The organism is Chryseobacterium sp. FG46, from assembly GCF_057809135.1.
In genome coordinates this window covers 1-57671 of sequence record NZ_JBMDJJ010000003.1, presented here as the reverse complement: position 1 = coordinate 57671, position 57671 = coordinate 1, and the positions used below count along the sequence as shown (strand labels likewise).

The 57671-nt window shown below is 37.0% G+C and carries 53 protein-coding genes and 1 tRNA gene (1 of these 54 running past the window's edge); 35 read left to right on the top strand and 19 right to left on the bottom strand.

Features of this window, described 5'->3' with window-relative positions; translation table 11 throughout:
- Positions 1–574 carry the 3' end of an apolipoprotein N-acyltransferase gene (lnt, locus tag ACODR7_RS03125; protein ID WP_488837190.1) on the top strand. 1061 nt of this gene lie to the left of the window's left edge, so the window shows 574 of its 1635 coding nt (coding positions 1062–1635); its start codon lies off the left edge, out of view; its stop codon occupies positions 572–574.
- A gap of 182 nt (positions 575–756) precedes the next feature.
- Here lnt and ACODR7_RS03120 read toward each other — a convergent pair whose 3' ends face one another.
- A complete protein-coding gene (locus ACODR7_RS03120) occupies positions 757–2466 on the bottom strand; it encodes a T9SS type A sorting domain-containing protein (RefSeq protein WP_488837188.1) in 1710 nt (569 codons plus the stop codon).
- A 243-nt stretch (positions 2467–2709) separates the two neighbouring features.
- On the opposite strand from ACODR7_RS03120, the gene rpmB reads away from it, so the two are divergent.
- The 7 genes from rpmB (at position 2710) to ACODR7_RS03085 (ending at position 6279) form a co-directional block, all read left to right on the top strand.
- On the top strand, positions 2710–2952 hold the full coding sequence (rpmB, locus tag ACODR7_RS03115; protein WP_002976757.1) for a 50S ribosomal protein L28: 243 nt from the start codon (positions 2710–2712) through the stop codon (positions 2950–2952).
- Between the two features lie 6 nt (positions 2953–2958).
- Complete coding sequence (gene rpmG / locus ACODR7_RS03110) at positions 2959–3141, top strand: 50S ribosomal protein L33 (RefSeq protein WP_027373683.1); 183 nt, start codon at positions 2959–2961, stop codon at positions 3139–3141.
- 20 nt (positions 3142–3161) lie between these two features.
- The gene (locus tag ACODR7_RS03105) at positions 3162–3314 is read left to right on the top strand and encodes a DUF4295 domain-containing protein (RefSeq protein ID WP_002976755.1); all 153 of its coding nucleotides are present in this window, start codon (positions 3162–3164) and stop codon (positions 3312–3314) included.
- 82 nt (positions 3315–3396) lie between these two features.
- Positions 3397–4353 (top strand): MBL fold metallo-hydrolase, encoded by a 957-nt coding sequence (locus ACODR7_RS03100; protein WP_488837184.1) that lies wholly within the window; start codon positions 3397–3399, stop codon positions 4351–4353.
- Between the two features lie 157 nt (positions 4354–4510).
- Entirely contained in the window at positions 4511–4978 is a 468-nt protein-coding gene (locus tag ACODR7_RS03095) for a RidA family protein (RefSeq protein ID WP_488837182.1), read from the top strand.
- 15 nt (positions 4979–4993) lie between these two features.
- Complete coding sequence (gene ftsY / locus ACODR7_RS03090; protein ID WP_306595093.1) at positions 4994–5947, top strand: signal recognition particle-docking protein FtsY; 954 nt, start codon at positions 4994–4996, stop codon at positions 5945–5947.
- A gap of 71 nt (positions 5948–6018) precedes the next feature.
- Positions 6019–6279, top strand: coding sequence for a GlsB/YeaQ/YmgE family stress response membrane protein (locus ACODR7_RS03085; RefSeq protein WP_115958366.1), 261 nt, complete (start codon positions 6019–6021; stop codon positions 6277–6279).
- A 77-nt stretch (positions 6280–6356) separates the two neighbouring features.
- On the opposite strand, the gene sppA is transcribed toward ACODR7_RS03085, so the two are convergent.
- On the bottom strand, positions 6357–8114 hold the full coding sequence (gene sppA / locus ACODR7_RS03080) for a signal peptide peptidase SppA (RefSeq protein WP_488837180.1): 1758 nt from the start codon (positions 8112–8114) through the stop codon (positions 6357–6359).
- Between the two features lie 20 nt (positions 8115–8134).
- Here sppA and folK point away from each other — a divergent pair, with 20 nt between their 5' ends.
- The 6 genes from folK to fmt all read left to right on the top strand — a co-directional run bounded on the left by folK (position 8135) and on the right by fmt (position 15985).
- On the top strand, positions 8135–8551 hold the full coding sequence (folK, locus tag ACODR7_RS03075) for a 2-amino-4-hydroxy-6-hydroxymethyldihydropteridine diphosphokinase (RefSeq protein ID WP_488837178.1): 417 nt from the start codon (positions 8135–8137) through the stop codon (positions 8549–8551).
- A gap of 17 nt (positions 8552–8568) precedes the next feature.
- Complete coding sequence (locus ACODR7_RS03070) at positions 8569–9684, top strand: OmpA family protein (RefSeq protein WP_488837176.1); 1116 nt, start codon at positions 8569–8571, stop codon at positions 9682–9684.
- Between the two features lie 55 nt (positions 9685–9739).
- Positions 9740–11269, top strand: coding sequence for an OmpA family protein (locus ACODR7_RS03065; protein WP_488837175.1), 1530 nt, complete (start codon positions 9740–9742; stop codon positions 11267–11269).
- Positions 11270–11484: 215 nt separating this feature from the next.
- The gene (locus ACODR7_RS03060; protein ID WP_488837174.1) at positions 11485–12924 is read left to right on the top strand and encodes an OmpA family protein; all 1440 of its coding nucleotides are present in this window, start codon (positions 11485–11487) and stop codon (positions 12922–12924) included.
- A 78-nt stretch (positions 12925–13002) separates the two neighbouring features.
- Positions 13003–14913, top strand: a complete 1911-nt coding sequence (locus ACODR7_RS03055; protein WP_488837172.1) for a RecQ family ATP-dependent DNA helicase — start codon at positions 13003–13005, stop codon at positions 14911–14913.
- Between the two features lie 124 nt (positions 14914–15037).
- Positions 15038–15985 carry a methionyl-tRNA formyltransferase gene (gene fmt / locus ACODR7_RS03050; protein ID WP_488837171.1) on the top strand — a complete coding sequence of 316 codons (948 nt, stop codon included), beginning with the start codon at positions 15038–15040 and terminating at the stop codon, positions 15983–15985.
- A 77-nt stretch (positions 15986–16062) separates the two neighbouring features.
- On the opposite strand, the gene ACODR7_RS03045 is transcribed toward fmt, so the two are convergent.
- The 3 genes from ACODR7_RS03045 to ACODR7_RS03035 form a co-directional block, all read right to left on the bottom strand.
- The gene (locus ACODR7_RS03045; RefSeq protein WP_488837169.1) at positions 16063–16644 is read right to left on the bottom strand and encodes a Crp/Fnr family transcriptional regulator; all 582 of its coding nucleotides are present in this window, start codon (positions 16642–16644) and stop codon (positions 16063–16065) included.
- A gap of 101 nt (positions 16645–16745) precedes the next feature.
- A complete protein-coding gene (gene ribB / locus ACODR7_RS03040) occupies positions 16746–17867 on the bottom strand; it encodes a 3,4-dihydroxy-2-butanone-4-phosphate synthase (protein ID WP_089689809.1) in 1122 nt (373 codons plus the stop codon).
- A 68-nt stretch (positions 17868–17935) separates the two neighbouring features.
- Positions 17936–18940: an LLM class flavin-dependent oxidoreductase gene (locus ACODR7_RS03035; protein WP_488837168.1), complete on the bottom strand. Its 1005-nt coding sequence runs from the start codon at positions 18938–18940 to the stop codon at positions 17936–17938.
- Between the two features lie 262 nt (positions 18941–19202).
- Here ACODR7_RS03035 and ACODR7_RS03030 point away from each other — a divergent pair, with 262 nt between their 5' ends.
- Positions 19203–20051 (top strand): M12 family metallopeptidase, encoded by an 849-nt coding sequence (locus tag ACODR7_RS03030; RefSeq protein WP_488837167.1) that lies wholly within the window; start codon positions 19203–19205, stop codon positions 20049–20051.
- 30 nt (positions 20052–20081) lie between these two features.
- Here the strand turns inward: ACODR7_RS03030 and ACODR7_RS03025 are convergent, their stop codons facing one another.
- A complete protein-coding gene (locus tag ACODR7_RS03025) occupies positions 20082–22208 on the bottom strand; it encodes a helix-turn-helix domain-containing protein (protein ID WP_488837165.1) in 2127 nt (708 codons plus the stop codon).
- Between the two features lie 82 nt (positions 22209–22290).
- On the opposite strand from ACODR7_RS03025, the gene ACODR7_RS03020 reads away from it, so the two are divergent.
- Positions 22291–22743 (top strand): hypothetical protein, encoded by a 453-nt coding sequence (locus tag ACODR7_RS03020; protein ID WP_488837163.1) that lies wholly within the window; start codon positions 22291–22293, stop codon positions 22741–22743.
- A 166-nt stretch (positions 22744–22909) separates the two neighbouring features.
- Here the strand turns inward: ACODR7_RS03020 and ACODR7_RS03015 are convergent, their stop codons facing one another.
- A complete protein-coding gene (locus tag ACODR7_RS03015; protein WP_076595856.1) occupies positions 22910–23446 on the bottom strand; it encodes a gamma carbonic anhydrase family protein in 537 nt (178 codons plus the stop codon).
- Positions 23447–23608: 162 nt separating this feature from the next.
- On the opposite strand from ACODR7_RS03015, the gene ACODR7_RS03010 reads away from it, so the two are divergent.
- From ACODR7_RS03010 to hemH, 3 genes are read left to right on the top strand one after another with little or no spacing between them, the layout of a single operon-like run.
- Entirely contained in the window at positions 23609–24487 is an 879-nt protein-coding gene (locus ACODR7_RS03010) for a NifU family protein (RefSeq protein WP_076595855.1), read from the top strand.
- 11 nt (positions 24488–24498) lie between these two features.
- Positions 24499–25026, top strand: coding sequence for an NADPH-dependent FMN reductase (locus ACODR7_RS03005; RefSeq protein ID WP_488837162.1), 528 nt, complete (start codon positions 24499–24501; stop codon positions 25024–25026).
- 15 nt (positions 25027–25041) lie between these two features.
- Positions 25042–26070 (top strand): ferrochelatase, encoded by a 1029-nt coding sequence (hemH, locus tag ACODR7_RS03000; RefSeq protein WP_488837161.1) that lies wholly within the window; start codon positions 25042–25044, stop codon positions 26068–26070.
- 81 nt (positions 26071–26151) lie between these two features.
- Here hemH and ACODR7_RS02995 read toward each other — a convergent pair whose 3' ends face one another.
- On the bottom strand, positions 26152–28104 hold the full coding sequence (locus ACODR7_RS02995) for a M4 family metallopeptidase (protein WP_488837159.1): 1953 nt from the start codon (positions 28102–28104) through the stop codon (positions 26152–26154).
- A gap of 346 nt (positions 28105–28450) precedes the next feature.
- The gene (locus tag ACODR7_RS02990; protein WP_488837157.1) at positions 28451–29671 is read right to left on the bottom strand and encodes a type IX secretion system plug protein; all 1221 of its coding nucleotides are present in this window, start codon (positions 29669–29671) and stop codon (positions 28451–28453) included.
- Positions 29672–29742: 71 nt separating this feature from the next.
- On the opposite strand from ACODR7_RS02990, the gene ACODR7_RS02985 reads away from it, so the two are divergent.
- Positions 29743–30381: an MBL fold metallo-hydrolase gene (locus ACODR7_RS02985; protein WP_488837156.1), complete on the top strand. Its 639-nt coding sequence runs from the start codon at positions 29743–29745 to the stop codon at positions 30379–30381.
- A 328-nt stretch (positions 30382–30709) separates the two neighbouring features.
- On the opposite strand, the gene ACODR7_RS02980 is transcribed toward ACODR7_RS02985, so the two are convergent.
- From ACODR7_RS02980 to ACODR7_RS02970, 3 genes are read right to left on the bottom strand one after another with little or no spacing between them, the layout of a single operon-like run.
- Positions 30710–33139: a TonB-dependent receptor gene (locus tag ACODR7_RS02980; RefSeq protein ID WP_488837155.1), complete on the bottom strand. Its 2430-nt coding sequence runs from the start codon at positions 33137–33139 to the stop codon at positions 30710–30712.
- 23 nt (positions 33140–33162) lie between these two features.
- Positions 33163–34644, bottom strand: a complete 1482-nt coding sequence (locus ACODR7_RS02975; RefSeq protein ID WP_488837154.1) for a trehalase family glycosidase — start codon at positions 34642–34644, stop codon at positions 33163–33165.
- A gap of 2 nt (positions 34645–34646) precedes the next feature.
- Positions 34647–35876: an MFS transporter gene (locus ACODR7_RS02970; protein WP_488837153.1), complete on the bottom strand. Its 1230-nt coding sequence runs from the start codon at positions 35874–35876 to the stop codon at positions 34647–34649.
- A gap of 123 nt (positions 35877–35999) precedes the next feature.
- Here ACODR7_RS02970 and ACODR7_RS02965 point away from each other — a divergent pair, with 123 nt between their 5' ends.
- Positions 36000–36905: an AraC family transcriptional regulator gene (locus tag ACODR7_RS02965; protein WP_488837152.1), complete on the top strand. Its 906-nt coding sequence runs from the start codon at positions 36000–36002 to the stop codon at positions 36903–36905.
- A gap of 376 nt (positions 36906–37281) precedes the next feature.
- Here ACODR7_RS02965 and ACODR7_RS02960 read toward each other — a convergent pair whose 3' ends face one another.
- Positions 37282–37836: a thioredoxin family protein gene (locus ACODR7_RS02960; RefSeq protein WP_034694944.1), complete on the bottom strand. Its 555-nt coding sequence runs from the start codon at positions 37834–37836 to the stop codon at positions 37282–37284.
- Positions 37837–37904: 68 nt separating this feature from the next.
- Positions 37905–38057: a hypothetical protein gene (locus tag ACODR7_RS02955; RefSeq protein WP_488837150.1), complete on the bottom strand. Its 153-nt coding sequence runs from the start codon at positions 38055–38057 to the stop codon at positions 37905–37907.
- A gap of 90 nt (positions 38058–38147) precedes the next feature.
- Here ACODR7_RS02955 and ACODR7_RS02950 point away from each other — a divergent pair, with 90 nt between their 5' ends.
- The 4 genes from ACODR7_RS02950 (at position 38148) to ACODR7_RS02935 (ending at position 45075) form a co-directional block, all read left to right on the top strand.
- On the top strand, positions 38148–38744 hold the full coding sequence (locus ACODR7_RS02950) for a TetR/AcrR family transcriptional regulator (RefSeq protein ID WP_076595846.1): 597 nt from the start codon (positions 38148–38150) through the stop codon (positions 38742–38744).
- Positions 38745–39107: 363 nt separating this feature from the next.
- Complete coding sequence (locus ACODR7_RS02945) at positions 39108–40268, top strand: efflux RND transporter periplasmic adaptor subunit (protein ID WP_488837148.1); 1161 nt, start codon at positions 39108–39110, stop codon at positions 40266–40268.
- 40 nt (positions 40269–40308) lie between these two features.
- Positions 40309–43491: an efflux RND transporter permease subunit gene (locus ACODR7_RS02940; protein ID WP_488837147.1), complete on the top strand. Its 3183-nt coding sequence runs from the start codon at positions 40309–40311 to the stop codon at positions 43489–43491.
- 171 nt (positions 43492–43662) lie between these two features.
- On the top strand, positions 43663–45075 hold the full coding sequence (locus tag ACODR7_RS02935; RefSeq protein WP_488837146.1) for an efflux transporter outer membrane subunit: 1413 nt from the start codon (positions 43663–43665) through the stop codon (positions 45073–45075).
- A 198-nt stretch (positions 45076–45273) separates the two neighbouring features.
- On the opposite strand, the gene miaA is transcribed toward ACODR7_RS02935, so the two are convergent.
- Positions 45274–46194 carry a tRNA (adenosine(37)-N6)-dimethylallyltransferase MiaA gene (gene miaA, locus ACODR7_RS02930; protein ID WP_488837145.1) on the bottom strand — a complete coding sequence of 307 codons (921 nt, stop codon included), beginning with the start codon at positions 46192–46194 and terminating at the stop codon, positions 45274–45276.
- Between the two features lie 186 nt (positions 46195–46380).
- Between miaA and ACODR7_RS02925 the strand changes: the two genes are divergently transcribed.
- The 3 genes from ACODR7_RS02925 to nadA all read left to right on the top strand — a co-directional run bounded on the left by ACODR7_RS02925 (position 46381) and on the right by nadA (position 49010).
- On the top strand, positions 46381–47238 hold the full coding sequence (locus ACODR7_RS02925) for a YicC/YloC family endoribonuclease (protein ID WP_076595841.1): 858 nt from the start codon (positions 46381–46383) through the stop codon (positions 47236–47238).
- Positions 47239–47323: 85 nt separating this feature from the next.
- Positions 47324–47887, top strand: coding sequence for a guanylate kinase (gene gmk / locus ACODR7_RS02920; protein WP_488837143.1), 564 nt, complete (start codon positions 47324–47326; stop codon positions 47885–47887).
- Positions 47888–47990: 103 nt separating this feature from the next.
- Positions 47991–49010, top strand: coding sequence for a quinolinate synthase NadA (nadA, locus tag ACODR7_RS02915; protein WP_077419045.1), 1020 nt, complete (start codon positions 47991–47993; stop codon positions 49008–49010).
- Between the two features lie 57 nt (positions 49011–49067).
- Here nadA and ACODR7_RS02910 read toward each other — a convergent pair whose 3' ends face one another.
- The 4 genes from ACODR7_RS02910 to ACODR7_RS02895 form a co-directional block, all read right to left on the bottom strand.
- The gene (locus ACODR7_RS02910; protein WP_488837141.1) at positions 49068–49271 is read right to left on the bottom strand and encodes a bacteriocin-like protein; all 204 of its coding nucleotides are present in this window, start codon (positions 49269–49271) and stop codon (positions 49068–49070) included.
- A gap of 122 nt (positions 49272–49393) precedes the next feature.
- Positions 49394–49483, bottom strand: a complete 90-nt coding sequence (locus ACODR7_RS02905) for a bacteriocin-like protein (protein ID WP_488837139.1) — start codon at positions 49481–49483, stop codon at positions 49394–49396.
- 302 nt (positions 49484–49785) lie between these two features.
- Positions 49786–49980 (bottom strand): bacteriocin-like protein, encoded by a 195-nt coding sequence (locus ACODR7_RS02900; protein WP_488837137.1) that lies wholly within the window; start codon positions 49978–49980, stop codon positions 49786–49788.
- Positions 49981–50126: 146 nt separating this feature from the next.
- On the bottom strand, positions 50127–50258 hold the full coding sequence (locus ACODR7_RS02895; RefSeq protein WP_488837135.1) for a hypothetical protein: 132 nt from the start codon (positions 50256–50258) through the stop codon (positions 50127–50129).
- Between the two features lie 59 nt (positions 50259–50317).
- Between ACODR7_RS02895 and thrA the strand changes: the two genes are divergently transcribed.
- The 7 genes from thrA (at position 50318) to ACODR7_RS02860 (ending at position 57463) form a co-directional block, all read left to right on the top strand.
- Positions 50318–52765, top strand: coding sequence for a bifunctional aspartate kinase/homoserine dehydrogenase I (gene thrA, locus ACODR7_RS02890; protein WP_488837133.1), 2448 nt, complete (start codon positions 50318–50320; stop codon positions 52763–52765).
- A gap of 9 nt (positions 52766–52774) precedes the next feature.
- Positions 52775–53695 carry a homoserine kinase gene (locus tag ACODR7_RS02885; RefSeq protein ID WP_488837132.1) on the top strand — a complete coding sequence of 307 codons (921 nt, stop codon included), beginning with the start codon at positions 52775–52777 and terminating at the stop codon, positions 53693–53695.
- Positions 53696–53716: 21 nt separating this feature from the next.
- Entirely contained in the window at positions 53717–55021 is a 1305-nt protein-coding gene (gene thrC / locus ACODR7_RS02880; protein WP_488837130.1) for a threonine synthase, read from the top strand.
- Positions 55022–55025: 4 nt separating this feature from the next.
- Entirely contained in the window at positions 55026–55394 is a 369-nt protein-coding gene (gene folB, locus ACODR7_RS02875) for a dihydroneopterin aldolase (protein ID WP_076595834.1), read from the top strand.
- A 34-nt stretch (positions 55395–55428) separates the two neighbouring features.
- Positions 55429–56793, top strand: coding sequence for a DUF4403 family protein (locus ACODR7_RS02870; protein ID WP_488837128.1), 1365 nt, complete (start codon positions 55429–55431; stop codon positions 56791–56793).
- A 43-nt stretch (positions 56794–56836) separates the two neighbouring features.
- A complete protein-coding gene (locus ACODR7_RS02865) occupies positions 56837–57334 on the top strand; it encodes an RDD family protein (protein ID WP_488837126.1) in 498 nt (165 codons plus the stop codon).
- 58 nt (positions 57335–57392) lie between these two features.
- Positions 57393–57463 (top strand) — tRNA-Cys (locus ACODR7_RS02860).
- Positions 57464–57671: the final 208 nt, after the last annotated feature.

Below are 57671 nucleotides of genomic sequence, written 5' to 3'. Positions count from 1 at the left end.
TTATCACAAAGGAAAATTAGTCCCTGGTGTTGAAATATTTCCTTATATGAATGTTTTAAAACCATTGCTGGGAGATGCCATGCTTAACTTGGGAGGAACTGTAGCTTCTTTAGGAACAGATAAAGAAAGAGTTGCTTTCTCAAACCCTTATAACAGAGGAAAGCTAGCCCCTATCATTTGTTATGAAAGTATTTATGGTGAATTTGTAACAGACTATGTAAAAAAAGGAGCTAATTTCTTAGGTATCATGACCAATGACTCCTGGTGGGGCGTTACAGAAGGGCACAAACAGCTTTTATCTTATGCTAAACTGAGAGCTATTGAAACCAGAAGAGAAATTGCCCGTGCGGCCAACAGTGGAATTTCTGCACATATCAATGCTAAAGGTGAGATAACCGCTGACACTTTCTATGGTGACCAAACCGCTTTATTTGCGAAAGTAAATCTGTATGACACTATGACGTTTTACACCAGAGCAGGTGACCTTCTTTCAAGGTTTTCCATATTTGCACTGGGATTTTTATTGTTCTACTATCTGATTGAATGGTTCAAAAAGAAAAAAAAGAAAGCTTAGTTTTTAAGCACAAATTACAGGAATCTTTATACAAATAACACAATCAGTGTAATCTGCACAATCAGCGAGAAAATAGCACACTTGCAAACTCTGCAGATCACGCAGATTTTTGTTCCATAAAAAAGAGAAAAGCCAGCTGGACGTCTGGCTTTTCTCATTGATAGAAGATTGAATTGATTCAATTATTTAATCGTAAGTTTTCTGGTGGTTATTTCGTTTTTTATCTTCAGTTGTAATAAATATACCCCTTTAGGCAGATGAGAAACATCAATAGACTGATCTCCATTGACACTGATATTAAGCTTTCTTCCATCCATTGAATACATTTCGGCTTCTGAAACTTTTTCTCCTTTTATATACACTTTTTCTGATACAGGATTTGGATAAATAACAAGCTGCCTTTCAGATTTGACTTCAGCCGTTCCCAACACACTTGGTGGAGAAGCTTCAGAATATACTTTTGCAGCATCAATTGATTTCACACTCCAGTATACATTTTGAAGGGACGGATCAAGCTCAAGGAACCATGATGGTGTTGTCACTATGTATTTTGCAATATCATGAACTCCCTGTGTAGATCCTACGGTAATTTCATAACGCAATGCATTCACCGGAGTTTTATCATCAGAAGCACCACTCCATGTAAAATTGAAACGGTTTCCGTTTTTAGTCAGATTCAGATGCGTTGGTGCTGCAGGTTTTGCGTTTGTTGCTGTAGAATTATTTTTAAAAACTTTAGTCAGGGACGGCAGATCGGAAGCAGCCCAGTCGAATCCTCCCAATAAGATATCCGGATGATGATCATTATTACAATCAAAAAGCTGAACCAGCCCCGGACCTCCCAGTTTAGTAATCCCCGTTATAGTTCCTTCATTAAATGTATGATTGGAAACATCATAGATATAGGTTTTCACAACAGCGGTGTAATTCTCATTTCCTGAAATAATAAAATCGTAATAGCCGTCATTATTTAAATCTCCGACACTTAGTGCAACATCTGAAATATCGCCTACGGGGATTATCTGAGGAGTTAATGCTCCGGTACCATCATTCATTAAAACAGCAGAATAGGCATCATCATTACCATCTCTTCCAATCACCACTATATCCTGAAAACCATCAGCATTAAAGTCTGCAAAATCTATCTTCCCCACTGCTACAGGCGCAAGATCCTGTGTAGGAACAAGAACTCCAGCCTGGTTCATATATACTTTGGATACCGCATCACCATTGATATCTGATCCGATAATCACAAGATCAAGAAGATTGTCATTGTTAAGGTCTACTACTTTAAAACTTCCACTCTGGGTTCCGTCTACCCAATTTTCCGTAAGATCAAAACCTGCCCCCGTGTTTTTATAATAATCCAGGCTATTTCCAAAACCTCCTCCGTGAGCGTATTGAGTTCCATTAATAGCATAATCAAGTTTCCCGTCATGGTTAAAATCAAAAACTTCAAGAGATCCGTAAATTTTACCTGGTAATTCTGCTTCTTTTACAAATCCTGTCCCGGTATTCTTGAACCGGTATTGTTTATAATTAACAACATCCATATAACTGAGTCCTGCAGAAATAATATCCATCAGCCCGTCATTATTAAAATCAATGAATTTAATATCTCCAAGATGCGTTACATCTGCTCCCAATCCTACAAACGGCAATAAGGTTGTCCCATTATTCTGATATACTTCATTATAGGTGCTGTCCACATTTCCGTCCCCATCAGAATCTATCGCTCCGTTGAGCACGATATCCAGTGTACCGTTGTTGTCTATATCCGCAATATCAGCTGCAGAATAATAAAAGTTATTCATGCTTGTCTGCACCTCGGTAAAGTTCTGAGCCATGATGCCGACTGGCAACATAGACCATAAAATATAAATCTTTTTCATATCTATTTTTATTTAGATTAATTAAAAACAAAGATAGAATATTAAATTATTGATGTTAAAAAAAGGCTGTATGAAATATATCAGCACTGATTATCTGCTGTATCCCAAGGATTCTACTATTTTAAAAATTCAATATTATTAATCAGCCACTTATTTGCAAATATTTTCCAAAAGATTTGTCTATCTAAAAAATTCTTCGTTATTTTGCACTCTCAAATATTATACAAATAAGAACATCGAGATATGTCAAGAATTTGCCAAATAACAGGAAAGCGTGCAATGGTTGGTAACAACGTTTCTCACGCTAATAACAAAACGAAGCGTCGTTTTGAAATTAACTTATTAGAGAAGAAGTTTTACCTTCCGGAGCAAGATAAGCACGTTACACTGAAAGTATCAGCTCATGGATTGAGAGTGATTAACAAGATTGGAATCGAGGAAGCTATTGAAAGAGCTACTAGAAACGGATTGATTAAAAAGAATTAATAAATCATGGCAAAAAAAGGAAATAGAGTTCAAGTAATTCTTGAATGTACAGAGCACAAAGAAAGTGGTATGCCAGGAATGTCTAGATACATTTCTACAAAAAATAAAAAGAACACTACAGAAAGATTGGAATTGAAAAAATACAATCCTGTTCTTAAGAGATCTACCCTTCACAAAGAAATTAAGTAATTTATAAATAATAACTTACCATGGCAAAGAAAGTAGTAGCAACCCTACAAAGCGGTCAGTCTAAGAAGATGACTAAAGTGGTGAAAATGGTTAAGTCTTCTAAATCAGGAGCTTACGTTTTCGAAGAAAAAGTAATGAATGCTGATGAAGTAGATGGTTATTTAAAAAAATAATCAGTACTTTGTTTACAATATAAAAAACTACTCATTTTTTTGAGTAGTTTTTTTGTTATATTCGTTTCATAAAAAACACGTTATGAGACAATTCTTTATTTTATTTTCCACGATACTGTTTACGGGGTCTCCTTACCATTCTCAAATTACTCACAAGAAAATCAGTTCTCAGGAGAATGTAAAAATTATTATTTTAGGAAATGTACAGGATGCCGGCTCTCCTCAGATCGGATGCCGTAAAGAATGTTGTATGGACCTCTGGAAATATCCACAGGAAAACAGGAAAGTAACTTCTCTGGGAGTCATTGATGAAACACTGCAGAAAAACTACATCTTCGATGCCAGCCCGGATTTTACCAGACAGGTAGAATTACTGATGGAGCATTCATCAGATCAGAAAAAGAAAGTACCGGACGGGATTTTTATTACCCACGCCCATATCGGACATTATACAGGTCTTATGTTCTTAGGGAAAGAAGGAATAAACTCCAGTGCTATTCCTGTATATACCATGCCGCGGCTTAAAAAGTTCTTTGAAAACAATGGCCCATGGTCTCAGCTGATCCGTTTGAATAATATTGTTCCTTATGAAATGCAGAATGAAACACCAATAATGGTGAACTCCCATCTAGAGGTTACTCCTATACAGGTTCCCCATCGTGATGAATATTCGGAAACCGTTGGTTTCATCATTAAAGGCCCTCATAAAAAGGCATTATTCATTCCGGATATAGATAAATGGAATAAGTGGAAATACAATATTGCAGATCTGATAAAAACAGTAGATTATGCATTTCTGGACGGTACATTTTATGATTCGGAAGAAATAGGCTACAGAAATATTGAAGATATCCCGCACCCATTTGTAGTGGAGAGTATGGAACTGTTTAAAAGCCTGTCACCGGAATATAAAAAAAGAATTTTCTTTATCCACTTTAATCATACCAATAAAATTTTAAATCCGGAGAGCAGACAAAGTAAAGAGGTACTGGAAAAAGGATTTAATATTGCACGTATGGCAGATGAGTTTGAATTATAATGATAATCAGTTTTCTTTAGAAGACGGTAATAAAACCGTTGATAATGAACATCAGGAAATAAAAATAATAAAGACTTTGTTTACATATAAAAAAACAACTCCTGTTTTGGGTAGTTTTTTTGTTATCTTTGCTCACCAGATTATTAATCAGTAAAGTATGAAAAAGATACTTGTTCTGGCCTGCACGGCAACTTTTCTATTTTCATTCAGTCAGAAAACAATGAACCCCGTAGAATATAAAAGTTCGCCGAAAGTTTTCAATATAAAAGGATTATCCCAGTCGGTAAGCATTGACTGTGGAAATTCAAAAATGATTTTATTATCCGGACAGGTTCCTCTGGATTCTGAGGGTAATCTTATGGGAAATACTTTTGAAGAGCAGACCCAGCAGGTTTTCAAAAATATTGAAAACATCCTGAAAGAATATGAAGGTACAGGCAAAGATATTATCAAACTGGTAATCTATACCAAAGACATCAAAAAAACACCTGATTTCAGAAAAGTAAGGGATTTGTATATTAATCTTCAGAATCCTCCCGTAAGCAGCCTTGTGGAAGTGAGCAAGCTTTTCAGAGATGATGTGCTTATAGAAGTAGAAGCTACAGCAGTGATTAAAAATAAATAAGAATAAACTAAAACTATGAGTTGGTTTAAAAATATTTTCAAAAAGGAAGAAAAAGAAACCTTAGATAAAGGATTGGAAAAATCCAGCCAGGGATTCTTTGAAAAAATGACGAAAGCCGTAGTCGGTAAAAGCAAAGTAGATGATGAAGTTCTGGATGATCTTGAAGAAGTCCTGATTGCTTCCGATGTAGGTGCCTCTACCACTATCAAAATCATTGAAAGAATAGAAGAACGTGTTGCCAGAGATAAATATGTTGGGGTAAATGAACTGGATAAAATTCTTCGTGATGAAATCTCAGGATTATTGCTTGAGAATCCACATGCCGGTACAGGAAATATTGATACTTCCAAGAAGCCTTATGTCATCATGGTGGTAGGAGTAAACGGAGTGGGAAAAACAACAACCATCGGAAAACTGGCTCACCAGTTCAAATCGGAAGGTAAAAAAGTAGTTCTTGGAGCTGCGGATACCTTTAGAGCCGCTGCCGTTGACCAGCTTGTTATCTGGAGCGAAAGAGTGGGTGTTCCTATCATAAAACAGGAAATGGGATCAGATCCAGCCTCTGTAGCTTTTGATACGGTACAAAGTGCTGTAGCTCAAAATGCAGATGTTGTCATCATCGATACTGCAGGAAGACTTCACAACAAGATCAACCTGATGAACGAATTATCCAAGATCAAAAGAGTAATGCAGAAAGTTATTCCGGATGCACCTCATGAGATCCTATTGGTACTTGACGGTTCTACAGGGCAGAATGCTTTTGAACAGGCCAAGCAGTTTACAGCGGCAACGGAAGTAAATGCTTTAGCAGTAACCAAACTGGACGGAACCGCCAAAGGAGGTGTTGTTATCGGAATCTCCGATCAGTTCCAGATTCCGGTGAAGTATATTGGTGTAGGCGAAAAAATGCAGGATTTACAACTTTTTAATGGTACGGAATTTGTAGACTCATTCTTCAAGAAAAGATGATTTATATCATGTTTTCCCTTATATTAGCAAACAATCATTTTTAAATATTAACAATAAAAAAATTTGCAACTATGGGAATTATTACATGGATCTTATTCGGTCTTATTGCAGGTGCTATCGCTAAAATGATCATGCCTGGAAGTCAGGGAGGAGGATGGCTTATCACTATCATCCTTGGAATTCTGGGAGCATTTGTAGGAGGAGCTATAGGAGTTTACGTTTTACACTGGGGAGATGTCACTTCATTCTGGAATCCGAGAAGCTGGATTCTCTCAATCGGAGGCGCTTTAATCATTCTCTGGATTTATGGAATGGCAACAAAGAAAAGCTGATAATAACGCTGATAAAAAATAAAATCCCGGATCTGAAATTTCAGGTCCGGGATTTTTGTATACAATATAAAATTTAGTTAGTTGTTGATTCTAATCTGATAAGGCATTTCCATTTTTACCTCAGACTGTAGTTTTTTGTCTGTGATTTGCTGTAAAATCTCATAGTTGGATTTACCAATCTTGTTCTTGATAATTCTGGCAGAAACGTCCTCTTCATTCAGGTCTTTGAAGATTTGTTCAAAAGGAGTCATTCTCTTAGGGAAAGCCTCTACGTGATAAGATTTTAATCCTGCTTTCTGTGCGGCAAACTTCACAGCATCTGTTAGAGTACCCAATTCATCTACCAATCCTATTTCTTTTGCACGAACTCCGCTCCATACTCTACCGCCTCCTACATTATCAATCTGCTCAAAAGTTTTCTTTCTGTTCTGAGTTACAAAATGTACAAATCTTTTATAGGTACCTTCTACACTTCTTGTCATCATATTTACTCCATAAGGGGTTACACCGTTTAATCCGGAATAATACATCGAGTTGGCATTAGTAGAAACAATATCTGCACGGATTCCGTTTTTAGCGGCAATATCTTTATAGTAAGGCATCACTCCAAACACTCCGATAGAACCGGTAAGTGTATTAGGCTCTGAATAAATTTTATCCGCTGCCATGGCTACATAATATCCTCCTGATGCTGCATAGTCTCCAAAAGAAACGATCAGTGGTTTTTTCTTTTTCAGCTGCTGTAATTCAAATAAGATTTCATCTGAAGCATTAGCACTTCCTCCCGGAGAGTTGATTCTGAAAACAACAGCTTTCACTTTATCATCCTCCTGAAGCTTTTTGATATACTTCACATATTTCTCAGAATGAATATCATTGTATTCATCTCCACTATTAATAGATCCTGAAGCATACAATACTGCAATCTTTTCACCGGATTTATCCTCATTCTCATAAGAATTGATATAACTTGTTAAAGAAATCTTGTTCAGCTTTTCTTTATCTTTCACATTGAGCTTCGCCTTAAGAAGATCTTCGTATTCTGATTTCTGGAGCAGTTTATCCGCAAGTTTATATTTTAAGCTTTGCTCGGGAATCATTCCATATAAGCTGTCTGTAATCATTCTGAACTGAGCAGTATCAATTTTTCTTGAAGCAGCCATTTTACTGGAAGTGTTTTTCCACAGATCATTCAAGAGCGTACTTAACTGTTCTTTATTTTCAGGGGAAATATCATTTCTTAAAAAAGGTTCTACCGCAGACTTGAATTTACCGTGACGGATTACTTCAATTCCAACCCCGTATTTATCTGCAAAATCCTTGAAGAAAGCGACCTCTGTAGAAAGACCTTTTAAGTCTACCATTCCTGCCGGATGCAGATAATATTTATCCGCAACAGACCCCAAATAATAAGCAGACTGTGATACTCCGTTCCCATATGCATATACAAACTTTCCGCTTTTCTTGAAATCTTCAATAGCATTTCTAAGATCATCAATCTGAGTAAGTCCTGCAGATAAATCATCAGCTTCTATACTGATTCCTTTAATATTATCATCAGTTTTTGCTTTATTGATCGCCTCTAAAGCATCATATATAAGGATACTTTTATTTTGGGCGCCCATACCAAATAATCCCATCTCTTCTTCCGTAGGACTATCGATTATACTGGTCTTTAAATTAATCGTAAGAACTGAGTTCTTTTTCACCGCCACCGACTTATCATTCCCCATCGCGCTAAACACGAGCATCATGATGAAAAAAATGAAAAATAGAGCGCAAAGTATGATAATTGCAACTATATTTGCCAAAACATTTTTGAAGAAACTTCTCATAAATCAATCAATTTTCTAATATGTCGCAGCATAAGGTCGTTTTGTTACTGGGAAGTAACTTAGGAGAGCAAAAAAAAAATATAGAGCTTGCATTAAAAAAGATCAATGAAGCCGGAAATAACATTTCACAAACCAGCGAATATTTAATGTCTGCCCCTGTAGAATTTGTCAGTTCCAATATTTTTTGTAATATTGCAGCAATAATATTTACACATCTTTCACCAATTCAACTGCTTGATTGTATTAAGAATATAGAAGTTGAGATGGGAAGAATTAATGATTCAAAAGTATCCGGAGGTTATAAAGACAGGATTATAGACATTGATATCATTAAATATAATGAGTTAAATTTTAAATCAGAAAGATTAGAAATCCCTCATAAAAAACATCTTTTTGAAAGGGATTTTTCCAGAATATTATTAAAAGATTTTATTTAAAACATAAAACATATTGTATGAAATTAGGTTTATTATTATTGGCTACGTCATTGCCGATTGCAGCTTTCGCACAGAACAGCGGCACTACAGTAAACTCTTCCACAGAGTATCCTAATACATTCTCCTCAGGTTCCGCTAATGTAAAGCCTTTTGACAATAAATCCAGACTTTTCAGAGACTGGTCTATTTCTGTCGGAGGAGGTCCTGCATTTATGGTACACTCCGATTTAAAATCTATCCGCAAGGATAAGACCAATTGGGGTTACAATGCTTACGTAAGCGTGGACAAACAAATCACACATGCATTTGGGCTAAGCCTTATGTATATGAGAGGAGAAACGAAACAGACAGCCCAGCTTCCCGGTGCTGCAGGTGTAAAATCAGGAGTAGCTACTGCAACAACACAGTTTGACAACATCTCTTTATTAGGGGATATCAACTTCTCGAACTTATTCAGAAGAGTAGACAACCACTCTCCATACAGATGGGCTTTCCATGGATATATGGGTATTGGACTTCAGGGATTCAGAACTTCACTGCATGATAATGACGAATTCAGATGGAGCACTACTCCAAGAAGAACGCCTTTGTTCATCAAACAGGACATTGATATCAACTCTATCTTCTATCAGGGAGGTGTGGGAATAAAATACAATGTTTCAAAACTTATTGACGTTGAGGCAAGAACCATGTACATCATCAGTGGTGATGATGAATTCGATGGTGGCGGATGGGCAGATCCTAACGATTATGATCCTTCCACTCCAGGTTCAAAATATAACATGCTAAATTCGAGAAGATCTGATAACGCCTGGACAGTAAGTTTAGGATTATCTTTCAAACTAGGAAAGCATCAGTCTCACCTGGCATGGCATGACCCGCTTCAGGAAGCTTATTACAGAACAAGTGTTCTTGAAAACGCAAGTACCGATCTTGTGGTTTGCGAAAAAGGTGATGCAGACAATGATGGAGTATGCGATGACTGGGACAGACAGCTTGATACTCCTGCAGGAGCAAGAGTAGATGGTGCTGGTGTTGCTTTGGATATGGATCTTGATGGTGTTATTGACCTTTACGATAAATGCGTAACTGTTCCCGGACCTGCTGAAAATAACGGTTGTCCAGTAAAATAATTTAACAAACTTAAAATTTTCTTTTTCAAAAAAAGAAATCAAATAATAATACACGATGAAATTAAGTTTAGCAATTGTAGCATTAGCTTTGGCAATTCCTTCTGCCACGTATGCTCAAGACTCAACTGCAGATTCAAACGGAAAATACCCTAATACATTTTCTTCAGGATCTGCCAATGTTACACCATTTACAAACAAATCCAAGAGATTTAATGATTGGTCTATTTCTGTAGGAGCAGGTGTTCCACTTCTTCAGTCAGCAGATTTGACCTCTATCAAAAATGGTAATGGTAAAAACCTTTTTGGTTATTCAGCGTATGTAAGTATTGATAAAGCGATTACCCATGCTTTTGGGATCAATTTACAGTATGACAGAGGCGAAACCAGACAAGGATGGTTCAATACTAAAAATGCAGCACCAGATGCAGCAGCAGTAGGAGCAAGAACTCAGTATGACGCAATCTCTATCTTAGGAGACATTAACTTTTCAAACTTATTAAGAAGAGTTGATAACCACTCTCCTTACAGATGGGCGCTTCACGGATATGCAGGTATTGGTACCATTGCATACAGAGCATACCAGAAAGACGGAAGTAACAGACAGACATTAATGACTGAAATCAAACCTTTCGAATTAGGTTCTATGTTCTTCCAGGCTGGTACAGGTCTTAAATTTAAAGTCAACAGAAGAATTGATATTGAAGGTAGATTAATGTACGTGGTAACCGGTGATGATGAATTCGACGGAGGCGGTGATGCTTACAGTGCTATCAACAAGCGTTCTGAACAGGTTTCAGACAACTTCTTCAATGCTACTCTAGGTCTTTCTTTCAAATTAGGGAAGCACGAGTCTCATGTAATGTGGCATGACCCACTTCAGGAAATCTATTATAAACTTGATGTACTGGCTAATAAAAATCAGGATATTGAAGTATGTAAAAAAGGAGATGCTGATAACGATGGGGTATGCGACGACTGGGACAGACAGCTTGATACTCCTGCAGGTGCAAGAGTGGACGGTGCCGGAGTTGCACTTGATACAGACTTAGACGGTGTAATTGACCTTTACGATAAGTGTGTAACCGTTCCCGGACCTGTTGAAAACAACGGATGCCCTATTGCTAAAAAAGATAATAAGGAAACCGCTGTAGAAGTAGAAAAAACCCTTAAAGATATTTACTTCAATTTTAATAAAGCAACCATCAGACCTGAATCTAACGAAAAACTGGATCTGGCTGCTTCAATTATTAAAGAAAACGGAGGTAATTACCTGTTAACAGGACATACAGATATCAAAGGAAATGCAGCATACAACCTTAGACTGTCTAAAGAAAGAGCAGCCGCTGTAGTAGGTGCTCTGGAAAGCAGAGGCATCAATGAAAATGTACTGAAGTCAAGAGGAGTAGGTTCTGCTGAAGCTACTATTCCTGCATCAGCTTCAGATGCTGAAAGAATGGCGGATAGAAAAGTTACTGTAAGATTTATAGAAAGTTCAGAATGGGATTCTATTAAAAAGAAAGACTATGAAGATGCTCCTGTAAAAAAAGCAGTAAAAAAAGTTCCTGCTAAGAAAAAGAAGAAATAATTTCCAAATACTTCATAAACCGAAAAGAATTGCTCTTTTCGGTTTATTTTTTTTCTACTACGAATTTTTTTACATACCTTTATCATTATTTTCAGGACAACTGTATAAAACACATTAGAAATCAGCAAGTTTGTCTTTGAAAAGAAAACCAACCCAAAATCACTTTTTAACGTAAAAAAAATCATTTAAATAACTTAACTTAAAAAAATAACACTATGAAATTAAGTTTAGCAATTGTTGCATTAGCTTTGGCAATTCCTTCTGCCACGTATGCACAAGACTCAACGGCAGTTTCAAAAGGAGAATATCCTAATACATTTTCTTCGGGATCTGCTAATGTTTCCCCATTCACCAATCAATCTAAAAGATTTAATGATTGGTCTATTTCTGCTGGGGTAGGTGTTCCACTTCTTCAGTCAGCAGATTTAACCTCGATCAAAAATGGTAACGGTAAAAACCTTTTTGGATACTCAGCGTATGTAAGTATTGATAAAGCAATTACCCATGCTTTTGGGATCAATTTACAATATGACAGAGGTGAAACCAGACAAGGATGGTTCAATACTAAAAATTCTGCACCTGATGCAGCAGCAGTAGGAGCAAGAACTCAGTATGACGCAATCTCTATCTTAGGAGATATTAACTTTTCCAACCTGTTGAGAAGAGTTGACAACCATTCTCCTTACAGATGGGCACTTCACGGATATGCAGGTATCGGTACTATTGCGTACAGAGCATACCAGAAAGACGGAAGCAACAGACAGAGATTGATGACAGAAATCAAACCTTTCGAATTAGGTTCTATGTTTATGCAGGCTGGTACAGGTCTGAAGTTCAAGGTAAACAGAAGAATCGATATTGAAGGTAGATTAATGTATGTGGTAACCGGTGATGATGAATTTGATGGTGGAGGTGATAAATACAGCGCTATCAACAAGCGTTCTGAGCAGGTTTCAGACAATTTCTTCAATGCTACTTTAGGTCTTTCTGTTAAACTTGGAAAACACGAATCTCACTTAATGTGGCATGATCCGCTTCAGGAAATCTATTATAAACTTGATGTGCTGGCTAACAAAAACCAGGATATTGAAGTATGTAAAAAAGGTGATGCTGATAACGACGGGGTATGCGACGATTGGGACAGACAGCTTGATACTCCTGCAGGGGCAAGAGTGGACGGTGCCGGAGTTGCGCTTGATACTGACTTAGACGGTGTAATTGACCTTTACGATAAGTGTGTAACTGTTCCTGGACCTGTTGAAAACAACGGATGCCCTGTAGCAACAACAGGACCTGTAGTAGAAACAGAAACTAAATTGGAAGGAATTGAGTTTGATCTGAATTCTGACAGAATTTTACCTTCAAATACTCCAATTTTAAATAATGCAGTAAACTATATTAATTCTTCAAATGGTTCTTACAATGTAATCGGAGCTACAGATACAAGAGGTACTGATGCGTACAACCAGAAACTATCTGAAAGAAGAGCAAACAACGTTAAGAACTATCTGATCAAAAACGGTGTTCAAACAGGTAAACTACAGGCAGTAGGAAAAGGTGAAAAAGACCTTAAATATCCTGAATGTGAACCGGCTACGAAGTGCCCTGAATGGAAAAACAGAGCCAACAGAAGAGTATACTTCGAAGCTAAATAATAAATGTATTGATATATCATATAAAAGTCACGCCCTGCGTGACTTTTTTTGTCCTAATTCTTTCCTTATTTTTACAACATGATTTCTCCGCAGGATTTTCAAAAGCTAAAATATGATATTCTTAAGTATTTCTGGGGTTATAACGACTTCAGAGATTCTCAGGAAGAAATTATCAATGCTGTCATCAACGAAAAAGATACCTTGGTTCTGTTACCCACAGGAGCAGGAAAATCTTTATGTTATCAATTACCCGCCTTATTGAAAGAAGGAACATGCCTTGTTGTGTCTCCATTGCTTGCATTGATGAAAGATCAGGTCAATCAGCTTAAATCACGTGGGATAGAAGCAGAATATCTTTCATCTGAACTGGATGAATACGATGCCGAAACCATCTACGGCCGCTGCAAGGAAGGACTTACCAAACTACTCTATGTTTCTCCTGAGAGACTTACCAATACTCAGTTTATTCAAAACATGGAGGAAATTCAGCTGTCATTCATTGCAGTTGATGAAGCGCACTGTATTTCAGAATGGGGTCAGGATTTCAGACCCAGCTATCAGAATATAAAAGGATTCAGAAGTAATAATCCTGAAATTCCCTGTCTTGCTTTAACAGCAACAGCAACGCCAAAAGTGCTTGAAGAAATCAAAAATAAACTGGAACTGAAAAATCCTTTTGTTTTTCAAAAAAGTTTCAAAAGAGAGAATATTAAAATTTTTACCGATGAAGTAGCTGATAAATTTCAGCGTGTTTTTGATATTTTAAAATACAGCAATGACTCCGGAATTGTGTATGTAAGAACAAGAAAAGAGGCAGAATTGCTGGCAGAATTTCTGAAGAAAAATCAACTGAAAAATGTGGATTATTTTCATGCCGGCCTGACAACCAAAGAAAAGAATGCAAGACAGAATCTTTGGAATAACAGCGATAATCATGTTCTTGTTTCTACCAATGCCTTTGGAATGGGCATCGATAAAGACAATGTTCGTTTTGTCATTCACTATTCCCCTGCTGCGTCTCTGGAAAATTATTATCAGGAGATCGGAAGGGCAGGAAGAGACGGAAAAGACAGTTTTGCTTTCATGCTCTGGAATAAACAGGAACTTCTTAATTTTGATCAGGTTTTAAAAAATCAGACCCCAAACAAAGCTGAGTTTTTGAAGATCATTAGCTACCTCTACTCTATTTTTCAGGTAGCAGAATTTGAGCTTCCGGAAAAAACATTTCAACTGAATAATCTTAGTATACAGAATTTCACCAAACTGTCGAAAGCCAAGATCAACAATGTACTCAATTTTCTGCACAACCAGGAAATTGTCTACTATAATGATTACAAAAGCCTGTCTTCACTCGAGCTGTTTATCAAAGCTGATGAGATAGACCAGCTGCCACAAAAGGACGCCTATTTTATAGAGCTTCTTTTCCGTAACATATCAGGGATTACAACCCACAAGGTAATGTTCAGTGAACAGCAGCTAAGCAACAAAATCAACATCAGTGTTCCTTTGATCAAAGAACGACTGAAAGAATTTCAGCAAAAGAACTATCTTGAATATATAGATGGGGCACTAGCCAGTATTAAATTTCTGAAACCCCGCGATGAAAGGGCTGTAAATAGTGCTTACTGGAAACTATTTGAACATATTCAGAGAAACAAAATTCAGAAATGGGAAGAGATGAAGTTTTATGTGGAAAATAATGACTACTGTAAAATGAAACTTATCCTGGCCTACTTTGGTGAAAAAAATTCAAAAAACTGTGGCCAGTGTTCTGTCTGTGAAAAAAATAAGCAGTCTATCTTTGGAAAAAATATTTCTCAGCAAATCATTAATTTATTAGCTAAAAAATCGGCTACTATTGAAGAACTGTCTATCCAGCTCAGCTATCATTCCAAAGAAAACATCCTGGAAAATCTTATATTTCTATTGGATTCAGGAAAAGTAAGAATGCTGAACTTCAGAACATATGCGCTGAATCATGAGCAATGAGTAATGATAACATTATGATCAACCTGCCTAAATCTGCTACTCTCAAACTCTCACACCCTAAAACTCTCCTACCCTCGAACCCCAATATCTTCCGACTCTCAGATCAAAAACTTATCTTTGCAGCATGAAATCATTGAAAGTCGTTTTTTTAGGGACTCCTGAGTTTGCAAAAACTTCTCTGGAGGCGATCCATCAATCTCACCATCAGGTAGTAGGTGTAGTAACTGTGGCTGATAAAGCAAGCGGACGAGGACAGAAAATTAACCAATCGCCGGTAAAAATCTATGCAGAAGAAAACAATATTCCTGTTTTCCAGCCGGAAAAGCTAAGAAATCCAGAGTTTCTGGAAGAACTTAAAAAACTGGAAGCTGATGTCTTTGTAGTGGTAGCGTTCAGAATGATGCCTAAGGTACTTTTTGAAATGCCTAAAATGGGAACCTTCAACCTTCATGCTTCATTACTTCCTGATTACAGAGGTGCAGCTCCTATTAATTACGCAGTAATCAATGGAGAAGAAAAAACAGGAGCCACTACTTTCTTTATTAATGAAAAAATTGATGAAGGAAATATTCTTCTTCAGCAGGAAATAGAAATTTTACCGGATGAAAATGCGGGAAGCCTTCACGACAGATTGATGGAAATGGGTTCAGGACTTGTTGTTAAGACATTAGACGGCCTTGCTGAAAATGCCATTGAAGAAAAGCCCCAGCCACAAGTAGAACATCCTAAAAACGCTTATAAAATTTTCAAGGAAGATACAAGAATCAATTGGGAACAGCCTTCAAAAACCGTTCATCAGTTTATTCTGGGAATGTCTCCTTATCCTGCAGCATTCACTACTTTAAAGATTGACAACGAAGAAAAAGGATTAAAAATATTCGGAGGGAAATTTGAACTTTCTGATCACGGGAAACCAGCCGGAAGTCTCGATATTTCTAAAAATGAATTTAAAATCTATACTCAGGACGGAATCTATTATCCTTTGGAACTTCAGCTGGAAGGTAAAAAAAGGATGATGGTAAAAGATTTTCTGAATGGCTTCCGAAATTTTGACGGAATTACATTAAACTAAAATAGATCTTTATCTGACATAGAAAAGTCCCGAAAGCATTTACAGATAAACTTTCGGGACTTTTTATTTTTCAGCCATCAGCTTTTACTGACAATTTTCTTCCGGATTCTGCTTATAAATTCCGGTGTTACTCCCAGATAGGCCGCAATCTGAATATTGGTAAGACGGTGTGCTGTCTGTGGATAATCTTTTAAAAACTCAACATAACGTTCATCTGAAGGCTTACTTAGATTATCAATAATTCTACGCTGCAATGCTATTATTGATTTTTGAAACTTAAGCCTCATTAATCTTTCAATCTCCGGCATTTCAGCATATAATTGTTCTTTTTCATTTTTGGGAATAAGAAGAATCTCACCATCCTCAAGCGCCTGAATATTAAGCTTTGAGGGAATACGATTCACAAAACTATCAATATCGGAGATCCACCAGTTTTCAATTCCAAAATACAATATCTGTTCGGCTGCATTATGATGGGTATGAAAAACTTTAAAGCATCCCCTTACCACGAATCCTTCAAATTCGCAGATCTCCCCTTCTTTTAAAAGAAATTCTTTTTTCTTTATTTTCCGAAGCATGAAAACACTGCAGTATTTTTCAAGCTTTTCATCTGAAATATCAATATATTCCCGGATATGTTTCTTTAAAGACTCAGTCATCGTTTAAAAAATAAAAAGGTTTAGAAAAATCCTAAACCTTATATTTTGTATTACAAACAGTTATTTATTGTGAAAATAATTCACTACTGCCCGTTCATTTTTTACAATTGCACCATTTCAGTAACCTCTACATCATATCCTCCAACCTGAGGTTTGATATTAGGGTTTTGAGTGATTACTTTGAACTTATTGATTCCTAAATTCTTCAGGATCTGCGTTCCGATTCCATAATCTCTGTAATTGTAAGCCAGTGTAGGATGCTGCTCCTGACCGTCCTGATAGTTCAGGAACTGCTGAAGTTTTCTTAACGTATTTTCAGAATTAGAAACATTGTTGATGAAAATAATAGCGCCTTTTCCTGCCTCATTTACCATATTGGTTACTTTTTCCAATAGCGGTTTCTCACCATTATTTAATCTGGTCAATACATCAAAATAAGAATCTGAAGACTGTACTCTTACCAAAACAGGCTCATCTACTGTCCATGCTCCTTTTGTCAATGCAAAGTGGATTTGATCATTGGACGTTTCTCTGAAAGCATAAAAATCAAAATCACCGTAATGCGTTTTTACTTTTTTCTCTTCAAGTCTTTCTACCAGATTACCTTTTTTAAGCTGATAGTGGATCAGATCTTCGATAGAAACAATCTTCATGTCATGCTTTTGAGCAAAAGCGTGAAGTTCAGGCAGACGGGACATGGTACCATCTTCATTCATGATCTCACAGATCACTCCTCCTTCTTTCAAACCTGCTAAATGTGTAAGATCAATGGCAGCTTCAGTATGTCCGGCTCTTTTCAATACCCCACCTTTTCTTGCACGAAGCGGAAAGATGTGACCAGGTCTCATAAAGTCTGTAGGTTTTGATTTCTCATCCATCAGTGCTAAAATAGTTTTTGCTCTGTCTCCTGCAGAAATTCCGGTAGATGTTCCGTTTCCTAAAAGGTCTACTGATACGGTGAAAGCCGTTTCTTTAGGATCACTGCTTCTGCTTACCATTACTTCAAGGCCAAGTTCATCACATCTTTTTTCCGGAAGCGGCATACAGATCAGTCCTCTTCCGTGAAGTGCCATAAAATTGATAATTTCCGGCGTTGTCAGTTCTGCAGCGCAAAGAAAATCACCTTCATTTTCTCTGTCTTCATCATCTACTACTATGATTATTTTACCATTTTTAAGGTCTTCAATAGCCTCTGGAATAGTATTTAATTTAATATCGGACATTTTTACTTTTTATTTTTGCAAAGATACTCATAAAAATAAGCATCTGCCAACTAATTATGAATGGTTTATTAAGCTTTGGATAAGGAGTTAGCCGCCTCTCTGAAAATCTCGTAAGATCTCAATCTTTTCTGATGATCGTAGATATGTGAATTGATCATCAGTTCATCTACCTGGAATCTTTCCTGAAAATCTGTAAGCTTTTCCTGAATTTCAGACTGATCTCCAATAAAAGTATATCTCAGTTTCTGCAACACCATGGATTTTTCCATCGGTGACCAGATTTCATCCATATCATCCACCGGTGGAGCAAAAGGTTTTCTGTCGTTTCTTACAATATTGATGAATGCCTGGAATAAAGTGGTGGAAATTTTATGAGCCTCCTCTGATGTTTCTGCTGCCACACCGTTTACACAGGCAATGATATAAGGTTTATCCAGATATTTTGACGGTTCAAAATGCTCCCTGTATATTTTAAAAGCCATTTCCATCTGCTCAGGAGCAAAATGTCCTGCAAATGCATAAGGCAAACCAAGTTCCGCAGCCAGCCACGCACTGTCTGTACTTGATCCCAGAATATATAATGGAATATCCAGCCCTTCTCCCGGAATGGCACGAACCATTGCATCCGAATTTTCTTTTGAAAAATACCTTTGAAGTTCGAGAATTTGTCTTGGGAACTGTTCATTAATAATCGCAGGATTTCTTCCCAAAGCCTGCGCCGTTAAGCCATCTGTTCCGGGAGCTCTTCCTATTCCCAGATCAATTCTTCCCGGGAAAAGAGATTCCAAGGTTCCGAACTGTTCTGCAATGATCAGGGAGCTGTGGTTGGGAAGCATAATTCCTCCTGATCCTACTCTGATTTTTTTCGTTCCATTGGCGATGAAACCTATTAAAACAGAAGTTGCAGAGCTTGCAATACTTTCCATATTGTGGTGTTCTGCCAGCCAGAATCTTTTATAATGTAAATTTTCAGCGTGATTGGCTAGTGATAAGCTATCCTGAAAAGTATCATGAATGCTTTTGCCCTGCTTTACCGGTGCAAGATCTAAAACAGAAATTTCAAAATTTTTCATGTTATGATGTTAATTTTTCTTTAGTCTGAAAAACAGGACAAATTTAAAACATAAAAACCGCATTAGTTACTTTTTGTAATTAATAAAAACAATTGATCAGTTCAGGGAAAAACTATTGGAATAAAATTTTTGTATACATCGTTTTGCCTATGTGATTTTAAAATTAAATAATCATATTAAAAAAACACATTTTAACTAAAATAATTCAATAAAAAGAGATATATTCATTATATTCGTATACCAAATTTTTAAAAACTTTAATATGAACAAAAAAACAAACAGCCTGTTTTATAAGCAGATGCTGACAGGAAAAACTGTCTTTATGAGTTTTCTTATTGCTGCTATATTTTCGTCTTGCAGTAAAACCAATGAGGAAATTATTTCCGAAGCACAAACGAATGCCTTCAACGCAGACAATGTAAAAAAGGGACAATTGAACGGCCAGGAAATTACCTATGAAAGACAAAACGGAATGAATTTTTTCCAGGGCGATATTGTTCTTACCGATAAACAGCTATCCGAAGGCAGCGAGGTCAATAAAGGCGGCGCAAGCTATTCAAGATGGCCGAATGGTAAAATTTATTATACTATTGCCAGCAATATGGGTTCCATCAATGTTAATAAAATCAATTCTGCCATCAGCGAGTACAATAATAAAACCAATACACAATGGATCTACCGCACCAACCAGGCTAATTATGTAGAATTTATTTTCGGAAGCTCATCAGGATCGGATGGTTGGGCACATATCGGATATCAGGGTGGAAAACAAACCGTTTCTTTGGATCAATACATTTCTGTAGGATCGGTGATTCATGAAATGGGACATACGGTAGGACTTTACCATGAGCATACGCGTAAAGACAGAGATCAATACGTAAAAATTCTGTGGAATAATATTCAAAACGGACAGTCTTATAATTTCAATATCTATAATTCCGGAACAGATATAGGACCGTTTAATATTAATTCGGTGATGATGTATTGGCCAACCTCTTATTCTAAAAATGGGCTTCCAACAATTACCAGAGCTGACAATAGTAATTTCACCTATACCAGAACCGGATTTACGACCGGAGATATCAATACCATCAATGCGATGTATCCTTAATTCTTTTAGAACTATATAAAAAAAGAACTCCTACGAGTTCTTTTCTTTTTTATAATTATAGTGATTGATTAAAATCCTGATTTCGTTAAATTCAAAATGACTTGGCAGTGCATTCTTCCACTCGGTTAAAGTTTCGTGTGGATTTTTGTAGAATTCATCTTCAAAAGCTTTGATTTTATCTGAAGTAATGACTCTGGCAATGTCCAGCAATCCCTGTTCTGCAAATTTGGCAAGGTGTCCGATAACAGTTTCTTTTACTAACCCTCTTTCTAAAGCAATTTCTCCGATGGTTTTTCCCTGTTCAAACAACTGGAATGTTAAAACCTGGGACGGAACTTTAGCAATTTTAAGATTGATTTCCTTATCATTCTTTTCATCTAAAAGTTTCGTTTCCAGTAAGTGAATATCTCTCAGACTGTTCAGATACTCTTCAATGTCTTCAAGCCAGTTTTTAAATTCTTCGTTATATTGTTTTAATCCTTTAGCACCTTTTATCTCAGCATAAAATTCTTTTAAAGGATCGAAAATTTTATTTCTGATTTCTGTAAAGAAGAAGTTGACAGCTCCTTTTGATTTGCTTTCAATTTCGGACCATTCTTCTTTTTGTTCAATAAAATGATTAACCTTCTGAAAAATAATACGTTCCAGCTTCTCAAAAATTTTTCCAAGATTGACCGCTTCATGTTTCAACTGAAGATAAAGCTGTTTGGTTTTAACATGATCAATATTCCTGGTGACAATGGAAAGGTTATTCCACTCTTCCACTTCTTTCAAAAACCATGTACAGTCTAATGTGCGTAATACTTTTCTGATGCTGTAATCATATTTTTCCTGATTCAGAATCGCTTCAACATGATCATTGGCAATAGTATCCGTGTGGAAATGCAAAATCCTGTTATCCTTGAAAATAACTTCAGGAGTAATTTTTGATTTCAAAACAATCCCTTCCAGTGTTCTGCAGCGGGATAAAGCCACGTATACCTGTCCGGCAGTAAAACTTTTCCCGGCATCAATAATCACTTTATCAAATGTTAATCCCTGACTTTTGTGTATGGTAACCGCCCATGCTAATTTGATAGGAAACTGTTCGAAACTTCCCAGCACTTCTTCTTTGATATTTTTATCCGTATCAAGGAAATATTTTTTCTGTTCCCAGGTTTCTCTTTTTACCACAATTTCCCTTTCACTTTCATCCAGAACAACACGGACTTCATTTTCATCCAACCCGATAATCTCGCCCAGTTTTCCATTAAAATATTTCTTTTCTCCGGAAATATCATTTCGGATAAACATGATCTGAGCTCCAATTTTCAGTTCTAAAAACTGGTCATTTGGAAATTGATTTTCTTTAAAATCGCCTACCAGTTTAGCTTCATAAATCTGAGGTTCTACTTTTATTTCAGCTAATTTTTCCTGATTGATCTCATCTGCCATTTTGTTGTGAGAACACAGATATACATAAGATTCTTTTCCCATATCAAAGTCAGGATCATACCTTTCATTGAGATGATTAAAATCTATATTATCCACATCGCCGTCACGGATAGCATTCAGAATTTCCAGAAACTCTTCATCAGACTGTCTGTATACTTTTGTCAGCTCAATGGTAACAATAGGAATTTCCTTAATGGCGTGGCTGTCAAAAAAGAAGGGTGAATTGTAATACATTTTCAGGATATGCTCATCTCTTACCACCGGAGGAAGCTGAAACAAATCTCCTATAAAAAGCATCTGTACCCCTCCAAATCTCTGATTATTTCTTCTGATGAATCTCAAAGAGAAATCCATCATATCCAAAACATCAGCTCTCAGCATTGAAACCTCATCGATAATAATGATCTCAACCTCTCTCAGAAGTTTGAGTTTATCTTTGCGGTATTTAAAATGAGGCATCAGATCGGCAATATTATTGGCCAAACTGGTATCTATCCTTTCTGTAGTAGGAAGAAAGGTTCTTAACGGCAGCCCAAACATGGAATGGATGGTTACTCCTCCGGCATTAATGGCAGCAATTCCCGTGGGAGCCACTACAATATGCTTTTTTTTGGTACGCCTTACAAAATCATTAAGAAATGTTGTCTTTCCTGTTCCGGCTTTCCCGGTTAAAAAAACACTTCTGTTGGTATATTCTATTAAGTCAAAAAAATGATTATTCATCTTCGTCAAAAATACGGAAATGAATTTGAATTTCTTACCTTGGCATAAGTTTTGAAAAATTATAAAAAAGAAAACGTTTATTGTGAAAAAATTATTCTTTCATATCCAGGCAATAGTACTGTGTACTACATTAATTTTAGTTTCATGTAATACATCAAAGAATGCCAATACCAATCTTCCCGTTGATATTGCAGACAGGCCTGCTGACGCAGAAAGTCAGAAATATGAACAGGCACAGCTGGATAGATTAAAAGCTTCCATTGAATCTGAAGTATCAGGAGAAAAATGTACGGATACCAGTGAATGGACATTTGCTCCTATGGGATCAAAAGCCTGTGGCGGTCCTCAGCAATACATTGCCTATCCTAAGAAAATAGAGAAAACTTTCTTACAAAGAGTGAATGAGTATACGGATAAAGTGAAAGCTTTTAATGAAAAGTATAATATTACGTCAGACTGTATGATGATCACTCCGCCTACATCTGTCAAATGTGTCAATGGCAAGATCAGACTTATTACACCGGACAATAATTAACAATAAAGCAAAGGTTCTATATCAAATCGAAAAAGCTCTGTTTCAGAACAGAGCTTTTATATTTATTTTAAACAGATCAATGGTGAATTTTGCTTCACAAATGAATAGTGAACTTTTGAACCAAAAAAATTGACAAGCGCAGCGAATTAACTATTCATCAGACCACCTAAAACTGATGATCCTTCACATTCTCCTTATACCATGAAGAATATTTCACGTAGTTATCTGCAATTCTATTCACTTCTCCTTCCAGTAACTGAGCATTAATATCTTTGATTTTTCTTGCAGGAACTCCTCCCCAGACTTCTCCGGATTTAATATGAGTCCCCTGAGTCACTACAGAACCTGCTCCTACAATAGAGTTTTCTTCTACCAGACAGTCATCCATCACAATAGCTCCCATCCCGATCAGTACATTATCTTTAATGGTACATCCATGAACAATGGCATTATGACCTATAGAAACATTGTTCCCGATATTCAAAGGATATTTCTGATACGTACAGTGCAGCATTGCATTATCCTGAACATTCACTTTGTCACCCATTCTGATGTAATGAACATCACCTCGGATCACTGCATTATACCAGACACTGCAGTCTTTTCCCATTGTAACATCGCCAATAATAGTAGCAGTTTCTGCTAAAAATGTATTCTCTCCAATCTGTGGTGCTTTTCCTAAAAGTTCTTTTATTAGTGCCATAATATTAATTTGAAAATTTGAAAACGGGCCAATACGAAAATTAAAATATACTATCTTTTCTGATATCTAACTTCTAAATTACAGTGATAGCAAAAATCTAACTCTCAATACTCAGCTTCTAACTTCTAATGCGTATTTTTGTATCTCAAATTTAACGAAAAAATGCGTACCGTACTTATAGAACCTACTGAAAACCCAAAAGTGATGAAATTTGTAGCAGATTACAATCTCATCCCCGGGTCTTTGGAACTGGACAGAAATTCAGATATTTCAGAAATTCCTTTGGCACAGGAACTTTTCAATTATCCGTTTGTGGAAAGAGTTTTCATTACAGCTAATTTTGTAGCTGTGGCTAAACAGGATACCATAGAATGGGAACATGTTGCTGAAAGCCTGAAAAATGTGATTGAGGATGAATTACTGGCCAACCCGAGAATTTATCTTCAGAAGAAAAAAGAAATGTATCAGATCTATGCTGAAATGACTCCGAATCCCAATGTAATGAAATTTGTTTCAAGCAAATTACTGATGGATGGTTTTGTGGAAGTAAAATCGAAAGAAGCGGCTGAAGAAGTTCCTTTGGCACTGGCTATTTTTAAAGAGTTTGATTTTGCAACGGAAGTTTTCATTTCGGACAATTTTGTAGCCGTTACAAGAGATAATTCTGTTGAGTGGCATCAGGTAATGATGACTGTTCGTGCGCTTATCGCCGAATATCTTCAGAACGGAGGAGAAATTGCAAAAATAGAACCTCAGAAACATGAAAATCCTGTGGAGAAAATTATCAACAGAGATTATACAGAGGACGAGCAGAAAATTTCTGACATTTTAAATGAATATGTAGCTCCTGCCGTAGAAAATGATGGGGGTAAAATTTCTCTGATGGAATATGATCAGGAAAATAAAACCGCAAAAATGCTTCTTCAGGGTGCATGCTCCGGCTGCCCAAGTTCTACTGCTACTTTAAAAAACGGAATTGAAAATATTTTAAAACAATTCGTTCCGGATTTGGTAGAAAGAGTGGAAGCTGTAAACGGATAAAAACTACCGAAATGCCTCCCGGAAAGGAAATTGTAGTGATTATTGGAAGTGCTTCAGCAAATTCCAGCAATCAGAAACTGATGGAACAGGTGCTGGAAAAGACAGACGATACAGACTTTCAGATATATGCTGATCTTTCTGTCCTTCCGCATTTTGATGCCACAGTAACGGATAATGATACTCCGGAAGAAGTTCTGAAGATCAGAGAGGCTATTAACAACTCAGCAGGGGTGATATTTTCCACACCGGAATATATTTTCAGTATTCCCGGAAGATTAAAAAATCTATTGGAGTGGTGCGTTTCCACAACAGTATTTTCTGAAAAACCCGTTGCTGTAATCACCGCTTCCGCCAGCGGAGAAAAAGGACACGAAGAGTTGTTATTGATTTTAAAAACTCTCGGAGCCATAGCGGATGATAAACATCAGGCATTAATAAAAGGGATAAAAGGCAAATTTGAAAGCAATGGCTTACTGGAAAGTAATACCTTTGCCAAAGTATCAAAATTAGTAACAGATTTTATAAGTTCTGTTTCATAATTAAAATTTAGAATATTGAATAAGAAAGGAATTTTACTAGTCAACCTCGGATCACCGAGATCTACTTCTGTAAACGACGTAAAGGAATATCTTGATGAATTTCTGATGGATGAAAGGGTGATTGATTACCGTTGGATCTTCCGTGCCCTTCTTGTACAGGGAATTATCCTGAAAACAAGACCTGCAAAATCTGCTGAAGCCTATAAAACGGTTTGGACAGATGAGGGTTCACCACTGATTGTCATCACTGAACAGATTCAAAAAAAGCTGCAAAAAGTGGTAGATGTTCCGGTGGAAATAGGAATGAGATATGCGCAGCCAAGCATTGAAACAGGTCTTCAAAAGCTGGTTGATCAGGGAGTCACGGAAATCGTTCTTTTTCCTTTATATCCCCAGTATGCAATGAGTACTACGGAAACGGTCATTGAAAAAGCCGAAGAAGTAAGAAAAAAGAAGTTTCCTGGTATAAAAATTAATTATATTCAGCCTTTCTACAACAGGGATATTTATATTAACTGCCTGGCAGAAAGCATTAAAGAAAAGCTTCCTGAAAATTTCGATGCACTGCAGTTTTCTTATCATGGAGTTCCTGAGAGACATATTTATAAGACAGATCCTACAAAGACCTGTAATCTTAACGACTGCTGTTCCAGAGAAGATAATCCAAGTCATCAGTTCTGCTATCGTCATCAATGTTATAAAACAACACAACTTGTTATTGACAAATTGAATTTACCTAAAGAGAAAACGATTGTTTCTTTCCAATCTAGATTAGGAAAAGATAAGTGGATTGAGCCTTACACGGATGAAACATTGGAAACAATTGGTAAAAAAGGGATCAAAAACCTGGCTATTGTATGTCCGGCTTTCGTTTCCGACTGTCTTGAAACACTGGAAGAAATTTCAGTAGAAGGAAAAGAACAGTTCATGCACGGCGGCGGTGAAAACTTCCATTACATTCCATGTCTGAACGATGAAGACCGATGGATTGAAGTGGTAAAAACACTTTGTGAAGAAAAACTGAATGATTTCTATTTGGTATAATCTTCTTTACTCAAAATATACAAAAGGCCGCAGGTTAATTCTTGCGGCCTTTTCGTTAAATATATTAAAAATTTGATTTGGTTATTTTTTAATCAGGTTTCCAGCTTTTTCTCCGTTTACCAGTACAACATATACTCCCGGAAGAATATTGGCAGGTAGCTGGATGTTAAGTTTATTTACGCCATCAGTAATTTCAACTTTTTCAGAAATTTCTTTCTTGCCTGTCAGGCTTACCAGTTCTACAATTCCTTTTCCTGATTTTCCTTCAAAGCTGATGGTAAATCTGTCCGTTGCAGGATTCGGGCTAATGGTATACAACGCTGTTTGTGCTGCTGCCACTTTTCCTGCAGGAGAAGTTCCACCTCCTACACCTACAGCATTCCATGCATTTTTAACCTGAGTCACTTCATTGCTGGTTGCTCCGTATAAATCAGTAGCCGCCTGAATAGAATAGGTTCTTGCATTCGCATACGTAGAAGAAGATGTCAGATAAGTTGTCAATGTTCTGTAGGCAATAGCACCTGCCTTATCAAGGCCGATTCCGGAAACATTATAAGCAAATCCTTTATCATTCGTACCTGATCCTCCTGTTACTAACAAATAATACCAGAAATTAAGTACTCCTGAATTGGTATGCACCCCGCAATAGTCATTAGACTGGCTTGGAGTAACACAACCGGAAGTGGTAGTTGTTTTCCAGTAGGTTCCCATATAGGTATCCGGCTGGCTGTATGCATTAGGATTAGCCATATTTCTGATTACATAATTGAAATCTTCTCCCAATGTCCAGCTTGCCTGTGTAGGTCTTGCCCAGCGTTCAATGGTATTTCCGAAGATATCTGAGAAGCCCTCATTCAATGCTCCTGGTTCTCTCTGATAGACAAGGTTAGCCGTTTTAGAAGTTAGCCCGTGGGTAATTTCGTGACCGCATACATCTATTGCTGTTAAAGGTTTTCCGCCATTTGTTGTTGAGCTTCCATCACCATAAGTCATTCTCAAGCCATCCCAAAATGCATTAAAATAGTTGGTAGAATAGTGTACATAAGATTTAATAGCGAAATTATTATTATCAATACTCTTACGTCCGTATTTTGTGTAGAAGTAATCTACGGTCATTTCTGCTCCCCAATGGGCATCAGTAGCATATTGGTCCTTATTGGTATTGACATTATTCCAGTTATTGTCTGTATCTGTGAAGTCTACCGCAGAGGCATAGCTGGTTCCCTTTTTCAGATTATAGGTTTCCACTGAAGTTCCCCCATTTCTTCCTGTTTCTCTTAAGCGGTAACTTCCGTTATAAGAATCTGTAGTGATGTTGCGGGTTCCGCTATATCCTGTAACTGCTGTTCCCGGTGTGTTCACTTCATGGATGATAGCATCTACTCCCAGTACTTTTCCATTTTTAGCATCCACAAAAACATATTGTCTGCTTAATGGTTTTTCGGCATAGATATCAAATTTATAGGCTAGCCTCAAATCATTCAGCTTGTCATCATCAGGATTTGAATAATACACCAATTCACCTTTTGGCGCATAGGTTGCGTTGGGATCACCAGTTTCTTTTTTAAGAAAATCTTCTTCTTCTTTATTTTTCCATTTATAGGATTCTGCACCTACAAAAGACAAAGCGTTCTGTAAAGCAGCATTTTCAGCAAGACTGGCAGTTTTGTCAAGGCCTTTCGGAATTTTAATAACCCATTTTCCTGATTGTCCTACAATTTTACCGTCTTTTGTTTGTACCGCCATCATTCCATATTCTACAGGAATATCATTAACGGTCTGTTGAAATCTTTGAGTTTCAAAACCTAATGCATCTTTTTCCAGGCCTAGTTTACGAGCCTGCCCCGGAGAAAGTCTCTGAGACGCTTCGTCAAATAAAACAGGGCTGCCCTGGTAAGCAGGTGCATTTTTTTCAAATCTCATAAATTCAGCATGTAGTCCGCTTTTACCCGGAACCAATTTTGATGGTGTGTTTTGCCCAAAGACAAAAGAGCATGCAGCAACGCTTGCTACTAAGATAAATTTCGTTTTCATATTAATTATGGTTGATTGTGGAGACGAATTTATAAACTTTTCACAATAAAACAAGATAAACAATGAATAAAATTCAATTGATATTATAAATCAATAAATAAAACACAATGATGATTTTAAAACAAAGAAAAATATTTAAACAAAATTTTTCCGTAATGTGAATTTTATGTTAAAATATTTAATTAAAATCAAAATTTTGTGAATTATTTTTTTTCACTATGCAGTGCATTATATTGTAAAAAAACAACCCTGATATAAGATTTAATTGATTAATTATTTTCAATATGAACAAAAATAGGACTGCCTCAAGAGACAATCCTATTTTATATGTATATTTTATAATTACTTACCGTTTGTTGGCAATTGGTGTTCTGAATTCTCCATATCCCATTAAACCATCATAATTTCTTCCGAATGGTGCATAATAAAGAAATGCCTGATAAAGGTTTTCCGTCTGCCAGAAATTACCGTTTATTTCTCCAAAGTTGAGAGAACCATTTCCTTCTTTAGTTGCCAATACATAGTTATAAAATCCTTGTTTCAGAAATATTTTCGCCACATATTGTTTGGTGGATGCATTATACTGCATCTGATTTTCCTTGCCGGGTTTATAATTATTAAATCCTCCCAGCACATAAATTTCTTTATCCACAGGATCAGAATCCAGATAGAAATGTACCCATGAATAGTCAGCTTCTCTTTCGGCATCTCTTTCTCTACCTAAATCATTTCTTCTGTAATACCATGCTCCATTCACATCCGGCTGATACTGATAATTCAAAGGAAACGCCCATACCGGATGAAGATACGTCTGGTTAACATCATCTTTTATTTCGGTAGCGCGCACCATATCTGCTGCCATATTCATATTTTTATTATCGAAATAATAAAACTCGTTGTCTCCCGGAAAAACAAGATTCATTTGCTGGAACAGCACCTGGTTTCCTAAAACACTGCTTGGCTTAAGATTGGAAATCACCATATTCGGGTTGTTATTCTGCATCACATTCATGGTGATAGAATTGACATTGGAAGAAATATCTCCGCCTTTCGGAGAAACATTCACTTCTACCCTCTGGTTAGCATTGGGATTTTTTGCATCTGCAAATCTTGAAATATTCAGCCCTACAGAAGTTACATCTTCTACCAGATAAAATCTTTTTTTGAAAAGAGGCTGGTCTGCCGAATCTTTATAGACAATCAGTTCATAATTCCCTGAAACCTTTAATTGAATTTTATCATTCGGAAAAACCAGTTTATAATGGGTATAAGCCTGTAATGTATTGAATGAATACTGAAACTGGTCCAGCAGTGCATTCATACTCCCGGTAGCAAATTCTGTAAAAAACAGGTTATCTTCATTCCAGTTTCTGTCATAATGTTTGAAGGTATATCTGTAGATCTGACTGCCGTTTGTAAGATCATCAAAGCCTAAAACCAATTGTTCGCCAATTTTAATTACTGGGGTTTCATCGTTGGTCTGAGGATTGAACAGCTGAACACTTTGGATATTTTGTCCAAAGACCAGTCCGCCCAAAGATAGTAAGAGTATTCGCAAAGTTTTCATTATGACGAAGATAACGAAAAATAGCCATTTTCTTAATAATATCGTATTTTTGGAATAAAAAATATTCAGATATGCTTCAGATTCAAGGTTTCGTATTCAACTTTGCGAGTGAAAATACTTATATCATCTATAACGAAAATAAAAATGCCTGGTTAATCGATCCGGGAAATATGAATGCTCAGGAAACTCAGGCTATTGATCATTTTATTACAGAGAAAGGGCTGAAGATTCAGAAAATTCTTTTAACCCATGCTCATATTGATCATGTATTGGGACTTCAGTGGGCTTTTGACAAATTCAATGTACCAGTACATATGCATCAGGAAGATCAGGAAGTGCTGGATATGCTTCAGGCGAGTGGTATGAGATTCGGAATGCAGATCAATCCGGTAAAAGTAGATGTGGAATATATCAAGGAAGGGGATGAACTTGATCTGGATGGTGAAAAGTTTAAAATTTATCATGTTCCTGGACATTCTCCGGGAAGTGTGGTGTATCATAATGACAATCAGAAATTCATGATTTCGGGTGATGTTCTTTTTGAAGGCAGTATCGGAAGAACAGATTTGTATAAAGGAAATTATGAGCAGCTGATTGAAGGAATTAAATCGAAACTTTTTATTTTAGATCATGATACCCAGGTTTTCTCAGGACATGGAAATCCTACATCGATTGGTTTTGAGAAACAGTACAATCCGTTTTTGAAGTAAAAGAGCCGGAGTGTTTTAGGATTTGAGAGTCGTGTAAATGTCTTGAAGCAAAATTAGATCTGACACTTAATATAAAAATCATTCTTGTCCGATTTAATTAAAACATCATTAACAGGTCGCTCCTCCGGAGCTTTATTTTATAGGGGCTTCATTTTTTTCTATTCACAGTAGATCCCGATGGGATCAAATCAGCTCCAAAGCTCACTGTTAATTCATACCGTAAATATTGATATTTTCAATGTATCTATACTTTTTATAGGACAGTAATGATAAAAAACACAAAACCGTCAGAAATTCTGACGGTTTTGCTGTTATAAAGAAATAGAATTTAGAAATCCAATGTGATTGAGGCTCTGGCGGCAGCTCCCATAATAGGTCTGGCCATGATGATTCCGTCTCCGTTCGGAGAACCTGCTCTTGGGTCACCTTCTGTGATTCCAATGGTATTAAAGATATTGGTTCCATCCACTGCAAAACGTATTCTTCCTAACTGGTAAGACATTCCTGCTCCAAATTCGGTGAAAGAAGGCAAAGTCTGTACATTCTTCTCATCCTGGAAACGTTTTCCATAATAATTCATACTTACATATGCTCTCCATGATTTGGTAATATTGACAGCCGGTGAAATATTGAAGAAAAATTTAGGCATTCTTCTTACCACATTTCCTTCAAGCACGCTTCCGGCCTCAAGGTTTTTATATTTTGGACTCTGAATGGTCCCGTTGAATGTTACTTCTAAAATATTATTGAACAAACGGGCGAAACCTTCCACTTCAACTCCATAGTTTTTGGTATTGGCGAAAGTATTTTCGGATTTACCATCAGAGAAAACATCCGTAAATGACAGATTTTTCAAGGTAGAATAGAACGGAATCACTGCGATATCAAAAGTACGCGAGTAATATTTATATCCTACCTCCAATTGGTTCGTTGTTACAGATTTTAACGGTTTATCAGGGTTTGGATTGGAGAAATAATTGTAATAGGCTTCTTCATTCGGAGATCTGAAACCATTGGAGAAACGGGCATACACTGCATTTTCTCTATTGATCTTATAATTGGCAGCTAACGTAAAGGAAACTTTATCTACATTGTAGTTCCAGTAAGTGTATTTATTTCCCAATACACTCATATTATCATCAGCAGTTGTTGTGTTGAAACCGTGAGTTCCATCCGTTGTTAACCCTGAATTATTTAAATTAGCACTTGTTGTATTGGCAAAATTTCCTTTGTAATAATCATGGCTGTAGCGAAGACCTCCATTTACACTTAAAGCATTGGTAATATTATAATCCAGGTTTACATAAAGATCATTCAAACTTCCCTGAGTCTGGGTATCTCTCTGCAAAAATGTCATATTGGTAACACCATTATATGTTTTGGAATACCCAACATCTGACGGACTTAAAGAAGTATCTACCAGATTCAGTAATTCAGGTCTGTCTGATGCTGTAGTCAGAATATTACTCCAGTTCCAGTATTGGTGCGACTTCCAGTTGGATTTATAAAAACCTGCCGTAACATTTCCTTTATCAAATTTATAGTTGAACTGTAAATCGTTGACAAAGTTATTCATCTGCTTATCAATTGCCCAGAAGCCAAGCTTTTGTACATATTGAGGATTAACCACTCCTCCACTGCCTACCAATGAATACTGATAGTTATTTCCTGTAATTCCGTTGCTCTTAGCAAAATCGGCAGCCGTCTGTGGACCTCCTGCAGGAAAAATTCCAGTATAATTCATATTGATATTGGTGTATCTGGTTTTGTTTAAAACCGTGAAATTATTTCCAAGGTCATATTTAAACTCAGCACCCAATACATCTACTTTTGGATGGATTCCGTCTTCAAGATTTCTGTTGAAAAATCCGCCTCCGGCCTGTGGAATATTCAGCTGACTGATGGCTCTGTAACTGTATGTTCCATAGTTAGGATCAAAACCTGGGAATCCTTTCAGCTTATTTCCGTTTTGGATCAAAGGAATTGGAAGGAAGAATGTATTTCTGTCATCCAGTTTTTTGTAATAAACTTTTACATAGCCTTTATCAAAGACATATTTCAGGTTCATTCTGATCTGTCCGCCGTTATTGGCTTTGAAACCTGTTTTTCTGATTCCGTCATCTGTTCTGTAAAAACCACCAACATTGAAAAACAATTTATCCTGAACCAAAGCTCCTCCTACATTAACATCGGTACGCATCAATCCGTAGGTACTTGTCTCCAGTTTTGCAGTCCCTCTGAAATCATTGGTTCCTTCTCTGGTAATAAAGTTGATCAGACCTCCAGGTGAATTGGTTGCAAAAATAGAACCTGAACCTCCTCTCAACGCTTCCATACGGTTGACAGAATTGTCTACACGGAAAAAGTTGTCAGCATTGGCAAACTGAAGTGCTCCGTCTTCGAAAACCGGAAGACCGTCTTCCTGTACCTGTACAAATTCATAAGCTCCTGCAGAAGGAATCCCTCTTGCGAAAAGGTTGTTTCCTACTTCCCCACCTGAAGTTTCCACCGCAAATCCCGGAACTCTTTGCAATAAAGCAGCAGCACTGATCGGGTTCTGTTTCTGAATTTCTTTGGAGCTAAATGTGGAAATTGCTGTACTGGATTCTATTTTTTTCTTTGGATTTGAGTTTCCTGTAATGACAATCTGATCGATGGAAGAAACTTTTGCAGAATCCTGCGGTGTTTCCTGGGCATAAGCATTATTAAAGTATAACGTAGCTGTTGCGGCGATTAAAAAGATCGATTTTTTTTTCATAGCCTTATTTTTTATTGTTAGTTTCAGTTTTGTTGTAATTGTAAATACACTCCATTGGTCCAACCGAATCCGTCCTGATTAGGGTATTCCCCTCCGCCTGCTATTGTTTCTGTGTCTAATGCATTGTATTTTTCCATCAGCTTTCCAGTGTTTTTGTAGACCCTTTCTACATTGGAACACCAGTTGTTTTTAATTTTTTCTGCCAGCTCATCAAAGCCGTAATTTTTCATTGCTTTAAATCCTAACCATTGATAAGGAGCCCACGCATTGGGAAGATCCCACTGCTGACCCGAGTTTTTAGTTGTAGTAACAAGACCACCCTGGTAAAGAAACTTTTCAGCAACAGCTTTAGCAACTGCCTCAGCCTGCTCCTGATCTGCTATTCCAAGGAATAGAGGGTAAAGAGCAGCAATATGTTCAGACGGTGTTTTTGTGTTTTTTTTTGTGTGATAATCTTTATAATTGTTAGTATTTCCATCCCAGAAATAGGTATTGATCATCTGTCTTCGGCTTGCTGCTCTTTCTGAAAAATAATTTTCTTTTTCACTCAGATTCTGAAGCGCTGAAGATTTTGCCAAAGTCGTCTCCAAATGCCATAAAAGGCAGTTCAGATCAACCTGTGCAAGGTTCAGCGTTTCTATCGTCTGTATATTTTTTCCGTCTGCAAACCATCTGCTGGAAAAATCCCAGCCGGATTCGCAGGCGCTTCTTATATTTCTGTAAAATTCTTTTCCTGAAGCGGTCTCCTGGTCTTCAATATCGATCAGGTAACTTTCAGGACGCGGTTCATTTTCTGCATCATAATAACGGTTCAGAATATCTCCGTCTGCTGTTCTCACCACTCTTTTTACACTGGAATTGTTTTCAAGCCCATCTTCCCCATTCATCCAGAAAGCATATTCTTTTTCAAGAGTGTCATGATATTTTGTATAAATTGTTTCATCATGTGTGGTTTCAAAAAGAAGATCCAGCATTAATGAAAAGTAAGGAGGCTGCGATCTGCTCAGGAAATGCGTTCTGCTGGCATTCGGAACAAATCCTACACTTTTGATCAGGTAAGAACAGTTTTCAATAATATTTTCCATCATTTCTATTCTGCCGGAAACTTGTAATCCAAGCATAATAAAATAGCTGTCCCAATAGAAAAATTCATTAAAACGGCCTCCCGGAACAATGTACGGCTTTGGTAATTTTAAAAGAGTTCCTTTTTCTTCATAAGCTGTACGGGTTAATTCATCCCATAACTTTTCAATATGTTCTCCAATGGGAAGTTGCTCTTCTCTGTGTACAGAAACTCTTGCTCCTAAAAAGTCAAAATGAGCCATCACAAAATCTTTCAGATCAAAACCTTCGGTATTTTTGGATTGTTCGTAATCCTCATTGATCTTTGCAATGGGAAACAGAGGAACTGCATCCGTCATCATTTTCTGATCTTCAAAAATTTCAGATCTCTGTACCTCATCAAACAGACTTTGAATTTCGTTTATGTAAAGCTGATTACTCATTGTTATTTTTTAGGATTAATTTTTAATTTATTCATGAATACTGCCGAAGTGATCAGTAATGAAAGCGGAATCAGGGAAAGATAAAATGCCTGCTGCCCACTGAACTCCTGAAACACAAAACCGGTAATGATAGAACCTATCGTTCCTCCGATTGCTGAGAACACAACGATCAATCCTGACATCGCACTGTGCAAATACTTCGGGATAGATGCCAGAATTACAGAATTAATACTCGGATAAATCGGTGCCAGCAAACCTCCCATCAAAGGAAATAAATAAACGACCAGAGGAGCATTCATCCAGTTTGTATTCGTATCAATATGAATATTATGTGTAAGTGGTAAAACCAGCAGTAAACTAATGGCAAAACCAACCACACAGAAAGAAACCACATAGATCCAGCTGAATTTCTTAGAGAAGAATCCCGACAAAAATCTTCCCAATGCAAAAGCTCCTGCTAAAACCGCTCCCGCCTGAATACTCATAGAAGTAGGCACTTTTAAAATTTCTTTATAAAAAGTAGGTGTCCATGTCTGGAAACTCTGTTCCACCAGTACAAAAAGAAAAGCACATAATAAAAAGCACAGCACCTTTTTATAACTGAATAAGCTTACACTGTTTTTTAAATCACCCAATAAATCTGTTTTCTCACTTTTAGCTTCCTGTTCATTCAGTTTTGAAAAAAATAAGAATAAAAAAGATAAAGTTGAAAGTCCTCCCAGTACCCAATATACATTCAGCCATTCGGTAGATTTCGGATTGTGATCATCAATATATAAACTGAAAAGAACATTTCCTGCCAATACTCCGATCATGAAAAACCCTTCCAGAAATCCCATAAAACTGGAATGTTCTTTGTCTGTTTCCGTTATCAGTCCAATAGAAGTAAAAACCGATATTTTAATCAATGCAAAGGAAACTCCTACGGTCGCAAATAATAATTTGAATACCCAGAAATCATTGGTAAAAGGCATTACAAAACACATACAGCTTACCAGCAATAAAGCAGTCAGCATCGATTTTTTGATTCCTATCTTCGGAAGAAATGAAGCCAGAATGAAAGAACATAGAGCAATCGGAAGATCTTTGAAACCTTCCAGTACACTGGCCGAAGATTTTGAAATCCCAAAATTCTGCTGTACCTGTAGAATGACTGTTCCTACAGAATTCAGAAGAATTGCGAAGACAAAATAGTTTAAAAATAAAACGGCCTTGATGTTAAGATTTTTCATTCAGGTTATTTCTTGCTGGCTAAGATAGAAGCATTTCTGTTAACGATAATTTAACACAGTAAATCAATATTTGAACTATATTAATATATTTAGTATTTTTAGTAATTAAATATGATTAATTAAATGAAAGTTACTTTTGAAAGGGTAATCCCTAATGAAAAGAGTTCATTCCGTACCATTCACAATAACTCTCCCATTTCAGAATTCAAATGGGAATATCATTATCATCCCGAAATTGAGCTGGTATGTGTCATTTCCGGGAACGGAACCCGCCATGTAGGCTATCATAAAAGTAATTATACGAATGGAGATCTGGTATTAATCGGATCTAATATTCCCCACTCCGGATTTGGACTGAATTCTATTGATCCGCATGAGGAAATTGTCCTTCAGTTCAAAGAAGAAATCCTTCAGTTTCCTGAGCAGGAAGTAGAAGCCAGATCCATTAAAAACCTCTTGGAACTTTCCAAATTCGGGATTCATTTTCATCATAAAGTAAAAAAAATAATGCTTCCCAAACTGAAGCTGATGCTTGAATCTGAAGGCTACAAAAGATATTTGTTACTGTTGGAAATTCTTTTTGAACTTTCAAAGTGTGAAGATTATGATCTGTTGAATAAAGAGATCATGCCCTACACCATTATTTCAAAAAATAAAACCCGTCTTGAAAATATCTTCACCTATGTAGAACATCATTACGACAAGGAAATCGATATTGAAGACGTTGCAAAACTGGCCAACCTTACTTTGCCTGCGTTCTGCAATTTCTTTAAAAAAGCCACTCAGATTACGTTCACAGAGTTTGTGAACCGATACAGAATTAATAAAGCTTGTCTGCTGATGGCACAGGACAGATCTATTTCGGAATGCAGTTATCAATGTGGTTTTAATAATGTGACGTATTTTAACAGGATGTTTAAAAAATATACGGGAAAAACTCCTTCTGAGTTTATCAGGAATTACTCTGACAGCAACGTCAATATAGATATAAAGACTGAAAAGGAGATTAAAGCTAAAGTAAGTTTTTGATAATTTGCCAGGACTTTTATCAACAATTCGTGCGCTTATACTAAGCGTTGTGCCTGTCCATTCCGTAGGAATCCAGACTTACTTTTGAGACGTTTACAATAAAAGAATGCAAGTTGTGTTGAGACTCCTGCGGAGTGACAAAGTGAATGAATAGACAATGCTTTCATATTTGTCATTCCGTAGGAATCCAGACTTACTTATGAAAATTTTGCAGGTACTTACAATAAAAAGATCAGTTGTACCGAGACTCCTGCGGAGTGACAAACTGTGTGGATAATAGGTGAACTATGTTGCAAGAAACAAAAAAGCCACTCCAAAAGAGCAGCTTTGTATTATCGGGTAAAAACCAGTAACTCAATAAATCAGCAACCAGTAATTATTTCCATTTAATATTGCATCCCATACTTGGTCTCTGAATTTCTTCCTGAGCTTCCCCAGCCAAAAGATTTTCAAAAGCAATAATCAGATCTTCTCCGGTTACGTCTTTATTATTTCCCGGTCTTGAGTCATCCATCTGGCCTCTGTACACAAGGTCAAGCTTATCATCAAAGAAATAAAAATCCGGTGTACAAGCCGCATCGTAGGCTTTTGCTACCGCCTGGCTTTCATCAAACAGATAAGGGAAATCAAATCTTCTTTCAATCTGGAATTCGATCATTTTTTCCGGAGAATCTGCCGGATATTTTTCAATATCATTAGCATTGATAGCGATGAATTCAATTCCGCGCTCGTTATAATCTTCGTACAATTCATTGATCTTATCAATCACATGAAGAACAAACGGACAGTGGTTGCACATAAAGATCACCAAAGTACCTTTTTCTCCTTTCAGTTCATCCAAAGACTGAAGTTCATTTGTTTTTGACGGGTTAGGAAGTTCAAAAAACGGAGCTTTTGTTCCTAATGCCAGCATATTTGAGGGAGTATTCATATCCTTATTTCTTTACCGGCAAAGATAATTATTTCTTTTATTAATTATGAAGAAGACATTTTCATTTTTTATAGGGTAAGGAAACCGGAAGCTGGAGGGAGGGAGATATTTACCACCAAAAAATAGTTATAGTCAAATTCTATTAATGGATGTTTTTGTTTCAAACCACCTTCCAGACCCCATTCTTCCAGCTTCCAGCCTTTGCTTAATTTCTCTTTCAATAGGAGGCGAACTCATAAAACTTACAATATCCCTTGGAAGTTATAGTAAAAAGTTTGTAGTTTTGCTAACGCTGTTAGTAAATAAAAATCATGGGTCTACATGAACGCCGTCAACGAGAAAAAGAATCCATCCGTGCAAATATTTTGCAGGCTGCTTTTACGTTGGCTAAAACTGACGGCTGGGCATCGCTTTCTATGCGTAAGATAGCAGATGCTATTGAGTATAGCGCTCCCGTTGTATATGATTATTTTGAAAATAAAGAAGCTATTCTATTTGAAATTTCTTTAGATGGCTTTCACAAGTTACATATAGAATTATTAAAAGCTCAGCAGAAACACGATACTCCGGAAGAGCAGCTTGTTGCCATTGTGGATGCGTACTGGAACTTTGCTTTTAAAAACAAGGAATATTACCAGCTTATGTTTGGCCTTGGAATGCAATGCTGTGGAAAAGGTCAGATGAAAAAAGAATTCTCATCATTTCAGGAGCTTATCTATGAATGCACCTATGAGATTATTAAGAAAAACGGATCCAATCCGGACAATGCCTGTCATATGTCTCACGCTCTGTTTTCTGCCGTACACGGTATGATCTCTATTATGATGATGCGTACAGCGGATATTCCTTCAACAATGAATAAGACTACATTGGACGAAACTGTTTCGGCTTTTATTAAGTCTTTGTAATTTTTTTTTGAATTAAAAATTAACACCGTTAGGAAACTTAACACTGAATTAATATAAATGATTCTGTTATTCCTGATTAAAAACTCAACCATTTATGAAGCCATTCATATAATTCAGTTGTTAAAATTAGTCATTTTTTGCCTATAAATTAACACCGTTAGTAAAATTAACACACCTTACACCATCATTATACACTTCAATACATTAAAAACAATTTCACTTATGGAAACAATCGACTTCATCAGACATTAAAAATTCTGTAATTTTTTTTGAACTCATTATTAACACTGTTAGGAAAAAATACAGCATTTATTAAAACACTTTACTTACCTCTAACACTTCATTAAAAAAATTAAACCAACAATGAAATTACCTGGAAAAACAAGGTTTATTGTACTTATTGCAAGTATAATTCTTTTACAGAGCTGCACAAAAGCCGCAGAAGGAACCAATGCCGCACCTCCAGCTCCAGAACTTCCGGTTTATACCGTTATCACCTCACCCGCTACTACATATCAGGAATTCCCAACTGCTTTAGAAGGGAAAAACAACGTAGAAATCAGATCTCAGGTAGATGGATACCTGGATAGAATCTATGTAGAAGAAGGAGCTTATGTAAGAGCAGGACAACCACTATTTAAAATAGATTCAAGAAGCTACGGCGAGCAAATGAATATGGCTCAGGCCAATCTTCAGGCTGCCAATGCCAATATCCAAAAAGCAAAAGTAGAAGTAGACAGACTTCAGCCGCTGGTTGCTGCCAAAGTAGTTTCTGATGTACAGCTTAAAACAGCGAAAGCCAATTATGAAGCTGCCGTTGCTGCTGCTGCACAAGCCAGAGCCTCTGTGGGAAGCGCCAGAATCAATGTAGGATTTACAACCATTACAGCTCCTGTAAGCGGTTATATCGGAAGAATTCCTTATAAAAAAGGAAGTCTCATCTCCAGAACAGATCCGAATCCATTGACATTATTATCTGATATCAGTGAAATCTACGCCTATTTTTCTTTAAGTGAACTTGATTTCATCGCTTTCCAGAACAAATATCCGGGAGCAAGCTTAGAAGAAAAACTGAAAAATATGCCGATGGTAGATCTTGTGATTGCCGACAACAGTACTTACCCTGAAAAAGGAAGATTAAGTATTGTGGACGGACAGTTTGATAAAACTACCGGAGCCATCAGTGTACGTGCCGTTTTTCCTAATGCCAACGGAACTTTAAGAACCGGAAACACAGGAAGAGTACGTATGCCTCAGCTGATCTCGAATGCCGTGGTTATTCCACAGGAATCAACCTTCGAAATTCAGGATAAAACCTATGTTTATGTAATGGGTAAAGATCAGAAGGTAACCGGAAGACCCATCAAAATATCAGGAAAAACGGATAGCTATTATTTTATTTCTGAAGGGCTTGCGCCTGGAGAAAAAATTGTATTCACAGGAATTGGAAACCTGAAAGACGGTGCTTCTGTTAAGCCGAAAAACATTTCTTCTGACAGCTTATTAAAAGCAAAACCATTATAGTCCTTTCCGAATACAGAAGACTTAAAAAAATAAACTTCTTATGTTAAAACAATTTATAGAAAGACCGGTCCTTTCAACGGTCATCTCCATAATACTCTTATTATTGGGAGCTTTGTCTCTCTTTAATTTACCGATTGCCCTCTTCCCGGATATCGCTCCACCAAGCGTTCAGGTTACGGCATTCTATCCTGGAGCAAATGCTGAGGTGGTAGCACGTTCAGTTGCTACTCCTATTGAGGAAGCGGTAAACGGGGTTGAGAACATGACTTATATGACCTCAAACTCCAGTAATGACGGTACTATGACCCTGAGTGTTTTCTTCAAACAGGGCGCTGATGCCGACAATGCAGCAGTAAACGTACAGAACCGTGTATCAAAAGCGATGAGCCAGCTTCCCCAGGAAGTAGTACAGGCCGGGATTTCAACACAAAAGGTTCAGAACAGTATGATCATGTTCATGGGACTGACCAGTGAAGATGAAAAACAATATGATGAATTATTTCTTCAAAACTATCTGAAGATCAATGTTATTCCACAGATACAGCGTATTCCGGGGGTAGCACAGGCACAGGTATTCGGAACAAGGGATTATTCCATGAGAATCTGGCTGAAACCGGATCGTCTGGCAGCTAATAATCTTTCTCCTCAGGAGGTTTTGGGAGCGATTAAAGATCATAACCTTGAAGCAGCTCCTGGCCGTTTGGGACAGGGAAGCAAGGAAACTTACGAATACATCCTTAAATATAAAGGAAAACTGAACAAGGGCGAAGACTATGAGAATATTGCCATCAAAGCAAACAGTGACGGCTCTTTTCTAAGATTGAAAGATGTTGCACGAGTAGAGTTCGGTTCTTATACCTATACAGCGACCAACAGAGTAGATGGAAAACCGGTTGCCGGATTTGCCATCCTGCAGACAGCAGGTTCTAATGCCAACGAAATCCTGACCGAAATTGAAAAGCAGGTAAAAGTAATGGAAACCACTCTTCCAAAAGGAGTGAAACCCATTATCATGTATAATTCCAAAGACTTCCTGGATGCTTCTATCCATCAGGTTGTGGAAACGCTTGTTATTGCTTTCGTATTGGTATTTATTGTAGTATTTATTTTCCTTCAGGATTTCAGATCTACCTTAATTCCGGCTATTGCCGTACCGGTAGCGATTATCGGAACCTTCTTCTTCCTGCAGTTATTTGGTTTCAGTATCAACATGCTTACCTTATTTGCATTGGTGCTCGCCATTGGTATTGTAGTGGATGACGCCATTGTGGTGGTAGAAGCCGTCCATTCTAAAATGGAACAAACGGGAATGCCTGTAGAACATGCTACAATGCACTCGATGAGCGAAATTTCAGGAGCTATTATTTCGATTACGTTGGTAATGTGTGCCGTGTTTATTCCGGTTGGTTTCATGCAGGGACCTGCAGGGGTTTTCTACAGACAGTTTGCTTTCACATTGGCGATTGCGATTTTAATTTCAGCGGTGAATGCATTAACATTAAGTCCGGCATTATGTGCGATGTTCTTAAATGATCCTCAGGGAGAACATGGGGAGCACGGTCATAAAAAAGGTTTTGGAGCAAGGTTCTTCAATGCTTTCAATGCGAGCTTCAACAGCATGACCAGAAAATATATTTACAGCCTTAAGTTTTTAATTAAAAACAAATGGGTTGCGATAGGAGGTCTTGTTATCATCACAGCAGCAAGTGTATTTTTAATCAAGAAAGCGCCGTCAGGATTCATTCCTACGGAAGACCAGGGATTCGTATTATATGCAGTGAATACTCCTCCGGGAAGTTCATTAGAAAGAACACACAGAGCGACAGCTCAAATTGATAAAATTATCAATGGTGAAAAAGCAACCAACCACCTTTGGGTAGCAGATGGGATGAACTTCATCAGTAATGCCAACGCTTCTCCCTATTCTGCAGGTTTCATCAAGCTTAAAGATTATGACAAGCGTGGTGAAATGAAAGATCCCGATCAGATTGCAGCAACATTGACAGGTAAGGTAAGCCAGGTAAAAGATGCCAACGCATTCTTCTTCAACTTCCCTACGGTACAAGGTTTCGGTAACGTTTCCGGATTTGAATTCATGCTTCAGGACAAAACGAATGGTTCTTTCGAACAATTGGGAACAACCACTCAGCAGTTCATCGGAGAGCTGATGAAAAGACCTGAAATTGCCTTCGCCTTTACAACCTATGCAGCTGGAAACCCTCAGTACACTATTGATGTGGATACAGATAAAGCCAATCAGCTGGGTGTTTCTGTAACAGAACTGATGCAGACCATGCAGATTTATTTCGGAAGTAGCTTTGTATCGGATTTCAACAGATTTGGAAAATATTACAGAGTAATGGCTCAGGCTGATATTCCTTACCGTACGGATGTCAATTCCCTGGAAGGAATCTATGTGAAAAATAAATCGGGAGAGATGGTTCCTGCCAAAACTCTGGTAACGTTAAAAAGATCTTTCGGTCCTGAAACGGTAACAAGAAACAACCTTTTCAATGCAGTAACGATCAACGGAACTCCTAAACCTGGCTACAGTACCGGGGATGCAATCAAAGCGGTAGAAGAAGTGGCTCAGCAATCACTGCCAAGAGGATATGGATACGAATGGACAGGGATTACCCGTGAAGAAATTAAAACAAGCGGACAGACTGCTTTTATTTTCTTCTTAAGTATTCTATTCGTTTACTTCTTACTGGCCGCTCAATATGAAAGTTATATCCTTCCATTTGCTATTATTCTTACCATTCCTACAGGGATTTTCGGAGTATTTGCCTTCACAGGATTAGCTGGAATTGATAACAATATTTATGTTCAGGTAGGATTGATCATGCTTGTAGGACTATTAGCGAAGAATGCCATCCTGATTGTTGAATTTGCCGTGCAGAGAAGAAAAGCAGGTAAAACATTGATAGAATCTGCTCTTCAGGCATCAAGATTACGTTTAAGACCAATCTTAATGACCTCTTTTGCCTTCATTGTGGGAATGCTTCCGCTGGTATGGACGCAAGGTGCTTCTTCAAAAGGAAACCACTCTATTGGTTACAGTACCGTAGGCGGAATGCTTACAGGAGTAATATTCGGGATCTTTATCATTCCGGTAATGTATGTCATATTCCAGTATCTGCATGAAAAAATGCCTAGCAGAAAAAAGAAAAGACTTCTGAAAAAACAAATGGAGGAAGAGCTTCTAGCTGCTACCCACTAATAAAAAAATGAATGACAAAAACTTAGAGAAAATTTTAAGATCATAGGTTTACCTATTTACCTGCCCGATCTTAATGGTTTAAAAAAGCTAATTATTTTCTCCTACTAAAGACAATTTTTGCCTCAACAAAAACCTCTCTAAGTTTTGTCTTCAATTAAAAGTTTAAAAACTATGAAACGAGTAAAAAATATTATTCTAACATTTGTGCTGGCCATCGGCTCTGTTTCGTGTGTGTCTAAACTGGCATATACGGAGCCTGAGCTTCCTCTTCCGGAAAAATTCCAGTACACCGCCACTGCAGACACAGCCAGCATCGCTAATCTGGAGTGGAAACAGTTTTTCAGCGATCCTATTTTGCAGGGACTGATTGAAAAAGGAATTAAAAATAATTATGACCTTCAGATTGCTCTGAAGCAGGTTGCTGCTTCACAGGAAAAACTGAAACAGGCAAAATATATGCAATATCCGGACGTTGGTTTCGGAGTAAGCGGGCAGATTTCAAAACCTTCCAAAAACAGTATGAACGGGCAGAGCTTAAATTTATTTTTAGGTTCAAGCCATGTTGAAGACTATAACGCAGCCTTCAACCTTTCATGGGAAGCAGACATCTGGGGAAAAATCAAAAACCAGCAGGAAGTTTCAAGAATGCAGTATCTTCAGACCTACGAAGGTTCAAAAGCGGTTCAGACTCAGGTTGTGGCAGCCATTGCGCAGGGATATTATAATCTGCTGATGCTTGATAAACAACTGGCTATCGCAAAATCCAATCTGGAACTGACCAGCAATACCCTTTTGATGACACAAAAAATGTGGGAAAGCGGAGATAATACTTCTTTGGGAGTACAGCAGGCCGCAGCACAGAAACAGGCTACAGAACTTCTGATTGCCCAGCTGGAGCAGAATATTGCCATCCAGGAAAATGCACTGAGTATTCTGGTTGGAGAACTTCCCAATAAAGTCGACAGAACCATTGAAATGTCTGATACTTCATTGCCTCAAAACATTACTGCAGGGCTTCCGGCAGCTATGGTAAGTCGTAGACCGGATGTGCGCCAGCAGGAACTGGTTTTATTAGAATCCAATGCGATGGTAGGAATTGCCCAGGCCAATATGTATCCGGCACTGAAGATTACAGCCAACGGAGGAGTGAATTCTTTCAAATTTGATAACTGGTTTCAGATTCCGGCTTCGTTATTCGGATCCGTTTTAGGAGGAATTACCCAGCCCATTTTCCAGAAAAGGCAACTGAAAACAGATTTTGAAGTAGCCAAAATTCAAAGAGAAAGAAATGTTCTGGCATTCCGCCAATCGGTATTGAATGCTGTGGGAGAAATTTCTGATGCCTTGGTTTCCAATGAAAACTTAAAAGTTCAGGAACAAAAAGCAACAGAACAGGCAACTACACTGAAAGACGGAATTAAAAGTGCACAACTTCTTTACAAAGGAGGTTCAGCCAATTACCTGGAAGTGATTACAGCACAAGGGAATTCCCTACAGGCAGAGTTGAATCTGGCTTCCATTAAAAGACAGAGATTAAGCAGCATTGTAGATTTATACAGAGCTTTAGGCGGCGGTTGGAAGTAGTAAATTAAATTATATTTGTTTAAGATGCGGTTCTTTTTGGAGCCGCATTTTTTGTATTGTTTCTGTTTATTACAATGAATATAAACTTAGATTCCTACGGAATGACATAGTGTATGGATAAACTAAGCGTCCAGTTTGTCATTCCGTAGGAATCTATATTTTCAAAGCTTCTAAAGTCATTTAATAATGTAAAAGTATTTACTTTTCAAACTGCTCCTCTATCCATTGAAGCAAATCCTCAAAATCATTTTGAGAATATCCCAACTGTAAATAATGAATATCATCCGCCTTTCTGTACCACGTCAGCTGACGTTTCGCATATCTTCGGCTGTTCTTTTTAATTTCTGAAACCGCAAAATCAAGCTCCCATTCTCCATCAAAATATTTGAAAAGTTCAGCGTAACCTACAGTATTCAAAGCTGTCAACCCTTTGAATTTCTCAAGACTTTTCACCTCATCCAGCAGTCCATTCTCCATCATGATATCCACTCTGCGGTTAATTCTTTCATATAATTCTTCCCTTGGAGCTTCTATCCCGATTCTGATGACATTAAAATCTCTGCCATTTTGAGAAACCGAAATATGTTCAGAATATTTTTTATCCGTTTGCCAGATAATATCAATGGCTCTCAACAGCCTGCGGTGATTGTGAATATCCACCACACTGAAATATTCGGGATCGAGTTCCTGTAAAATTTCCTGAAGTTTTTCTATTCCCTCCTGCTCCATGATATTCTGCAGTTTTTCCTGATTTTCAGCATTGGCTTCTGGTAAATCATGCAGACCTTCTATCACCGCTTTTTCATACATCATGCTTCCACCAACAAGAATTACAGTGTCATGAGTGGCAAAAAGCTCATTGAGTTTTTGAAGCGCATCTTCTTCATACTGCCCGATAGAATAATAGTCTTCCACTGAAAGATTTCCGATAAAATGATGAGGTGCAGCAGCCAGTTCATCTTCCGAAGGTGCAGCCGTTCCTATTTTCATTTCCTTAAAAAACTGGCGGGAATCACATGAAATAATCTCCGTATTGAAATGCTGCGCCAAATCAATTGCCAATTTCGTTTTACCAATTCCGGTGGGTCCTACTACAGAAATTAAATTTTTCTTTTTCACCGCGCTAATTTACGAAAATGAGTTTATTTAATTGGCCGGAAGCTTGAAGCCTGAGGCAGGAAGTTAAAGTTAAATCTCATTTATATTCACAACAATCTTCCCGCTTCCTAACCCCCATCTTCCTGCCATTCAACATTAGCCAAACTATAGACTTAAATGTTTATCTTTGTAGAACAATAAAAAACTATGATTTTATCAATGACCGGATTCGGTAGAGCCGAAGATGTTTTTGAAGGAAAGAAAATTACTATAGATATTAAATCTCTGAACAGCAAGAGCTTTGATTTAAATATTAAAATTCCTTTACGTTATAAAGAAAAAGAATTTGAAATCAGAAAAATTCTTAATGATAGAATTATCCGTGGAAAAGTAGACTGCTACGTTAATATTGAGAATCTTGAAGAGTCCAATGATGTAAAAATCAATAAAAACTTAATTGACTCTTACATCAATGAACTTAAAAACATAGCTTCTGACGGTCCCAATTTCGAATACCTTAAAATGGCGGTAAGACTTCCTGATGCCATTACATCAAGACCTGACGAATTAACGGAAGGCGAATGGGAAGCTTTGGCTAAGATTGTCAACAATGCCGTAGACAGATTCGAAGAATTCAGAAAAACGGAAGGCAGTAATCTGCATGAAGAATTAAACAGGAATATTCAGAATATCGATAAGTATCTTGCAGAAGTGATTCCTTTTGAAGAAGAAAGAATTGTAAGCGTGAAAGAGCGTTATCAGAAATCTTTGAAAGAATTCGAAAATGTGGATGAAACACGTTTTTACCAGGAAATGGCTTACTTCACTGAAAAGCTTGATATTTCTGAAGAAAAGGTAAGACTTGCCCAGCACTTGAAATATTACAAAGAAGTAATGGACAATGAATCTTTCAACGGGAAAAAACTGGGCTTTATTTCTCAGGAAATCGGAAGAGAAATCAATACATTAGGTTCTAAAGCCAATCACGCAGAAATCCAGAAACTGGTTGTGATGATGAAAGATGACCTTGAAAAAATTAAAGAACAAACGTTAAACGTATTGTAATATAGGTACGAATTATGAGATGCGTGGTTGTCATTTCTAAGAAAAGAACCCGAAACTCGGACCTCGTAACCCGAAATTGTAAAAAATGGATAAAGTAATTATATTTTCAGCACCATCAGGGAGCGGAAAAACTACATTGGTAAAACATTCACTGGAAACATTTCCTGAACTGGAATTTTCAATCTCATGTACAACGAGAAAGCCTAGAGGAAGTGAAGTACATGCTGTAGACTATCATTTTCTGACACCGGATGAATTCAGACAGAAAATTTCTGAAAATGCTTTTGTAGAATATGAAGAAGTATATACTGACAAATATTACGGTACTTTAAAATCTGAAGTAGAAAAAATCTGGAATCAGGGAAAAGTTGTTATTTTTGATGTGGATGTAAAAGGAGGAATTTCTTTAAAAAAATACTTTGGTGAAAAGGCACTGTCTATTTTTATAGAACCCCCTTCCATTGAGGAATTGGAACGAAGATTGATTTCAAGAAATACAGATGATGCAGAAACCATAAAAACCCGTGTCGCAAAGGCAGAAGAAGAAATGTCCTACGCCGGCGGGTTTGACAAGATCGTTATTAATGAAGATCTTGATGCAGCTAAAAAAGAAATAGAAAGTTTAATAAAAAGTTTTATCAGTAATTAATGGCTGGAAAATAGAAGGCGGAAATGAAGTGATCAAAATACTCTCACAATCTGGCTTCTGATTTCTAACCTCTTACTTCTGATCGTAAAAAATTGAGGTTGATATGAGTACCGAAACATTAGAAAAAGCTAAATCTGCAATTCCTGTCAGAGGATTTCTGGATATAAAAGATATTGCTATTCCTCAGGGGGAAGAATTGGTAAAAGCCATTCTTAAACTTAAAGAGGAAAAAAATGCTGTAATTCTTGCCCATTATTACCAACCGGGAGAAATTCAGGATATCGCAGATTTCCTGGGTGATTCTCTACAGCTGGCAAGACAGGCTAAAGATACCAATGCTGATATGATTGTATTCTGTGGAGTACATTTCATGGCAGAAGCCGCTAAAATTCTGAATCCAACTAAAAAAGTAGTTCTGCCGGATACCATGGCCGGGTGCTCCCTGGCGGACGGTTGTTCCGGAGAAGGACTGAGAAAAATGCGTGAACAGCATCCCAATGCTTTAATTGCCACTTACATCAACTGTAACGCAGAAACTAAAGCTGAAAGTGATATCATCGTAACCAGCTCAAATGCTGAAACCGTAATAGAAGCCCTTCCAAAAGACAGACCTATCATCTTCGCACCGGATAAAAACCTGGGAAGATATTTATCTAAAAAAACAGGTCGTGATATGATCCTTTGGGATGGAAGCTGTATAGTACATGAAGCATTTTCAATGGAAAGAATTGCTCAACAGCTGGCAGACAATCCGGATGCAAAACTGATTGCACACCCTGAAAGTGAAGAAGCTGTTTTGAAACTGGCTCACTTTATTGGTTCTACTTCCGCCCTGTTGAACTATGTAGAAAAGGATGACTGCCAGAAATTCATCATTGCAACGGAAGAAGGCATTCTTCACGAAATGAGAAAACGTGCTCCTCATAAGGAACTTATTCCTGCATTGGTTTTTGATGAAAGCTGCAACTGCTCAGAATGTTTCTATATGAAGCGCAATACAATGGAAAAGCTGTATTTATGTATGAAATATGAACTTCCTGAAATTCTTATTGATGAAGAATTAAGGTTAAAAGCATTGAAGCCTATTGAAGCCATGCTTGACCTTTCTAAAAGCATAAAATAAATTAAAGCACTGTTTTTACAGTGCTTTTTTATTGTTATTAAAACAGATATTTTATTTTTAAGACACTCCTCCGCTCATACACGACATATCAACAATAACACACATTTTACAACGGTCAGGAAGCATATGAAAAGCCTCGCAAGGCGCATCACCAGGATTATTTCCGTAAGTTGTATTCTTAGGACATCCTACACATGTTGACGAGCCTGCTCCCAGCAAAGTTTGAAGTTCTTTTCTGTTTAATTTCTTTAAATTTTTCATAATATTTTAAACTAAATTGATTTCACTCTTTTTATTCAATGCTACAGCATAGGTGCGTAACACGTTCCTCCCGGCTTCAGCCAGCATCCCCAATTTCCGCCTCCACGGAAACAAACAAACTGCTATCTCCCGCATGCTTCAATCTGAATATCAGTGAAACTACCTTTGATGTCTTTCTTGTCTTCTCTTGATAATTTTTTAATTGTTTTCATTGCATTTAATTTTAGAGTTATCAAAGTTGTTTAAACTTTACAAAATCACAAAAGTCACAAAAGGGTTCATTTTAAAACACTTGAGTTCACTTAAATAAACTTAATATGATACCGCAGAAAAGTTAGCATAAAACGAACATTTCGACTTCGCTCAATAGGCAAAGATTTTCACAAAACTTAGGTGTACTTATTACGCATAAGGCTTGGTTCTGAAAAAACTTAAGTGTTAAAAATTTTGTCCTTTTGTGGGTAAAATAATGATTATAAAAGTTTAAACAACTTCATCATTAAAAGTTTTAAAATCAATACGGATCAAAACATTCAAAGCTCACAAGCACTCTACCCTTACAGCATTCCGGTAAAGCATGATAATCAGCACAGTATCTTGGCTCGCCTGGTCCGTAAGGTCCGGCAGGGCAGTTCTCGAAACAGTTATTTACATCTCCTCCACTGATTGATTTCAGATGCCGGCGGTTTAATTTCTTTAAATTTTTCATGATTATTGTATTATTAGTTAATATTATAAATGTAAGATTTTTAATCAATTACACCAAATATATCTCTAAAAAAGGAAATATATTTTTATTATGTTAAAAAGTTGGCTGTTTCAAAATAATTCGTACATTTGTTCCGTTACAATGAATTATTTAAGAAACATATCTGATATTTCTGCCCTGAAATCACCTATTTCAGGCATATCTTCTGTTTCTACATTCACAACTACAACAATTATTACCCCATAACGGGGTAGATTTTCACATATTATTCCCGGCACCTGTACTCTTTTTTTAAAAGAGTAGTCAATTCTATTTACCTAATTCTAAAAAATACTTGATGAAAGTTTTAAAATTCGGCGGAACATCAGTCGCCCATTCTCAGAATATATTACTGGTGGAAAAAATCGTAAAAAGTGAATCTTTAAAAAGCAAAGTTATTGTCATTGTATCAGCTCTTCACGGAGTAACAGATCAATTGATTAAAGCAGCAGAGCATGCTTCTGTAAAGGATGAAAACTATATTCAGATTGTTCAGAATCTTGAAGAAAAACATATCAGTCTGGTCAAAGAACTTTTCCCAATTGCGGAACAAAGTTCATGGCTAAGCTTTGTAAAAAAACATTTTAACGATATCGAAGATCTGTGCAACGGAATTGCTGCTCTTGGTGAACTTACCAATAGGATTAAAGATAAAATTGCTTCTTACGGAGAATTTCTGTCCTCAAAAATTATAGCTGCAAGATTACGGCATGAAGGATTGGACTGCGTTTGGATGAACTCTGCAGAACTGATCAGAACAGACAGTAATTTTACCCATGCAAAAGTAGATTTTAAATGCACCGATCATAATATTGACCGCTTTCTGAATGAAAATCAGAACCGCATTATCGTAGGACCAGGTTTTATTGCGAATGACGAGAAAAATAACGCCACAACATTAGGGAGAGGCGGATCAGATTATACGGCATCTATCATTGCAGCAGCTGTTCATGCAGAAGAACTCCAGATCTGGACTGATGTAAGCGGAATGATGACAGCCGATCCGCGTCTGGTTTCCAACGCTAAACCTATTTCAGAAATATCTTATCATGAAGCGATGGAACTGTCACATTTTGGAGCAAAAGTACTTTATCCGCCTTCCATTCAGCCTGTAATGGTAAAAAATATAGACCTGATCATCAAAAATACCTTTGATCCTGATGCACAGGGAACTTTAATCTCTCATCAACTGAAATCTTCAGACGATGAAAAACAGATTGCAGTAGGAATTTCCAATATGAACAGTATTGCCCTGCTTACACTGGAAGGCAGCGGAATGGTAGGAATTCCTGGAATTTCAGCAAGGCTTTTCCAGTGTTTAAGTCATGAAAAAATAAATGTCATTCTTATTACACAAGGATCTTCAGAGCATTCTATCACCATTGCTATTGAAGAAAAAGAAGCTTTACGTGCTGAACACGCGATCAATTTTTCTTTTGCTGATGATATCAATCTTAAAAGGGTCTATGCTGTGAAAATTGAAACAGGACTTTCCATTGTAGCGCTTGTAGGAGAAAGCATGAAAAGCAGAAGCGGTGTGAGCGCAAAAATGTTCGGATGTCTTGGAAATAACGGGATCAATATAAGAGCAATTGCGCAGGGATCTTCAGAAAGAAATATCAGTATCGTTATTTCAGAAAAAGACAGTAAAAAAGCAGTGAATGTACTTCATGAAGAATTCTTTGAATCTGAAATAAAGCAAATCCATCTTTATATCTGTGGAACAGGAAATGTGGGTTCAAAACTGATCCAGCAGATTTATAACCAAAATGATTATTTAAAAGAAAACTTTTTGGTCAATCTCAGAATTGCTGGGGTTTCCAACAGCCGTCATATGATGTTTTCTGATCAGGGAATACCACAGGAAAATTATCTTAACTGGAATCAACAGGGTGAAAAAGCTTCTGCAAGGGAATTTGCTGATGAAATTATCCGCAGAAACCTTAGAAATTCTGTTTTCGTTGATGTAACAGCAAGTTCTGACGTTCCTGAAGTGTATGAAAGTTTATTAAAAAGAAGTGTAAACATCGTAGCTTGTAATAAAATTGCAGCATCTTCAGATTTTAAAAGCTATAAATCTTTAAAAAATACAGCAAGAAACCACAGCTGCAATTTCTATTTTGAAACCAACGTAGGAGCAGGACTTCCGGTAATTGGAACCATTAATGACCTCATCAAAAGCGGAGACCAAATTCAATCCATTAAAGCTGTATTGAGTGGAACATTGAATTTTGTATTTAATGAATATGACGGAAGCAGAACTTTTTCTGAAGTTGTAGCCCAGGCTCAGAAAGAAGGATACACAGAGCCGGATCCAAGGCTTGATCTGTCCGGAACAGATGTAGCAAGAAAAATTTTAATTCTGGCCAGAGAGGCAGGATATCCGCTCCAGTTTGAAGATATTGAAAATATAGGTTTTCTGCCTGAAGAATGCATGGAGGGAAGCGTTGAAAGTTTTTATGAGAAACTTTCAGTATATGAAGAACATTTTAAAAATTTATTGAACAATGCTAAAAAAGAAGGCAAAATATTAAAATACGTAGCAGAATTTGAAAATGGAAAAGCAAAAGTAGGTTTACAGCATATCGCTCCGGACAGCGATCTGTTTCATCTATATGGCAAAGACAATATTGTCATTTTTAAAACTCTGAGATATTCTGAACAGCCTTTAGTTGTAAAAGGTGCCGGTGCCGGAGCTGATGTAACGGCAAGCGGAGTTTTTGCAGATATTATCCGTTCTATTTAAAATACAATTATGAAAAAAGTAAAATTAAAAGTACCTGCTACTGTTGCCAACCTGGTTTGCGGATTTGATATTTTAGGAATGGCAGTCCATGATCCATATGATGAAATGGAGTTAAGACTATTGGATACTCCTGATATTATTATAAGACATACAGACTCTTTCGGGCTACCTGAAGAACCTTCCGGAAATGTTGCCGGAATTGTTCTCTTAAAAATTCAGGAACACTTTAATCTGAAAAATGGCTTTGAGGTCATTATCCATAAACATATAAAGCCCGGAAGCGGGCTCGGCTCCAGTGCGGCAAGTGCCGCCGGAGCCGCCTTCGGGGCCAATGTATTATTAGGAAACAAGTTATCAAAGGAAGAAATGGTTCATTTTGCCATGTTTGGAGAAGAACTGGCTTCCGGGGTACGCCATGCAGACAATATCGCACCATGCATCTATGGTGGAATTACGCTGGTAAAGTCTACCAACCCGATTGATATTATTCCACTTAACAGCCCTGATTTATTTGTGACGGCAGTACATCCGCAGGTAGAAGTCAAAACTTCGGATGCCAGACAGATTTTAAAGAAAAATATTACCTTAAAAAGTGCCGTTGAACAATGGGGAAACATAGCGGGGCTGATAGCAGGAATTCAGAAAAATGATTTTTCATTGATTGGCAGAAGCCTCAAGGATGTCATTATAGAACCTGTCCGCAGTATTCTGATTCCGAAATTTAATGACATCAAGATGAAAAGCTTGCAATTGGGAGCTTTGGGAGGTGGAATTTCCGGTTCAGGGCCTTCTATTTTTATGCTGTCTGAACAAAAAGAAACTGCAGAGAAAATTGCTCAGATGATGGAATCAGTGTATAATGAAATTGAAATAAAAAGTTTTGTCTACGTTTCAAAAATAAATCCGGCAGGGATCCAAATCGTTGAATAAGCTTACTCATAAAAAACAGAAATGAAATATTATAATTTAAAAGACCATCTGGAAAAAATTGATTTCAGAGAGGCAACAATAAAAGGTCAGGGAAAAGAAAAAGGATTATTTTTCCCTGAAAACATTCCACATTTTGACGAAGAATTCATTCAAAATCTTCATCAGTATTCCAATGAGGAAATTGCGTACAGATGTATGAAAGACTTTGCAGGAGATGAAATTCCATCAGAAATACTTAACGAAATTGTTGCAGAAACTGTAAGTTTTGAGATTCCTTTAGTCAAAATCAATAATCAGATATCCATATTAGAACTGTTTCATGGTCCTACCCTGGCTTTTAAAGATATCGGGGCAAGATTCATGAGCCGCTGCCTTTCCTATTTTTTGAAAGACCGGAACAAAAAAGTCACTGTTCTTGTCGCTACTTCAGGAGATACGGGAGGAGCTGTTGCCCATGGATTTTATAAAATTCCACAAATCAATGTGGTCATTCTTTATCCTAAAAACAGAGTCAGTCCGGTTCAGGAGAAACAACTGACCGCGTTGGGCGAAAACATTTCAGCATTGGAAGTAAACGGAAGTTTTGATGATTGTCAGAATCTTGTTAAACAGGCTTTTTCAGATGAAGAAATCAACAGTCAGTTATTTTTAACCTCTGCCAATTCTATCAACGTTGCAAGATGGCTTCCTCAGCAAATTTACTATTTAATTGCCTTAAAACAATGGATGCAGGAACACAAAGAACAGCCCGTAATCTGTGTACCCAGCGGAAACTTCGGAAATATCTGTGCCGGGCTTCTGGCTCATGTCAGAGGCTTGCCTGCCAATCATTTTATTGCCGCCTGTAATGCCAATCATGTAATTCCTGATTATTTTATAACTCAGAAATACCATCCACAAAAAGCAATTGCTACCTTATCCAATGCCATGGATGTAGGAGATCCGAGTAATTTCGTACGAATTCTGGAGCTTTTCGGGCATCAGTTTGAAATAGTAAAAAATAAAATTTCAGCTTATTCCGTTGATGATGAACAGACCATAAACACCATCATGGAAGTCTACGAGAAACACGGATATATTCTGGAACCTCACAGTGCTGTAGCATTTGCTGCAATGGAAAAATATCTGAAAGAAAATCCTGAACAGAAAGGATTTATTCTGGGAACTGCCCATCCTGTAAAATTCCCCGATGCTGTGGAAAAAGCCATTCATAGTAAGATTAAAATTCCTGAATCGTTGAAGGAACTCATGAAAAAGGAGAAAAAAACTGTAGAAATAAATTCAGATTTTGAAGAATTAAGACGATTTTTGCTTCATAAAATCTGAAGCAATGAGCAAAATATATCTTGAAGATGTAAGAATATATGCATACCACGGTGTACTTCCTGAAGAAAATATCATCGGTACCTATTATATTCTGAACATAGAACTTCATACCGATCTGTGGAAAGCAGCAGAATCTGATGATTTACATGACACTATAAGTTATGCAGATATCAATGATATCCTCCACAGCGAAATGAAAATAAAGTCCAGATTACTGGAACATGCAGCTGGAAGAATGATTACAAAAATTCACAACAGCTTTCCTCAGATCGATTATATTAAATTAAAAATCACCAAAACAGCTCCTCCAATGCAGGGAGAAATGAAAGGTGCAAGTATTGAGTTGGAAAAGAGCTTTAAACCGGAAAATTAAAATTCTTATTTTCGTTCATTAAAAAATATACAAATTGAAATTCGTTACAATATTATTTTTAGCCGCAGGGATCAGTACTTTTGGTCAGACCAATGTTGATAATCAGCTGGCGGCTTATAATTTTCCAAAAATAAAGTCCAGTATTACGATGCCTGTTACCATTCCCCTTTCGGAGCTGAGCAATATGATCAATGCTTCCGTGAAAGATCTGGTATATCAGGATGACTCTTATACTGATAATAATAATGATCAATTTAAAGTAAAAGTTTGGAAAACGAGACCTATCCGCCTTGTAGGAGGAACCAGCCAGAATCTGCTGATTGAAGTTCCTTTAAAAATATGGGCAGAAAAAGGAATCGGTACTTTAGGAGTTTATACGTATCAGAATACCACCTTCGAAACCGTAATGTCTTTCAATACTACCGTTACTTTCAAAAATAACTGGACCATTATTACAAACACCCGGCCGAACGGTTTCAGATGGGTAAGTAAACCTGTACTTGATTATGGAAGAATACAGATTCCTATTACCTCTGTTGTCGAAAAAAGCTTAAAGGAACAACAGGAAAAATTCTGTAAAACAATTGATCAGCAAATGGCTGCACAGCTGAATTTCCAGCAGTATGCCTTGATGGCCTGGAATACTTTTCTTCAGCCCTTCAATATTTCTGAGGAATATAATACCTGGCTGAAAGTAAGTCCTGTAGGGGTTAATATCACTCCTTTAAAGTTCTATGGAAACCAGATCAATGCTACTCTTGGTGTTGATATCTTTTCCGAAACATTCACAGGAAATAAACCTGCTGCATCTTCACCAGTGACCAGTGTTGCCAACTTTAATACAACACCTGCAGTTGCTGATAAGTTTATTCTGCAGACCACAGCCAATATTCCTTTTACTGAAGCAAGCAGTATGGCGAGAAAAACTTTCCTGAATAAGGAGTTTGATGTGCGGGATTCTAAAGTAAAAGTAACCGATATCAGAGTGTACGGTGTTGATGACAGAGTGGTTATTGAAGCGCAGACTGATGGCTATATAAAAGGGACCTCTATTATTTCAGGAATTCCGGTGTATGATGAAACAAAAAGGAAAATTGTTTTGTCAGAAACCAAATTCAAGCTGAAAACAACCAATATTCTGCAGAAAACCGCTTCTCTCCTATTTCAGGGGAAAATTGTAAAAATGATTGAAGAAGAGTATGGCATCCCCACTCAGGAACTGGAGGAAACTTCAAGAAAAAGCATTGAAGAAGCCTTTAACAAAGAATATTATAAAGGATTAAAGATGAACGGAAAAGTTTTCAATCTTAAACCTAGTAAAATTCTACTCAGCAATACAGGGATCACTGCAGTTATTGATACAAATGCTTCTTTAAAATTAATTGTCAACGGATTTTAAAACGTCGAATAAAAACAAAACTAAAAAACTAATAATTTTACATATGAAAAGAATTCTAAATGTTGTTGAATATAATAAAGCCTCATCATGGGTTAGACTTGCCAATTATTTTCTCGATTTTATAATACTATCTGTTATTAATTACCTTCTTTCTATTCTCGCTAATTTTCTTTACGAAGTAACTTCAATTGAGTTTTTCTACTTATATAGTAATGGAAATATATTATGGCAGTTCTTTATTGGAAATTTCAATTATTGTCTTTATTATTTTTTGATGGAAAACCATTTAGATGGAAGAACAGTTGCAAAGTATATTACAGGAACCCAAGTAATCAGTACAGATGGTACAAAACCAACCACACAGCAAATTATTTACAGAAGTCTTTCCCGAATTGTTCCTTTTGATGGGATATCATTTCTTGGTATAAATGGCTGGCATGATAAATGGAGTGAAACAAGGGTAATTAACATTAAAAATTATCACGCTGAAATTCAAGCAAAAAGCGAAATCGAGGATCTTGGAAAGAAAGAAATTGCTTAAAAACTTTTGTTCATAAAGAAATTTTACTATATTTGCACACCTCAAAAATGGTAAAAATGGTACTTTGGCCGAGCGGCTAGGCAGTGGTCTGCAACACCATCTACAGCGGTTCGAATCCGCTAGGTACCTCAGAAAAAACCTCTATGTTATTTAGAGGTTTTTTTGTTTTTATATCTTTATGTTTTTCCAATATTTTCATTTTCTTTTTTCTCAATGATATTATTATGAAAAAGCCGTTCATTTTCTTTCTGATTTCTTTGGATCAAGCGCAAAAGTTGGGGGCTAAGCAAAAAGTTTGGATAATCTGAATAGAAAGAAAGTTTTGTCTTTTACTCCT

Coding starts and splice junctions, on each gene's coding strand:
- ACODR7_RS03120 (WP_488837188.1), bottom strand. CDS start 2,466: ATGAAAAAGATTTATATTTTATGGTCTATGTTGCCAGTCGGCATCATG.
- rpmB (WP_002976757.1), top strand. CDS start 2,710: ATGTCAAGAATTTGCCAAATAACAGGAAAGCGTGCAATGGTTGGTAAC.
- rpmG (WP_027373683.1), top strand. CDS start 2,959: ATGGCAAAAAAAGGAAATAGAGTTCAAGTAATTCTTGAATGTACAGAG.
- ACODR7_RS03105 (WP_002976755.1), top strand. CDS start 3,162: ATGGCAAAGAAAGTAGTAGCAACCCTACAAAGCGGTCAGTCTAAGAAG.
- ACODR7_RS03100 (WP_488837184.1), top strand. CDS start 3,397: ATGAGACAATTCTTTATTTTATTTTCCACGATACTGTTTACGGGGTCT.
- ACODR7_RS03095 (WP_488837182.1), top strand. CDS start 4,511: ATGAAAAAGATACTTGTTCTGGCCTGCACGGCAACTTTTCTATTTTCA.
- ftsY (WP_306595093.1), top strand. CDS start 4,994: ATGAGTTGGTTTAAAAATATTTTCAAAAAGGAAGAAAAAGAAACCTTA.
- ACODR7_RS03085 (WP_115958366.1), top strand. CDS start 6,019: ATGGGAATTATTACATGGATCTTATTCGGTCTTATTGCAGGTGCTATC.
- sppA (WP_488837180.1), bottom strand. CDS start 8,114: ATGAGAAGTTTCTTCAAAAATGTTTTGGCAAATATAGTTGCAATTATC.
- folK (WP_488837178.1), top strand. CDS start 8,135: ATGTCGCAGCATAAGGTCGTTTTGTTACTGGGAAGTAACTTAGGAGAG.
- ACODR7_RS03070 (WP_488837176.1), top strand. CDS start 8,569: ATGAAATTAGGTTTATTATTATTGGCTACGTCATTGCCGATTGCAGCT.
- ACODR7_RS03065 (WP_488837175.1), top strand. CDS start 9,740: ATGAAATTAAGTTTAGCAATTGTAGCATTAGCTTTGGCAATTCCTTCT.
- ACODR7_RS03060 (WP_488837174.1), top strand. CDS start 11,485: ATGAAATTAAGTTTAGCAATTGTTGCATTAGCTTTGGCAATTCCTTCT.
- ACODR7_RS03055 (WP_488837172.1), top strand. CDS start 13,003: ATGATTTCTCCGCAGGATTTTCAAAAGCTAAAATATGATATTCTTAAG.
- fmt (WP_488837171.1), top strand. CDS start 15,038: ATGAAATCATTGAAAGTCGTTTTTTTAGGGACTCCTGAGTTTGCAAAA.
- ACODR7_RS03045 (WP_488837169.1), bottom strand. CDS start 16,644: ATGACTGAGTCTTTAAAGAAACATATCCGGGAATATATTGATATTTCA.
- ribB (WP_089689809.1), bottom strand. CDS start 17,867: ATGTCCGATATTAAATTAAATACTATTCCAGAGGCTATTGAAGACCTT.
- ACODR7_RS03035 (WP_488837168.1), bottom strand. CDS start 18,940: ATGAAAAATTTTGAAATTTCTGTTTTAGATCTTGCACCGGTAAAGCAG.
- ACODR7_RS03030 (WP_488837167.1), top strand. CDS start 19,203: ATGAACAAAAAAACAAACAGCCTGTTTTATAAGCAGATGCTGACAGGA.
- ACODR7_RS03025 (WP_488837165.1), bottom strand. CDS start 22,208: ATGAATAATCATTTTTTTGACTTAATAGAATATACCAACAGAAGTGTT.
- ACODR7_RS03015 (WP_076595856.1), bottom strand. CDS start 23,446: ATGGCACTAATAAAAGAACTTTTAGGAAAAGCACCACAGATTGGAGAG.
- ACODR7_RS03010 (WP_076595855.1), top strand. CDS start 23,609: ATGCGTACCGTACTTATAGAACCTACTGAAAACCCAAAAGTGATGAAA.
- ACODR7_RS03005 (WP_488837162.1), top strand. CDS start 24,499: ATGCCTCCCGGAAAGGAAATTGTAGTGATTATTGGAAGTGCTTCAGCA.
- ACODR7_RS02995 (WP_488837159.1), bottom strand. CDS start 28,104: ATGAAAACGAAATTTATCTTAGTAGCAAGCGTTGCTGCATGCTCTTTT.
- ACODR7_RS02990 (WP_488837157.1), bottom strand. CDS start 29,671: ATGAAAACTTTGCGAATACTCTTACTATCTTTGGGCGGACTGGTCTTT.
- ACODR7_RS02985 (WP_488837156.1), top strand. CDS start 29,743: ATGCTTCAGATTCAAGGTTTCGTATTCAACTTTGCGAGTGAAAATACT.
- ACODR7_RS02980 (WP_488837155.1), bottom strand. CDS start 33,139: ATGAAAAAAAAATCGATCTTTTTAATCGCCGCAACAGCTACGTTATAC.
- ACODR7_RS02975 (WP_488837154.1), bottom strand. CDS start 34,644: ATGAGTAATCAGCTTTACATAAACGAAATTCAAAGTCTGTTTGATGAG.
- ACODR7_RS02970 (WP_488837153.1), bottom strand. CDS start 35,876: ATGAAAAATCTTAACATCAAGGCCGTTTTATTTTTAAACTATTTTGTC.
- ACODR7_RS02965 (WP_488837152.1), top strand. CDS start 36,000: ATGAAAGTTACTTTTGAAAGGGTAATCCCTAATGAAAAGAGTTCATTC.
- ACODR7_RS02960 (WP_034694944.1), bottom strand. CDS start 37,836: ATGAATACTCCCTCAAATATGCTGGCATTAGGAACAAAAGCTCCGTTT.
- ACODR7_RS02950 (WP_076595846.1), top strand. CDS start 38,148: ATGGGTCTACATGAACGCCGTCAACGAGAAAAAGAATCCATCCGTGCA.
- ACODR7_RS02945 (WP_488837148.1), top strand. CDS start 39,108: ATGAAATTACCTGGAAAAACAAGGTTTATTGTACTTATTGCAAGTATA.
- ACODR7_RS02940 (WP_488837147.1), top strand. CDS start 40,309: ATGTTAAAACAATTTATAGAAAGACCGGTCCTTTCAACGGTCATCTCC.
- ACODR7_RS02935 (WP_488837146.1), top strand. CDS start 43,663: ATGAAACGAGTAAAAAATATTATTCTAACATTTGTGCTGGCCATCGGC.
- ACODR7_RS02925 (WP_076595841.1), top strand. CDS start 46,381: ATGATTTTATCAATGACCGGATTCGGTAGAGCCGAAGATGTTTTTGAA.
- gmk (WP_488837143.1), top strand. CDS start 47,324: ATGGATAAAGTAATTATATTTTCAGCACCATCAGGGAGCGGAAAAACT.
- nadA (WP_077419045.1), top strand. CDS start 47,991: ATGAGTACCGAAACATTAGAAAAAGCTAAATCTGCAATTCCTGTCAGA.
- ACODR7_RS02910 (WP_488837141.1), bottom strand. CDS start 49,271: ATGAAAAATTTAAAGAAATTAAACAGAAAAGAACTTCAAACTTTGCTG.
- ACODR7_RS02905 (WP_488837139.1), bottom strand. CDS start 49,483: ATGAAAACAATTAAAAAATTATCAAGAGAAGACAAGAAAGACATCAAA.
- ACODR7_RS02900 (WP_488837137.1), bottom strand. CDS start 49,980: ATGAAAAATTTAAAGAAATTAAACCGCCGGCATCTGAAATCAATCAGT.
- thrA (WP_488837133.1), top strand. CDS start 50,318: ATGAAAGTTTTAAAATTCGGCGGAACATCAGTCGCCCATTCTCAGAAT.
- ACODR7_RS02885 (WP_488837132.1), top strand. CDS start 52,775: ATGAAAAAAGTAAAATTAAAAGTACCTGCTACTGTTGCCAACCTGGTT.
- thrC (WP_488837130.1), top strand. CDS start 53,717: ATGAAATATTATAATTTAAAAGACCATCTGGAAAAAATTGATTTCAGA.
- folB (WP_076595834.1), top strand. CDS start 55,026: ATGAGCAAAATATATCTTGAAGATGTAAGAATATATGCATACCACGGT.
- ACODR7_RS02865 (WP_488837126.1), top strand. CDS start 56,837: ATGAAAAGAATTCTAAATGTTGTTGAATATAATAAAGCCTCATCATGG.